This window comes from Clostridium sp. 'White wine YQ', from assembly GCF_028728205.1.
GTDB lineage: Bacteria > Bacillota > Clostridia > Clostridiales > Clostridiaceae > Clostridium_T.
The window spans coordinates 1-57,671 of sequence record NZ_JAQYUU010000001.1; the positions used below are offsets into that span (position 1 = coordinate 1).

Annotated in this window: 54 protein-coding genes, 1 tRNA gene and 1 rRNA gene (1 of these 56 running past the window's edge); 42 read left to right on the plus strand and 14 right to left on the minus strand. The window is 29.5% G+C overall.

Features of this window, described 5'->3' with window-relative positions:
* Positions 1 to 205 precede the first annotated feature (205 nt).
* The 6 genes from rrf (at position 206) to PTZ02_RS00030 (ending at position 5,239) form a co-directional block, all read left to right on the plus strand.
* Positions 206 to 322: ribosomal RNA gene (gene rrf / locus PTZ02_RS00005) — 5S ribosomal RNA — on the plus strand.
* 5 nt (positions 323 to 327) lie between these two features.
* A tRNA-Asn gene (locus PTZ02_RS00010) sits at positions 328 to 402 on the plus strand.
* A 220-nt stretch (positions 403 to 622) separates the two neighbouring features.
* Positions 623 to 1,549, plus strand: a complete 927-nt coding sequence (locus tag PTZ02_RS00015) for a polysaccharide deacetylase family protein (RefSeq protein ID WP_274225791.1) — start codon at positions 623 to 625, stop codon at positions 1,547 to 1,549.
* Between the two features lie 83 nt (positions 1,550 to 1,632).
* Positions 1,633 to 2,313, plus strand: coding sequence for a response regulator transcription factor (locus PTZ02_RS00020; protein ID WP_274225792.1), 681 nt, complete (start codon positions 1,633 to 1,635; stop codon positions 2,311 to 2,313).
* Positions 2,301 to 3,722, plus strand: coding sequence for a sensor histidine kinase (locus PTZ02_RS00025; RefSeq protein WP_443112607.1), 1,422 nt, complete (start codon positions 2,301 to 2,303; stop codon positions 3,720 to 3,722). The genes PTZ02_RS00020 and PTZ02_RS00025 overlap by 13 nt, the downstream gene beginning before the upstream one ends.
* A gap of 11 nt (positions 3,723 to 3,733) precedes the next feature.
* Positions 3,734 to 5,239: a hypothetical protein gene (locus PTZ02_RS00030; RefSeq protein ID WP_274225793.1), complete on the plus strand. Its 1,506-nt coding sequence runs from the start codon at positions 3,734 to 3,736 to the stop codon at positions 5,237 to 5,239.
* A 60-nt stretch (positions 5,240 to 5,299) separates the two neighbouring features.
* Here PTZ02_RS00030 and PTZ02_RS00035 read toward each other — a convergent pair whose 3' ends face one another.
* A complete protein-coding gene (locus tag PTZ02_RS00035) occupies positions 5,300 to 7,171 on the minus strand; it encodes an LTA synthase family protein (RefSeq protein ID WP_274225794.1) in 1,872 nt (623 codons plus the stop codon).
* 196 nt (positions 7,172 to 7,367) lie between these two features.
* Between PTZ02_RS00035 and PTZ02_RS00040 the strand changes: the two genes are divergently transcribed.
* From PTZ02_RS00040 to PTZ02_RS00050, 3 genes are read left to right on the plus strand one after another with little or no spacing between them, the layout of a single operon-like run.
* Positions 7,368 to 8,252 carry a diacylglycerol/lipid kinase family protein gene (locus PTZ02_RS00040; protein ID WP_274225795.1) on the plus strand — a complete coding sequence of 295 codons (885 nt, stop codon included), beginning with the start codon at positions 7,368 to 7,370 and terminating at the stop codon, positions 8,250 to 8,252.
* A gap of 49 nt (positions 8,253 to 8,301) precedes the next feature.
* A complete protein-coding gene (locus PTZ02_RS00045; protein WP_274225796.1) occupies positions 8,302 to 8,976 on the plus strand; it encodes a histidine kinase in 675 nt (224 codons plus the stop codon).
* A 4-nt stretch (positions 8,977 to 8,980) separates the two neighbouring features.
* A complete protein-coding gene (locus tag PTZ02_RS00050) occupies positions 8,981 to 9,703 on the plus strand; it encodes a LytR/AlgR family response regulator transcription factor (RefSeq protein WP_274225797.1) in 723 nt (240 codons plus the stop codon).
* Between the two features lie 121 nt (positions 9,704 to 9,824).
* Here PTZ02_RS00050 and PTZ02_RS00055 read toward each other — a convergent pair whose 3' ends face one another.
* Positions 9,825 to 9,935 (minus strand): CPC_1213 family protein, encoded by a 111-nt coding sequence (locus PTZ02_RS00055; RefSeq protein ID WP_274225798.1) that lies wholly within the window; start codon positions 9,933 to 9,935, stop codon positions 9,825 to 9,827.
* A gap of 277 nt (positions 9,936 to 10,212) precedes the next feature.
* Here PTZ02_RS00055 and PTZ02_RS00060 point away from each other — a divergent pair, with 277 nt between their 5' ends.
* Positions 10,213 to 11,181, plus strand: coding sequence for an NAD(P)/FAD-dependent oxidoreductase (locus PTZ02_RS00060; RefSeq protein WP_274225799.1), 969 nt, complete (start codon positions 10,213 to 10,215; stop codon positions 11,179 to 11,181).
* Between the two features lie 22 nt (positions 11,182 to 11,203).
* On the opposite strand, the gene PTZ02_RS00065 is transcribed toward PTZ02_RS00060, so the two are convergent.
* On the minus strand, positions 11,204 to 11,773 hold the full coding sequence (locus PTZ02_RS00065; RefSeq protein ID WP_274225800.1) for a GDSL-type esterase/lipase family protein: 570 nt from the start codon (positions 11,771 to 11,773) through the stop codon (positions 11,204 to 11,206).
* Positions 11,774 to 11,781: 8 nt separating this feature from the next.
* Positions 11,782 to 12,405 (minus strand): RusA family crossover junction endodeoxyribonuclease, encoded by a 624-nt coding sequence (locus PTZ02_RS00070; RefSeq protein ID WP_274225801.1) that lies wholly within the window; start codon positions 12,403 to 12,405, stop codon positions 11,782 to 11,784.
* A gap of 103 nt (positions 12,406 to 12,508) precedes the next feature.
* On the opposite strand from PTZ02_RS00070, the gene tsaD reads away from it, so the two are divergent.
* From tsaD to PTZ02_RS00120, 10 genes are all read left to right on the plus strand, one after another.
* Complete coding sequence (gene tsaD / locus PTZ02_RS00075) at positions 12,509 to 13,528, plus strand: tRNA (adenosine(37)-N6)-threonylcarbamoyltransferase complex transferase subunit TsaD (RefSeq protein ID WP_274225802.1); 1,020 nt, start codon at positions 12,509 to 12,511, stop codon at positions 13,526 to 13,528.
* A gap of 6 nt (positions 13,529 to 13,534) precedes the next feature.
* Positions 13,535 to 14,551, plus strand: coding sequence for an alpha/beta fold hydrolase (locus PTZ02_RS00080; protein WP_274225803.1), 1,017 nt, complete (start codon positions 13,535 to 13,537; stop codon positions 14,549 to 14,551).
* 231 nt (positions 14,552 to 14,782) lie between these two features.
* Entirely contained in the window at positions 14,783 to 16,216 is a 1,434-nt protein-coding gene (locus PTZ02_RS00085) for a S1C family serine protease (protein WP_274225804.1), read from the plus strand.
* Positions 16,217 to 16,450: 234 nt separating this feature from the next.
* Complete coding sequence (locus PTZ02_RS00090; protein WP_274225805.1) at positions 16,451 to 19,201, plus strand: sigma-54-dependent transcriptional regulator; 2,751 nt, start codon at positions 16,451 to 16,453, stop codon at positions 19,199 to 19,201.
* A gap of 197 nt (positions 19,202 to 19,398) precedes the next feature.
* A complete protein-coding gene (locus PTZ02_RS00095) occupies positions 19,399 to 19,704 on the plus strand; it encodes a PTS sugar transporter subunit IIB (protein ID WP_202768072.1) in 306 nt (101 codons plus the stop codon).
* Positions 19,705 to 19,787: 83 nt separating this feature from the next.
* Entirely contained in the window at positions 19,788 to 20,084 is a 297-nt protein-coding gene (locus PTZ02_RS00100) for a PTS lactose/cellobiose transporter subunit IIA (protein WP_274225806.1), read from the plus strand.
* Between the two features lie 91 nt (positions 20,085 to 20,175).
* Positions 20,176 to 21,066, plus strand: a complete 891-nt coding sequence (locus PTZ02_RS00105; RefSeq protein WP_274225807.1) for an N-acetylglucosamine kinase — start codon at positions 20,176 to 20,178, stop codon at positions 21,064 to 21,066.
* 21 nt (positions 21,067 to 21,087) lie between these two features.
* Positions 21,088 to 22,179 carry a DUF871 domain-containing protein gene (locus tag PTZ02_RS00110; RefSeq protein WP_274225808.1) on the plus strand — a complete coding sequence of 364 codons (1,092 nt, stop codon included), beginning with the start codon at positions 21,088 to 21,090 and terminating at the stop codon, positions 22,177 to 22,179.
* Between the two features lie 205 nt (positions 22,180 to 22,384).
* On the plus strand, positions 22,385 to 22,519 hold the full coding sequence (locus PTZ02_RS00115) for a hypothetical protein (protein WP_274225809.1): 135 nt from the start codon (positions 22,385 to 22,387) through the stop codon (positions 22,517 to 22,519).
* Between the two features lie 37 nt (positions 22,520 to 22,556).
* A complete protein-coding gene (locus tag PTZ02_RS00120) occupies positions 22,557 to 23,837 on the plus strand; it encodes a PTS sugar transporter subunit IIC (protein WP_274225810.1) in 1,281 nt (426 codons plus the stop codon).
* 58 nt (positions 23,838 to 23,895) lie between these two features.
* Here PTZ02_RS00120 and PTZ02_RS00125 read toward each other — a convergent pair whose 3' ends face one another.
* On the minus strand, positions 23,896 to 24,396 hold the full coding sequence (locus PTZ02_RS00125; RefSeq protein ID WP_274225811.1) for a hypothetical protein: 501 nt from the start codon (positions 24,394 to 24,396) through the stop codon (positions 23,896 to 23,898).
* A gap of 215 nt (positions 24,397 to 24,611) precedes the next feature.
* Between PTZ02_RS00125 and PTZ02_RS00130 the strand changes: the two genes are divergently transcribed.
* A complete protein-coding gene (locus PTZ02_RS00130; protein WP_274225812.1) occupies positions 24,612 to 25,493 on the plus strand; it encodes a CsxC family protein in 882 nt (293 codons plus the stop codon).
* A gap of 57 nt (positions 25,494 to 25,550) precedes the next feature.
* Here the strand turns inward: PTZ02_RS00130 and PTZ02_RS00135 are convergent, their stop codons facing one another.
* Entirely contained in the window at positions 25,551 to 26,000 is a 450-nt protein-coding gene (locus tag PTZ02_RS00135; RefSeq protein ID WP_274225813.1) for an FMN-binding protein, read from the minus strand.
* Positions 26,001 to 26,196: 196 nt separating this feature from the next.
* A complete protein-coding gene (locus PTZ02_RS00140) occupies positions 26,197 to 26,769 on the minus strand; it encodes a hypothetical protein (protein ID WP_274225814.1) in 573 nt (190 codons plus the stop codon).
* A gap of 371 nt (positions 26,770 to 27,140) precedes the next feature.
* Here PTZ02_RS00140 and PTZ02_RS00145 point away from each other — a divergent pair, with 371 nt between their 5' ends.
* From PTZ02_RS00145 to PTZ02_RS00160, 4 genes are all read left to right on the plus strand, one after another.
* A complete protein-coding gene (locus tag PTZ02_RS00145; RefSeq protein WP_274225815.1) occupies positions 27,141 to 29,021 on the plus strand; it encodes an NAD(P)/FAD-dependent oxidoreductase in 1,881 nt (626 codons plus the stop codon).
* Positions 29,022 to 29,258: 237 nt separating this feature from the next.
* Positions 29,259 to 29,642 carry a NusG domain II-containing protein gene (locus PTZ02_RS00150; protein ID WP_274225816.1) on the plus strand — a complete coding sequence of 128 codons (384 nt, stop codon included), beginning with the start codon at positions 29,259 to 29,261 and terminating at the stop codon, positions 29,640 to 29,642.
* A gap of 10 nt (positions 29,643 to 29,652) precedes the next feature.
* The gene (locus PTZ02_RS00155; protein WP_274225817.1) at positions 29,653 to 30,174 is read left to right on the plus strand and encodes a Gx transporter family protein; all 522 of its coding nucleotides are present in this window, start codon (positions 29,653 to 29,655) and stop codon (positions 30,172 to 30,174) included.
* Positions 30,175 to 30,191: 17 nt separating this feature from the next.
* The gene (locus tag PTZ02_RS00160) at positions 30,192 to 31,160 is read left to right on the plus strand and encodes a polyprenyl synthetase family protein (RefSeq protein WP_274225818.1); all 969 of its coding nucleotides are present in this window, start codon (positions 30,192 to 30,194) and stop codon (positions 31,158 to 31,160) included.
* Between the two features lie 6 nt (positions 31,161 to 31,166).
* On the opposite strand, the gene PTZ02_RS00165 is transcribed toward PTZ02_RS00160, so the two are convergent.
* Positions 31,167 to 32,057 carry a LysR family transcriptional regulator gene (locus tag PTZ02_RS00165; RefSeq protein ID WP_274225819.1) on the minus strand — a complete coding sequence of 297 codons (891 nt, stop codon included), beginning with the start codon at positions 32,055 to 32,057 and terminating at the stop codon, positions 31,167 to 31,169.
* Positions 32,058 to 32,237: 180 nt separating this feature from the next.
* On the opposite strand from PTZ02_RS00165, the gene PTZ02_RS00170 reads away from it, so the two are divergent.
* A complete protein-coding gene (locus PTZ02_RS00170) occupies positions 32,238 to 33,350 on the plus strand; it encodes an ABC transporter substrate-binding protein (RefSeq protein ID WP_274225820.1) in 1,113 nt (370 codons plus the stop codon).
* A 49-nt stretch (positions 33,351 to 33,399) separates the two neighbouring features.
* Here the strand turns inward: PTZ02_RS00170 and PTZ02_RS00175 are convergent, their stop codons facing one another.
* On the minus strand, positions 33,400 to 34,539 hold the full coding sequence (locus PTZ02_RS00175; RefSeq protein ID WP_274225821.1) for a glycosyltransferase family 4 protein: 1,140 nt from the start codon (positions 34,537 to 34,539) through the stop codon (positions 33,400 to 33,402).
* A 166-nt stretch (positions 34,540 to 34,705) separates the two neighbouring features.
* On the opposite strand from PTZ02_RS00175, the gene PTZ02_RS00180 reads away from it, so the two are divergent.
* The 3 genes from PTZ02_RS00180 to PTZ02_RS00190 all read left to right on the plus strand — a co-directional run bounded on the left by PTZ02_RS00180 (position 34,706) and on the right by PTZ02_RS00190 (position 37,603).
* Positions 34,706 to 35,716, plus strand: coding sequence for a CotS family spore coat protein (locus PTZ02_RS00180; RefSeq protein ID WP_274225822.1), 1,011 nt, complete (start codon positions 34,706 to 34,708; stop codon positions 35,714 to 35,716).
* Positions 35,717 to 35,827: 111 nt separating this feature from the next.
* Positions 35,828 to 36,553, plus strand: coding sequence for a hypothetical protein (locus tag PTZ02_RS00185; protein ID WP_274225823.1), 726 nt, complete (start codon positions 35,828 to 35,830; stop codon positions 36,551 to 36,553).
* A gap of 12 nt (positions 36,554 to 36,565) precedes the next feature.
* Complete coding sequence (locus tag PTZ02_RS00190; protein ID WP_274225824.1) at positions 36,566 to 37,603, plus strand: CotS family spore coat protein; 1,038 nt, start codon at positions 36,566 to 36,568, stop codon at positions 37,601 to 37,603.
* A 60-nt stretch (positions 37,604 to 37,663) separates the two neighbouring features.
* Here the strand turns inward: PTZ02_RS00190 and PTZ02_RS00195 are convergent, their stop codons facing one another.
* The 3 genes from PTZ02_RS00195 to PTZ02_RS00205 form a co-directional block, all read right to left on the minus strand.
* On the minus strand, positions 37,664 to 38,419 hold the full coding sequence (locus tag PTZ02_RS00195) for a TIGR03915 family putative DNA repair protein (RefSeq protein WP_274225825.1): 756 nt from the start codon (positions 38,417 to 38,419) through the stop codon (positions 37,664 to 37,666).
* 12 nt (positions 38,420 to 38,431) lie between these two features.
* Complete coding sequence (locus PTZ02_RS00200; RefSeq protein ID WP_274225826.1) at positions 38,432 to 39,742, minus strand: putative DNA modification/repair radical SAM protein; 1,311 nt, start codon at positions 39,740 to 39,742, stop codon at positions 38,432 to 38,434.
* Positions 39,743 to 39,883: 141 nt separating this feature from the next.
* Entirely contained in the window at positions 39,884 to 41,005 is a 1,122-nt protein-coding gene (locus tag PTZ02_RS00205; RefSeq protein WP_274225827.1) for a glycosyltransferase family 4 protein, read from the minus strand.
* 106 nt (positions 41,006 to 41,111) lie between these two features.
* Here PTZ02_RS00205 and PTZ02_RS00210 point away from each other — a divergent pair, with 106 nt between their 5' ends.
* From PTZ02_RS00210 to rho, 12 genes are all read left to right on the plus strand, one after another.
* The gene (locus PTZ02_RS00210; protein WP_274225828.1) at positions 41,112 to 42,110 is read left to right on the plus strand and encodes a CotS family spore coat protein; all 999 of its coding nucleotides are present in this window, start codon (positions 41,112 to 41,114) and stop codon (positions 42,108 to 42,110) included.
* 195 nt (positions 42,111 to 42,305) lie between these two features.
* A complete protein-coding gene (gene yabG / locus PTZ02_RS00215) occupies positions 42,306 to 43,169 on the plus strand; it encodes a sporulation peptidase YabG (RefSeq protein ID WP_274225829.1) in 864 nt (287 codons plus the stop codon).
* Between the two features lie 214 nt (positions 43,170 to 43,383).
* Positions 43,384 to 43,620, plus strand: coding sequence for a Veg family protein (locus PTZ02_RS00220; protein ID WP_202768048.1), 237 nt, complete (start codon positions 43,384 to 43,386; stop codon positions 43,618 to 43,620).
* Positions 43,621 to 43,952: 332 nt separating this feature from the next.
* Positions 43,953 to 45,518, plus strand: a complete 1,566-nt coding sequence (locus PTZ02_RS00225; protein WP_274225830.1) for a DUF3794 and LysM peptidoglycan-binding domain-containing protein — start codon at positions 43,953 to 43,955, stop codon at positions 45,516 to 45,518.
* Between the two features lie 289 nt (positions 45,519 to 45,807).
* The gene (locus tag PTZ02_RS00230; protein ID WP_274225831.1) at positions 45,808 to 46,638 is read left to right on the plus strand and encodes a cyanophycinase; all 831 of its coding nucleotides are present in this window, start codon (positions 45,808 to 45,810) and stop codon (positions 46,636 to 46,638) included.
* Positions 46,622 to 49,267 carry a cyanophycin synthetase gene (cphA, locus tag PTZ02_RS00235; protein WP_274225832.1) on the plus strand — a complete coding sequence of 882 codons (2,646 nt, stop codon included), beginning with the start codon at positions 46,622 to 46,624 and terminating at the stop codon, positions 49,265 to 49,267. The genes PTZ02_RS00230 and cphA overlap by 17 nt, the downstream gene beginning before the upstream one ends.
* A gap of 157 nt (positions 49,268 to 49,424) precedes the next feature.
* On the plus strand, positions 49,425 to 50,267 hold the full coding sequence (gene ispE, locus PTZ02_RS00240; protein WP_274225833.1) for a 4-(cytidine 5'-diphospho)-2-C-methyl-D-erythritol kinase: 843 nt from the start codon (positions 49,425 to 49,427) through the stop codon (positions 50,265 to 50,267).
* 58 nt (positions 50,268 to 50,325) lie between these two features.
* Positions 50,326 to 50,958, plus strand: a complete 633-nt coding sequence (spoIIR, locus tag PTZ02_RS00245; protein WP_274225834.1) for a stage II sporulation protein R — start codon at positions 50,326 to 50,328, stop codon at positions 50,956 to 50,958.
* A gap of 74 nt (positions 50,959 to 51,032) precedes the next feature.
* Positions 51,033 to 51,449: a DUF1934 domain-containing protein gene (locus PTZ02_RS00250; protein ID WP_274225835.1), complete on the plus strand. Its 417-nt coding sequence runs from the start codon at positions 51,033 to 51,035 to the stop codon at positions 51,447 to 51,449.
* Between the two features lie 115 nt (positions 51,450 to 51,564).
* Positions 51,565 to 51,852 (plus strand): hypothetical protein, encoded by a 288-nt coding sequence (locus tag PTZ02_RS00255; protein WP_274225836.1) that lies wholly within the window; start codon positions 51,565 to 51,567, stop codon positions 51,850 to 51,852.
* A gap of 160 nt (positions 51,853 to 52,012) precedes the next feature.
* Complete coding sequence (locus PTZ02_RS00260) at positions 52,013 to 53,611, plus strand: CTP synthase (RefSeq protein ID WP_274225837.1); 1,599 nt, start codon at positions 52,013 to 52,015, stop codon at positions 53,609 to 53,611.
* 367 nt (positions 53,612 to 53,978) lie between these two features.
* Complete coding sequence (rho, locus tag PTZ02_RS00265; protein ID WP_274225838.1) at positions 53,979 to 55,421, plus strand: transcription termination factor Rho; 1,443 nt, start codon at positions 53,979 to 53,981, stop codon at positions 55,419 to 55,421.
* Between the two features lie 54 nt (positions 55,422 to 55,475).
* Here rho and PTZ02_RS00270 read toward each other — a convergent pair whose 3' ends face one another.
* Both PTZ02_RS00270 and rpmE read right to left on the minus strand, forming a co-directional pair.
* Entirely contained in the window at positions 55,476 to 56,627 is a 1,152-nt protein-coding gene (locus PTZ02_RS00270) for an MGDG synthase family glycosyltransferase (RefSeq protein WP_274225839.1), read from the minus strand.
* Positions 56,628 to 56,864: 237 nt separating this feature from the next.
* Positions 56,865 to 57,071 (minus strand): 50S ribosomal protein L31, encoded by a 207-nt coding sequence (gene rpmE / locus PTZ02_RS00275; RefSeq protein WP_202768131.1) that lies wholly within the window; start codon positions 57,069 to 57,071, stop codon positions 56,865 to 56,867.
* 171 nt (positions 57,072 to 57,242) lie between these two features.
* Between rpmE and PTZ02_RS00280 the strand changes: the two genes are divergently transcribed.
* Positions 57,243 to 57,671: the 5' portion of a thymidine kinase gene (locus tag PTZ02_RS00280; protein ID WP_274225840.1), read on the plus strand. The gene runs 165 nt beyond the window's last position; 429 of the gene's 594 nt are visible here — the first part of the coding sequence; it begins with the start codon at positions 57,243 to 57,245; its stop codon lies beyond the right edge, outside the window.

Consider the following 57,671-nt stretch of genomic DNA (forward strand, 5'->3'; position numbering starts at 1 on the left):
ACTGGATACTGTGTGCAATTTTGAAAGAACATAAAGTTTTTTCAAAAAATAATTAACTAACAAAAGTTAATTCACATTAAATTTGATAGATTCGAGCAATGCAAGGAAACGAGGAACGAGAAGCGCAGCATACTTTAGCTATGTGAGCCTCGCAGTGACGAAGTTGACACAGCAGTGCGAAGAATATAGCAAATTTAGAGGTAAAATTGGTGATGATGATACAAAGGTAACACCCCTTCCCATTTCGAACAGGACGGTTAAGCTTTGAGATGCCGATGGTACTGCACGGGAGACTGTGTGGGAGAGTAGGGAATCGCCAATTCTTGTTCCGCGGTAGCTCAATGGTGGAGCACTCGGCTGTTAACCGATAGGTTGGAGGTTCGAGCCCTCTCCGCGGAGCCATAATTTAAATAAGTAGTAACTAAATTCAGCGAAAGCTGGATTTTTTTATTTTCAATAAATTATTATAAATAAGATTAAGCAATAGATAAGATAGACTTTTCACAAGTTTCTCCTATAAATATAAGATTTAATAATATATTAATTAATTTGTAATACAAATTCATATATTTGTTACACAGTGTTTGTACGATAATAATAATATATATATGGGGGGAGTATTATGAAAAAGAGAGGCTGGAGAGTAACTTCATTTTTTAAATTGTTAGTTAGTACAGTTATAGTAAGCAGTTTATCTGCAATTATGTTTTATAAAGTATTAAATAGTAGGAGTGAAACAATAAAAACATCAGCTATAGGTAATAAACAACAAAAGGTAATATCAGCAATTGATGCAGAAAAAGATAATCAAGTACCTAATATAACTGAAAAAAATGAACAACAAATAGAAGATATATCAAAAGAAAAAGAAGGAAGTAATGTAATAAGTGTACATAATATGTTAATAAATCATACAAATTTACATAAAGATAGAAAAGTAGCGTATCTTACATTTGATGACGGCCCTTCTACAACTGTTACACCTAAGATACTAGATATATTAAAGCAAAACAATATAAAAGCCACTTTTTTTGTATTAGGGGAACTTATTGATAAATCAGAAGCATCAAAGAATGTACTAAGGAGAATAGTAGAAGAAGGTAATTCTATAGGTAATCATACATATACACATAAATTTAATGTTTTATATCCGCATGGAGTAGTAGATACAAATGCGTTCATGCAGGAAATAGATAGGACAAATAACTCTATAAATTCGATTTTAGGGGAAAAATATACTCCAAAGGCAATAAGATATCCAGGGGGACATATGTCGTGGAAAGGAGAAGATGAAGTGGACAAGCAACTTCTTTCTAGAGGACTTTATTACATTGATTGGAACTGTATTATTGGTGATGCAGAAAGCAAGAAAAAGACAAAAGATGGACTTTTTAAGAAATTCAAAGATACTCAAAATTTAAATAAAAAAGATAATGATCTAGTTATATTAATGCATGACTCTTATGGAAAAGAGGAAACAGCTAACGTGCTGCCAGAAATAATAGATGATTTAAGAAGAGAAGGATACCAATTTGATATAATAAAATAAGATTAACTTTATGAAAACATGGTATAATTTATAGAGAAGTAGATACTTCTCTATTTTACTATTACTTTTTTTGAGGTGAAAAAATGTATAAGATACTGATTGTTGAAGACGAAGATAGCATAAGAGGTTTTTTAAATATAAACTTTAAAAGAAATGATTTTGAAGTTATAGAAGCCGCAAATGGAGAAGAAGGAATACAAAAGGCTTTACTCGAAAAACCTGATGTAACACTTCTAGATTTGATGCTTCCAGGCATAGATGGATATAAAGTATGTGAAGTGCTAAGAAAAGAACATCCTAAAATGGGAATAATAATGCTTACAGCCAAGGGACAGGACATAGATAAGATTATGGGACTAGAATATGGGGCAGATGATTATGTTGTGAAGCCATTTAATCCAATTGAATTAACATTGAGGGTAAAATCTCTATTAAGAAGATTGGATATTGAAGACAAAGAAACAGATAGGATTGAAAGTGGTGAATTCCTGATAGATGTCTATTCACAAAAAGTATATAAAAGTAATGTGGAAATTGACTTAACTCCAAAGGAGTATATGATGCTTAAGATATTCATGGAGAATCCAGGGAAAGCATTTACAAGAGATGAATTATTGAATTTAGTATGGGATTACAATTTTTTTGGTGATTCGAAAATAGTTGATGTTAACATAAGAAGACTTAGATCAAAGATTGAAGACAATCCTTCAGTTCCAGATCATATAGAGACAGTCTGGGGAACGGGGTATAGATGGAAGGAATAAAAATGTACATGAATAAAAGTGTTAGAACCAAGATGGTTAAATACTTCATATTGGTTATATTTTTTATAGTTTTGATTTTGAATATTCTAATGATAAATTATATAAAAAGATACTATTATGATAGCACTGAACAAGTACTAAAGAGTGAAATAAAAACATCAGCCGATTTTTATAATAAATATTTCTCGTATACATCACTTGAAGAAAATATTTATAACAATATTGATGTTTTTTGGAGTGAAAGTAATGCTGAAGTACAAATATTAGATACGAATGGTAAACTTCTTATGGATTCTATGGGAGTAAAGGATAAGAATGTAATAGATACTTCAGATGTTAAAAAGGCTGCTAAAGGTGATTATGAAAGATGGATAGGAAAAGTAAGTTATTATGATGATGAAGTAATGGCTATATCTTATCCACTTAAATCTTCAGGAGAGATTAAAGGTGTGCTTAGATACGTTATTTCTCTTAAGGAAGTAAATAGTTCAATAAAAGGAATTGCAATATTTTTTATCACAATTTCATTAATCGTACTAGCTATTGGAGCAATTATTAGTTTAATTTTAGCAAAAGGAATAATTAATCCAATTAAAGAGTTAACTACTGTTGCTGAAACTATGGCATCAGGAGATTTAAACATAAGGAGTCTTAATAATTCTAAAGATGAGATAGGAAAACTATCAGCAACACTTAATTATATGGCTGAAGAATTATCAAAAAGAGAAAAACTAAAGAATGATTTTATATCTTCAGTGTCACACGAGCTTAGAACTCCTTTGACAGCTATAAAAGGATGGGTGATTACTATAAATGGTGATTATTCTGATGAAGAAGTTTTAAAAATGGGATTGGGAATTATTGAAAAAGAAACAGAACGTCTATCTAATATGGTAGAAGAGTTATTAGATTTCTCAAGGCTTATTTCCGGGAAAATAGCTCTAAAAAAAGAAATGATATCAATAAAAGATATAGTAGATTATATTGGAATATACATGACACCTAGGGCAAATAGAGATAACATAGAGTTTCTAGTTAATATAGAAGAAAACCTTCCTGAAATATGGGCAGATGGAGATAGGATGAAGCAAGTTTTTATTAATATAATAGATAATGCTTTTAATTTTACTGAGCCTGGCGGAAGAGTAGAATTATCAATAAGCAAGGAAAAGAATAGTAGTCAAATTCTAATCAAGCTTAAAGATAATGGATGCGGAATTGAAGAAGATATATTACCTAAGATTAAAGAAAAATTCGTTAAAGGAAAGAATTCCAGATCTCAGAATGGAATTGGATTGTCTATTTGTGATGAAATTGTTTCACAACATGGAGGAAGCTTAGAGATATATAGCAAGTTATCAGTTGGAACAGAGGTAGTTATAAAACTTCCTACTGCCTTTAGAGATTAAAAGGAGGAAGAATGAAAAAAGAAATTAAATTAATGATAGTGCTTTTAAGTATTCTTGCATTTGTATTGATATTTTCAAAGTTCAAGGTATCAGGAAATGATTTTAAAAGACTTATACCTCCTACATCTCAAAGCATTCACTTAGATGGTAAGTGGCAGAAAATATCTGCTTATAACATGAAAGACAATACAAATAAAGGTGTATCAAAAGAGTATTATTATTTTGAAGCTGAAAAAGCTTTCATAGAAAATAGTTCTTATGAGGGAATAGAATATAAGCTTAGAGTCGTAAATTTGAAACAATATTTAACTTTTGAATATAAAATAGATAAAGAAATAATAGCTGACGAAGATAGAGATGTTGATGTAATAAGTATACTGAAAAATAATGTGCTAATCTCTGAAGTAATTAAAGTAGATGACGATACTATTCTAGCAATAAATGAAGATTGTATATATAAGTTAAAGAATGTATCTCAAAGTATAGATGATTATCCAGTAAAGAACAATGATTTAAATACAACTAATAGCGTTAGTCTGAAAGATAGTAATAATAAACCAATAGGTCTTTATTTAGGGCTGAAAAAGGCAAGGGGAGTAAATGAAGATGGAAGTGTAGGAGCAGAAAAATATAGAACACTTTGGATATCCTATGCGACTGGACAGGTTTTGCCGATATATCAAAGAGAAAATATCTTATATCCTAGACTTAAAGGTTTTTGGGAATTAGTACCTGATAGTTATGTTAAAAATGGAATTAGGTATGAATTCTTTGATACTTACCCAATAAATAGTAAGAATGATGCGAAAATAAAATCCTCAGAATCATTACTTGATAAAGAATCATTAGGGGGAGAAGCATCAAGATATGGTATTGAACAAGGTAGTAAACTTGTAAATTTACTCTTTATAGGAAACAACTATATATCAACTGAAGAATTTAATGATAGATATTCAGAGGAAAGTGGTAGATTTAAAATAATTCCAGTAGATAATATATATGCAGATAGAGGAGTATCAATAGAGTTATTAAATGGTATTGATGGGTATGAAGCATTTAAAAATGCAGCAGATGTAGCATTAAATCGTAATGAAGAGGAAGCACAAGTTAAGTTAGATACCACAGAGATATCACTGGTGAGAAAAAGTGGTAGATGGATCCTAGAAGGAAGAGTTTTAAGAAAAGGTGATAAACCTATTGATTTTGATATAAGAACTGTAAATACAAAGAAACTTGTAAATTTTGATGACCTATCAGTAAAGTGGAGTATAATAAAAGCAGAAAATCCATTAGTTAAAGATATTTATACATCACCAAATGGAAAGCTAGCTCTATTAGTTCTAGATGATAAAATATTAGTGTATGAAGTGGAAGATGGGAGCCTAAAAGGACAACCAATCAAGATAATAAATAAAGATAAGGATGAGTCAGTGATAATGGCTGAATGGGCTGATGGTGATTTTGTGAAGGCATGGAAAAATGTATTTATTAAAAATGCATCACTAATTGATAATTAAGTTGTTCTAAAAATAAAGACCAGATAAAATCTCAATTATGAGTTTTACCTGGTCTCTTTTTTATTTATCTGTGTAATTCTTAAAATAATCACTCTTAATCATTTTATCAGAGATATCAAAAACTTGCTTATATAAATCTTGATCTTCTTTGCTTAATGTTCCTCTTAGTGTTCCATTAGTCAAATAAGCAAAGGATTTATTTGTTTTTAATAAGTTTCTTCCTAAAGCACTATTGATATACTTACTTTCATCAACACCCATCAAATATGATATAGTTGGCATCATATCAACTTGTCCACCATAAGTATCAATCTTTACAGGATTATTGTAATTCTTTTGATAAACTATATATGGAACTGATGAAATATTATTATCTAACCACCAATTTTCTGGGTTTTTCATTTCATTAACTTTATCATTATAATATTTGTGGACTCCAGTGTGGTCACCTTCAATTACAACAACAGTATTATCAAGCAATCCATTTTTATCTAACTCATTTAAGAACATTCCTATTTGTTTATCTGTATAATGCACTGTTTGGAAGGAATTACCTAATAAAGAATCTTTTAATTCACCAGTTAAATTTAATTCTTTATATTTATCAGGTAGTTCAAAAGGACCATGGTTTGTTAATGTTACTGTAAAAGTATAAAAAGGTTGTTTCATTTTCTTAATCATAGGTACTACTTGCTTAAAATAAGTTTCATCGCTTAATCCAAGTCCTATAACTTCATCAGGATTAAAGGAATAGTAGTCTATAAAGTTATTGAACCCAATTCCCTTTAGTCCATCAGCATAGTTCCAGAAGCTTCCCTTATCAGGATGTATAGCAGTTGATTCATAACCCTTATCCCCTAATAGTTTAGGAAGTGATATATAATCCCTATTTGGATATCTAAAGAATGTACTTCCTTTCTTCAGTGGAAGCATGCCAGTATTAACCATTAAGTCTGAATCAGAACTTGTACCTTCATTAACTTGTTCAAAAACATGAGGGAAGTATATTGAGTTATTTAAAATTTTGTTTAAGTTTGGAGTTATTTCTTGGCCATCAGCTTTTTGTCCAATTACAAAGTTCTCTAAGGATTCCACTTGAATTATTAAAAGATTTTTACCATTAAATAATCCTTTATAGTTGTTGTCAGGTAAATTTTCATTCTTTTTAGCATAGAAGTCTTTAACTTCTTTTTGTTCATCTGCGGTTAACTTATATGGCTTTAAATCTTTATATGTATTATAAACATCAAATAAGTGATAGCCGATAGAAGAAAAGTACTTAGCTGTATTCGTTGCATCATAGTTAGAAAATAAATAGGAGTTCCTAACATCTTTATTTCCTAAAACATTTATATTAAAAGGAACATAACCAATGTATATAATAGAAATTAGAAAAGCAGCTGCAAAGCCTTTAAAATTACTTTTTACCTTTTTAAAGCTCTTTCTAAAAATAATTATATAAGGAATTAATACTAAAAAATCTATAACAAATATAAAATCAAGTTTTGTAGTAAGTGATAAAATTGATCCAGACATATTATCTAAGTTAGCAGTTTGTGTTGCAACAATTACAGAAGGAACTGTCTGGAAACCACGAAAATACCACAGATCTAATACAAATAGAAATGTTAGTAGAGCATTTATTATTAATGGGAATATCCATTTTCCTTTTCCTTTAAATAGAAGTGTAAAACTTAAGAATACTACTGCAAATGCAATATAGTAATTCATAAATGGAGAAACAGAACTATAGCCTGTCCCAAAACTAAAATTATAAGGTGTTTTACTTCCTACAAATCCTTGAAAATAAATCCCCTTAAGTGTTATTGAAATTACTAGTAGTAAATAGAAAACGACTCTAAGAATTGTATTCTTTGTTAATTGTGCTTTGAAATTTTCTATTATAGAAACTTTTAAATTCGTTAAATTCATTTTTCTCCTCCTGAATGTAGCGTTTACCTAAAAATTATATCCTAACTGTATATATAAATCAAATAACAAAATAATAACTAAATGTAAATTGTTAGCTATGTAAGAAGGTAGAGAAGAATAGAATTGTTGTAGAGATGATAATAAATATGTACAATGATGTTATATAAGAAATTAATTATGTTATCTTGGAGGTAAAATGAAACATTTATTTATAATTAACCCTGAAGCTGGTAAAGGAAGAGCATTAGAATATAAAGATAAAATAGAAAAGATATTTACTAAAATCAATGAAGAATATGAAATCATTATAACAGAAAGAGTTGGACATGCTACTGAGGTAGTAAGAGAGCTTACATCTAGAGACAGATATAGGGTTTATGCAATAGGAGGAGATGGAACATTAAATGAGGTGGTTAACGGGTTAGTAGGAACAGACAGTATACTTGGAGTAATACCAGCAGGTTCAGGAAATGATTTTATAAGAAGTATATGGGATGAACAGGATGACGAGTTATTAATAAAGACTATAAGAGGTGATTTTAAGAAAATTGATTTAGCAAAAGTAAATAATAAATATTTCATAAATATATCATCAATAGGGTTTGATGCAGAAGTAGTATATAATGCGAGAAAATATAAAAAGTATAAGTTTATAAGTGGACCATTTGCTTATTTTATAAGTATTTTTATAACTGCATTGAGATTTAAAGGCGTTGAAATCGAGTTTGAACTAGATGGACAGCCTATAAATGATAAGATATTTTTAATGGCAGTAGCTAATGGTAAATATTATGGGGGAGGAATAAAAATTGCTCCTTTTGCCAATATAACAGATGGGGCATTAGAATTATATTTAATTAAAGCAATATCAATATTTAAGTTAATTAGAGAAATTCCTAAAGTTTTAAAAGGAGTACATAGTTATGGAATTAAGGAAGTAAAGTATTCAAAAATTCAGAACATAAAGGCGAAGTCTAAAAATGAATTTACCATAAATATTGATGGGGAGATAGTAAGAGGGAAAGAGGTTGAGTTTCTAATACTTCCTTCAAAATTGGATATGATAATTCCTAACAATTAATATTTTATTATGTGTAAAGTTAATGTAATATAATTACGATAAAAAAACTATGAATAAAAAAAGAATTTTGTTTACAATTATTATAGTTACACAAGGTTTATTGATTAAATTTCTTCCTAATTATTGGTTAATAATTATTTTATTAAGCTGCATAATTTTCACTATATTAACTAGTAGTAAGTTTCAAGTTGGAGGTAGAGAAATAACATTAGATACTCATTTTTTATTTAACGCTATTAATACTATCATCTATTATTGTAGGGCAGACGCAAATATTGCACGACGATTACTGCTAGATCTAAGTGGATACCTTAGATACTTTCTTGAAAATAAAAATATCACCGTAAAGTTAAAAGAGGAGTTAGATGTATTAGATGCATATCTTTCAATACAGAAGGCTAGATTTCAAGAAAAATTTGATTATTCTATTGCGGAAAGTAATAGTGTATTTATTATATTCAAGAATTCTATAATAGATTTATGTTACTTTTTGCTAAGGGAAGGAATAATAAAAAGTAAGGGGTCAGGAAGAATTGACATAATCGATATCATAGAAAAAGACCATTTACTATTAGAAATCAATTACTTAGGAAATTTTCCTCAAAATATCGATGAATTCAGTATGAATTTCCATAGAAAATATGGATATGAAATTAAAACAACCAGAAATGATAATGGTGTAATATTAAGAATAGTAATGGCGAAAAATAACCTTAAGGAGTAGGAGAATGTTAAAAATAGCTTTGGTTGATGATGAGAATATTGCATTGGAAGAATTGGAGTATTTACTTTTAAAAGAAAACGACGTAAAAATCATTGGTAAATATACAGACCCTCATCAGGCGATTAAAGAAATCAAGGAATTAGAACCAGATGTGGTTTTTTTAGATGTTTCCATGCCAGAAATAAATGGATTCATGGTTGCTGAAGAGATTAAGAAATTACGCCGAAATATTGAGATAGTTTTTATTACTGCTCATGGGGATTATGCGATTAAAGCATTTGAGATTGATGCAAGGGACTATGTGTTAAAACCATTTCATCCAAGAAGAATAGAAAATACTATGAATAGGCTTAGGGCTAAAATTTATGATAACTATTCTGTAGTAAAGCCTAAGTTAGTTAAAAAAATACCTATTAAATATAATGATAAGTTAAGTTTATTAGATGTTGAAAGTATAATTTATTGTTCAGCAAGTGAAGGTAATGTTGAAGTAATAACTTCAAATGGTTCTTTTATATCAGAAGAACCTTTAAATTCAATGGAATCAAGATTAGTTGATTTTAATTTTATTAAATGCCATAGAAAGTATTTAGTAAATTTAGATTTAATAGAAAATATTATTCCCTGGGCGAGTGGAACGTACATATTAAAATTGAAAGGGACAGAGGAAAAGGTTCCTGTAAGTAGAAATTATCAAAAAACTATTAAGGAAATTTTTAAGATATAGGGAATTTAATTTATTCTTACATAAATAAGTTATTAGTTAATATTATAATTCTACATAACATAGTATTATATATGTAAATAAAACTTGGTATATCCAAGTTTTATTTATATTATAAAATAATTTAATTACATTTATGTTTTTCACTTGAAAAAGTTGCTTTAGCGCTTTCTGTACGAGGATCATGGTCAATATGCTTTTTATTATTTGATTTAGTATTATCTTTTTTTGCCATCACTGCACCTCCTTATTACATAAAAATATTCCTACTTAGTTTATACAGTTTTAAAGAAACTATTAGGATTTATAGGGTTTTTTATAGGAAACTTAATTTACTCTTGTTTGAAAATGTAATTTCCTGGACATTTTCAAACAAGAATAAATTTTTTAGTTGAACTTAAAACCAGTTAATAGAAACAAATTTATTTTAAAAAATAAATCCCCTATGATAAAATATATATGTAATTAGGTATTTAATAAAACTATTCTCACCTGGAAAGGAATTGAGTCTTATGATGACAGTTTATGATTTAGTAATTATCGGTGGAGGACCTGCTGGAATGTCTTCAGCTTTAAAAGCGAAGGAGAATGGAATAGATAATATTCTTATTATAGAAAGAGAAGAATATTTAGGTGGAGCACTTATGCCTTGCATTCATTATGGATTTGGTGAGAAGATTTTAAATAAAAAAGTAACAGGTACGGAATTAATGCAGCATCTTGTTGATAAGATTGAGGAAAGCAGAATAGAGTGTAAGTTATCTTCCTTAGTTTTAGATGTTACAAAAGATAAAATAATAACATATGTAAATTCTAATGATGGAATAGTATCAATTAAAGGTAAAAGTATCATTTTCGCAACTGGAGCAAGAGAAAAATATACTGGAAATATAGAAATAGCTACAAAAAGCTATTCAGGTATTTATACATTAGGAACAGCACATAAGTTTGTAAATTTACAGGGATATTTGCCAGGAAAGTCGATAATAATTTTTGGTACTAATGATAGAGCACTTATTATTGCTAGAAGACTTATTACAGAAGGTGCAAGTGTTAAAGCTTTAATTGAAAGTAGTAATGAAATTAGGGCAAGGATTACGGAGAATAGGGAGATTATAGATTTATATAATATTCCAATTTACTTTAATTCAAAAATAAAAGATGTTTTTGGGAAAGAGAGAATAACAGGGCTTGTAATTGAAAATGTAATCTCTAAAGAACGAAAAGAGTTGTTGTGTGATAGCTTACTGCTTACAGTAGCATGGAAATCTGAAATAGATCTCTTAAAGAAAGCAAAAGTAGAGTTAGTTGATAATAATGAAGCAGCTTATGTAAATGATAAATTTATGACATCTCAAAAAGGTGTATTTGCTGTAGGATCAGTATTAAATCCAAGGTATTGGGCTGATGATGCTATTATTCAAGGAGAAAAAGCAGGGGAAGAGGTTGCTAAGCTTATTCGTTCAACCAGTAAGGCTTAGTTATAATAATTGAAGCAGAAATCTATGATTTCTGCTTCAATTTATTTACTATATACTCTGATATTAGAATATGTCCCTTTTTATTTAAATGAATACCATCAATATAGATATCTTCACCATTAAAGTAAGCTTCTTCAGTAACAGAGTATAAATCAATTATTTTTTCCTTATCAAATATATTTACTAACTCGTTCTTTAGATTAATTATTGATTTGTTTATTTGATTATAATCAGGATAGGAACTCCAAAGGTTTATTGATTTATTCTTATCTATGAAAGGTGGAATCAAGATGGTGGTTTTAATGTTGTTATCTTCGCATTCCTTATGCAATAAAACAATATTTTCTAATATAGTTTTATAAGGCCTTTCCATTAAAAAATCATTTGTACCAGCAAGAATGAAGCAAAATTTTGGTGCAATATTAATTACATCGCGCCAAACTCTTGAAAGCATTCCTACAGTTGTATCCCCATTTACACCTTTATTTAAATAAGAAAAATTACAATTTGCACATATTCTGTTTACCCAGGAGTCCTCCTTATGTACACCATATCCAAAAGTAAGACTATCACCTAAAAAAACTATATCCATTTTTCACCTCAAAACAACTTGTTAAAACAGTTTTTACAAACTAAGGTTTTGCCTTTATTTGCTTTTATATAATCATTTGACTTAATAGGTTTATTACAAAACTCACAAATTAATAAGTTATTATTTTCTGAAGTTTTAGAAGTGGTATTCTTAATAAGCTTTTTCCCATTAGAGGCTGGAGAGTAGATTAACTTTTCACTTTTAATTTCTTTAGGTTTTATAGTGTATTCTATTTCATATTCACTTTCACCAAATAACTCTAACTCAAAACGAGGATTTTCTTTGTCATAAAATTCTTCTATATAAATTGTTTTTATTTGAGCATCATTAACAATAAGGCCACTTTTTTCAACTCCATCAAAAATACTTTTTGTTATATTGTTAGTATCAGGATGTCGTTTAGAACTCTTATAATAAACTTTAAGTATTGCTATCAAACCCTCTTCTAGAACAATATTTGGATTCTGTACTCTCGCTTCATAAGAAATTTCTTCTTCGTAAAGTGCATATCTATCATGATATTTGCCAGAGTTATAGGGGAGTATTGCCCTTCCATTTGTATTAAATAATTTAAAATTAGATTTAGATATTGGAGACCCCTTCACAATAACCTTAGCATAAGATTTATTCATATATATTCTCCTTGTTATAAAATTGTAAGACTCTTTAAATTGATAATATATTCTCTATAAAGTATAATACAATATGAATGAATTTGATATATGAGGTAGTATTATGGAGAAAAAAATTATTTTATCCATTGAGAGCTCTTGTGATGAAACATCAGCTGCCATTGTAATAAATGGAAGAGAAGTTTTATCAAATATTATAGCATCTCAAATAGATATACATGAAAAATTTGGTGGAGTCGTTCCAGAAGTAGCTTCTAGAAAACATATTGAAGCAGTAAACTGGGTTGTTGAAGAAGCATTAAAGGAAGCAAATGTAACATTAGAAGATATAGATGCAGTTGCTGTGACATATGGGCCGGGACTAGTGGGAGCACTTTTAGTAGGCTTGCAATATGCTAAGGGATTAGCATATTCTTTAAAGTTACCACTAATAGGAGTTAATCATATTGAAGGACATATTTGTGCAAATTTTATAGATCATAAAGACTTAGTTCCTCCATTTGTATCATTAGTTGTTTCAGGTGGAAATACATTCATAGTTCATGTTAAGGATTATGGAGAATATGAGATATTAGGTGAAACTAGAGATGATGCAGCTGGTGAAGCTTTTGATAAGGTAGCTAGGGCAATAGGATTAGGTTATCCAGGTGGTCCGAAGATCGATAAAATATCAAAAGAAGGTAATGCGGATGCAATTAAATTTCCAAAAGCTAAATTCCATGAAGATACTTTAGATTTTTCTTTTTCAGGGTTAAAATCTGCAGTATTAAATTATATTAATAAGAAAAATATGCAAGGTGAAGAAATAAATAGAGCAGATGTAGCAGCATCATTCCAAAAATCAGTAGTGGAAGTGCTTACAGAAAATGTTCTAGCAACCTGCGAAAAAAGAAAAATCAATAAAATTGCTATAGCTGGAGGGGTTGCATCTAACAGCTATTTGAGAAATAATTTAATTAAAGAAGGAAATAAAATAGGGGTTGAGATTCTATTCCCTTCTCTAGTGTTATGCACTGATAATGCAGCCATGATTGGAAGTGCAGCTTATTTTCAATTGATTAAAGGGGATTCAAGTGGGTTGGATTTAAATGCAAAGCCAAATTTAAAACTGGGGGAGAAGTAAAGAGAAATGAATATGCTTCATCATTCTAATGGTATAAATAGACTCAAGTATAAGAAAAACAAAAATATTCCAAAGGTCATTAAAACTACAGTTTATGTAATTATTTTTATATTATTATCTTTAGCTGTATTTCAACTTGTTTTAGGAAAAGTATACAATGAGAAGTATAAGTCGAGGTTTAAATATACAAGAATAGATGAAAAAAAAGTATTTTATAATGATTCGGGATCAGGTGAACTTACAATAGTATTTGACTCAGATTTGGGATTAGATTTAAATGAATGGAATTCCATAGAAAAAAGTTTTAAAGAAAAATATAATATTAAAACTTTTCAGTATAATAGATTAGGTTATGGAAATAATGATGGAGGAAGTAGAGTCGATTTAAAAAAGCAGGCAGATGATTTGCGATTGACACTAAAGAAGGCAAATATAACAGGTCCATATATATTGGTAGGTTCAGGATACGGTTCATTAGTTATGACTAACTTTGCTAATACATATCCGGAGATAGTAAAAGGGGTTGTGCTTATCAATCCCATAAATGAAGAATATATAAAGGACAAGGAGTATATCAAAAATTTTTCAGATAGTAAATTTAAATATAAAGTAGAGTATATAAGTGCATATTTTGGAATATCATACTTTAGAGAAAAATTAGGGTTATTAAAAGTACCAGAAGGTGTGGTTACATCAGGTGATGAAGAATTAGCAAGTGAATATATGTCTAACAGAATAAGAAGTAAGTATTCCCAAGCTATCTATAATGAAATAATAAATTTAGAGAATGGAGATAGCTCTTCTCAAATAGAAGGAATGTTGGGGGATAACCCTCTTGCAATAGTATCTAGAGAAGAAAATATGGATAAAGATAAGAAGTTATTAGCTTTGTCAAAATCAAGATATATTACTCAGATATCAACAAACAGTAAAGGACAATATATACCAGTATCTGACAAAGAAAAAACTTTAGAAGCAATAAACTATGTGTTAGAAAAAGCAAAGGTGAACGCCAAGAAATAAATTGTAATTACTATATTAGTAACATATAGTATTAATTATTTTATAGTATTAGTAGTAAAAATTAAAAGTATTCATCACTACAAAAGAAAACAGGGATCACACTCTGTTTTTCTTTGATTTTAGAAAATAGAGAAAAAAAGTTAGTTTTGTCATTTACATGACACATTGATATTTTATATTAGGACTATGGATATAATAAAAATGAATTTTTCTTTGGGAGGTTTGATTTTAATGAGCGATTTTAGAGATGATAATATTAATGAAAATAATTCATATGAAGTAAATACAGAAAATAATTCTGAAATAGTAATAAATAATGAAGAAAATAAAAATGAAGAAAATATAGAAAGTGATGTAAGTTCTGTTTCAAACTCAGAAGTTAATAATGAAGTAGAGACTATTGATAACTTAGGGGCAGGGAACAATGCGGAGGAAGAAATATACACTCCAGACTTTGTTATGGTTTCTAACGGTAAAGAAAAGAAGATGAAAAGAAAGAAACCGAAAAGTAAAAATTTTAATTCGTTAGGAAAGTATATTTTGGTAGGAGGAATATCTGTTGCAGTAGCGCTTGGTGTTTCAATACCATCAACATATTTTTTAGTTAAAAATCAAATAGAAAGTGGTAACTTAAAAACATCATCTAGCGATCCATATAATTTTTATACACCACCTTCATTTACTAGTAATTCAGATACGTTATCTGTAACAGATGCTGTAAAAAAGGTAGCTCCAGCAGTTGTTAGTGTATCAACAAAGAGTATTGTAAATAACGGATTTTTCAGCCAACAACAAGAAGGCGTAGGTTCAGGATTTATAATTAATAAAGATGGGGATATATTAACTAATTTCCATGTAGTTCAGGGAGCGACTGAAGTAAAAGTAACCTTCAACAATGGTAAAGAATATAAAGCTAAAGTCGTAAATTATGATGAAAGCAGAGATTTAGCATTAATAAGATTACAAGATAAAGTTGATATGCCTGGAGTAGCAACACTTGGAGATTCAAGTAAACTTCAAGCTGGGGAAGATGTAATTGCTATAGGAAATCCATTAGGAAAAGAATTTGTAGGAACTGTAACTAAGGGAATTGTAAGTGCTACAAATAGAACTCTTCAAAATCAAGATGGAAGTACATCTGTATATATTCAAACTGATGCAGCTATAAATCCAGGAAATAGTGGTGGTCCCTTAATAAACTCAAGGGGAGAGGTAGTTGGTATTAATTCCGCAAAAATTAGTGAAAATGGAATAGAAGGAATAGGATTCTCAATACCAATTAATGATGCAAAAGATAAACTTGGTGCATTAAGTACTCCATCAAATAAGAATAATTCAAACAATAGTAATAATGGAACTGTTGCATCTTCAGGTTTAATGTTGGGAGTAATAATTCAGGATCTAGATAAGAATACAGCACAGCAACAAGGATTACCAGAAGGTATTTTAGTTAAAGCAATACAAAATGGATCACCAGCAGAAACTGCTGGGATAGAGATTGGTGATGTAATTACAGGCTTTAATGGAAAAACAGTTAAAACTAGTGCACAACTTAATGCTGAGAAAGCAAAGTTAAAAGAGGGAGATAAGGCTAATATAGTAGTGGTGAGAAGTGGAAAAGAGTTGACTCTTCAAGTTGTAATGAAAGCCCAAAGCAATGAATAATTTAATAGTTGAGATAATCTAAAACAGGGGATAGCTGATTTTTGAAAAATGGCTATCCTCTAATTTTTTTACAGATTATTTTATTATACTAATAAGTATAGTATAATAACTTTATGTTATCATTTACTTATAGAATTTTAGTAGAACAATAATTTATGTTACTAGTTGAAAATAGTATCTAGTTTATATAAATTCTCATGCTATATTAAAATTCTTAAACTGAGGAGGGAAAAAATGAGCAAACTAGATGATGTATATCATGCAATTGTTGAATTGCAAAAAAGTTTTGCTGAAGGAGTTACTGCCAATGATGTAAGTAATTTTTTGGAGTTGGACAGGGCTAATGTAAGTAGATATTTGAATCAGCTTTATAAAGAAAAAAAGGTAAAGAAGATAGATGGAAGGCCAGTTGTTTATTCCGCAGTTGAAGAAAATAGCGAGAGGCAAACAAAAGATGATTCAGTAAAAAGTAATGATACATTAAAAATAGTAAATAATAGCTTGGACTCAATGGTTGGTGCAGATTTAAGCTTGCAAGTTCCAATACAGCAGGCTAAAGCAGCTATTTTATACCCACCAAGAGGACTTCATACTCTTATTTTGGGAGAAACAGGAGTAGGAAAGTCAATGTTTGCAGAATTGATGTATACATTTGCAAAGGAATCAGGAGCATTAGATAGCAATGCACCATTTGTAAGATTCAATTGTGCTGATTATGCAGATAATCCACAACTAGTTATTGCACAAATATTTGGTGTTAAGAAAGGTGCTTATACAGGAGCAGAATCAGATAGAGAAGGACTTCTTAAGAAGGCTGATGGCGGAATGATTTTCTTAGATGAAATTCATAGACTATCTCCTCAAGCACAAGAAATGCTGTTTACTTATATAGATAAAGGATACTTTAGACCACTAGGGGATACAGAAAATTTAATACATGTAGACGCACAAATAATTGCAGCTACAACAGAAGATCCAGCATCATACTTATTAAAGACATTTACCAGAAGAATTCCTATGACAATAACCTTACCTTCATTAAAGGAAAGAAGTCTGAAAGAGAGATATTATTTACTTCAGGATTTTATAAAAGGTGAATCAAATAGATTAGGAAAAAGTATTTATTTTAATAAAAATGCTTTAATCTCGTTTTTCTTATACGATTGTCCTAATAATATTGGTCAATTAAGAAGTGACATTCAGTTGTCTTGTGCAAAAGCATTTCTTAATTACAAAGCAAATGGAAGAAATTACATAATTGTAGAACAAAATGATATACCACAAAGAGTTCAAAGAGGGTTAATGAAATTACAAGAGCATCGTGATGAAATTGACGACATCCTTTTAAACGTTGGGGACGTATTAAGATTTTCTTTTAAGGATCAAGATGATAATTTTCCTGTTATTGAACTCCATGATTCGGACATTCCTAAAAGAGAATTTTTTTATGATATCATTGAGAATAAATTAGAAATCTTAAGGCAAAAAGGTATAGAGGAAAAACAAATAAATGAGATATTAAATATCGATATAGAAAGATATTTTAATAAATATATAATGGATTTGCCAGAAAAGTTTAGAAAAGATGAAATAAGCAAAATAGTTGATATAAAGATTGTAGACTTAGTAGAAAAGATAATTAATTTAGCATCAGCAAGACTCGCTAGAGATTTTGATGAGAAGGTATATTTCGGGTTAGCATTGCATCTTCAAGGTAGTATTGAGAGAGTTAAGCAAGGTAAAAAAATATATCATCCAAAATTAAATCTTATAAGAGCGCAATATGGTGATGAATTTTTAGTTGCTATGGAAGTGGCAAAATTTATAGACGATGCATTCGATATTCAAATTCCTTTAGATGAAATTGGATATTTAACAATGTTCTTAGCAGCAAAGCCATATGAGGTGGATATAAAAAAAGAAGGCAAAGTAGGGGTTTTAGTAATTATGCATGGACATTCTACCGCCTCTTCAATGGTTGAAGTTGCTAATACATTAATTGGTGAGGAGTACGTTGAAGCTTTAGATATGCCATTAAGCATGAAAGCAGAAGATATGCTTAAACTTGCTAAAAGTAAGATAAAAAACATGAATAAGGGAAAAGGAATTCTTCTCTTAGTAGACATGGGGTCATTAACTAACTTTGGCGAAATAATAAAAGTAGAAACTGGGATTAGCATAAAGACTATTGACATGGTAACAACTTTACTTGTAATTGAGGCAGGAAGAAAAGCATTAAATGGAAGGGATTTAGATTCCGTTTATGATTCATGCATAGAAGCAAGTAGATTCGGAGTTAAGGGAGCTATAGAAAATTCTCCTAAGAGAAAAATGCCGTTAATAATAACTACATGCTTTACTGGAGAAGGGTCTGCTGAAAGGATTAAAGAAATCTTAAAGAAGAAATTGAAATATGGATCAAGCTTAAAAATAATACCTTTAAATATTTTAGATAAAAAAGAATTTTATGATAATGTTGCAGAGTTAAAAGAGAAATATGAGCCATTAGCAATAGTAGGAACTGTAAACCTGACATTAGATAATATTCCATTCATTTCAGCACCAGATATTTTAACTAGTGAAGGAATTCAAAAACTAGATGAATTAATTCAAGCAGAAGAGGATTTTATTAAGGTTTCAGATTCAATTGATGAACAGATTCCTGAAATAGAAGGGAAAAAGTTAGTTAAAGATATCAGATTTTCACTTAGCGAGATGGAGGAATTACTTAATAAAGAAATACCACATAACGTAAAGATAGGTATGATAATGCACATATGTTTCCTTATAGATACAATAAAAAATGGTGGGAAAGACAGAGAATTCCCTAATTTAAATAAGTACAGAAGTTCATTTAGTAAAGAATTTATATTAGTTAAACAAGCATTAAAGAATATTGAGAGAGAATATGACTTAAATATTGTTGACTCAGAAATTGCTTTTATAGTTAGAATGATTGTAGAAAATACTAAGACTGTGTATTAGAATATGTCTGTGTATTTAATGTCTTTTTCAGTGTGTAAACCATCTTACACACTGAAAAAATTTCTAAACTAGCAGAATATCTACATTCTTTATGAAATTGAATGAAAATATATTTGGCATGGAACTTGCTTTATAATTTGTGTAATGGTAATTAATTTATAGAATCTTAGATCACAGTTTATAAGGAGGAGTAAGACATGAAAAGAATTTTGTTAATATGTTCAGCAGGTATGTCAACAAGTCTACTAGTTTCAAAAATGCAAGCTGCTGCAAAAGAGCAAGGTATTGAAGTATGGATAAATGCAGTAGCAGAATCAGAACTTAGAAATTATGAAGACCAAATAGATATATTATTATTAGGGCCTCAAGTTAGATTTTTATTAAATAAACTTAAGGCTAAGATGGAGCCAAAGGGAGTTCCAGTAGATGTTATAAATACAATCGATTATGGAACTATGAATGGTGCTAAAGTTCTTAAATTTGCATTGGATAAGCTAAGTTAAATAAATTTAATAAAGGCGTCTTTCAGACGTCTTTATCTCGTTAGAAATATTAACGGTAGACATTAGGGAAGGATGGAAGTAAAATGGAAGAAATAATATTAAATTTAATAATGCATAGTGGAGAAGCAAGAAGTTACTCAATGGAAGCTATTCAAGCAGCTAAAGAAGGAAATTTTGAAGAAGCAAGTCAATTGATAGTAAAAGCAAACGAAGAGTTGGGACATGCGCATAATGCTCAAACAAGCTTAATTCAAGGAGAAGCAGCAGGGCAAAAAGCTGAATTTTCGCTACTTCTAATTCATGCTCAAGATCATCTAATGACAACAATGACATTAAAAGATTTAGCTAATGAGATAATAGAAGTTTACACTAGACTATAAAAGTTAGAAAACTTATAGTGTTTTTATATGAGAGTAATACTTTTATAATCTAGGGTTAATGATTTATATTTAGAAGAAAAGAGGTATTACTATGGAATATGTAATTGGGATTGATGGCGGAGGAACTAAAACAGAAGCAGTTGCCTATAATCTTAATGGTGAAGCTATTACAAGTGCAGTAACTGGCTTCGGTAACTTACTTAATGGGGAAGAAGAGGCATTAAATAATATAATTAATGCAATAAAACAAGTAGTTGAGACTTATGGCAAAGAAGGGTTAAAAGGATTATACTTAGGCTTAGCTGGAGCAGAGGTGGATGATAACGCCAAAATCGTACAAGAGAGAATAAAAAAAGAATTGTGCATTGAATCAACTGTAATGAATGATGGCGAGTTAGCACTTAAGGCTTTACTTAAAGGTGAAGATGGAGTGCTTACCATTGCCGGTACTGGTTCAGTAGCGTTTGGAATTAAGAACGGAAAAGAAGCTAGATGTGGAGGCTGGGGTAACCTTCTAGGAGACGAAGGCAGCGCTTACAAAATAGCTATAGAAGCATTTAAAAATATGATTTACGAAAACGATTTTGGAATAGAGATGAGTGAACTTTCAAAAGAAATATTAGAAAGCTTAAAAATGAAAAAGGTTGATGAAATAATTGGTTTCGTATATTCAAACACCAAGGATGAAGTAGCTTCAATTACTCCTATAGTTTCTAAAAGAGCTGATTTAGGAGATAAGATTGCAATTGATATCTTAAAATCAGAAGGATTAGCAATAGCTAAAACCACTGAGAGGGTATATAAAAAATTAGGATTTCAAAGTGCAAGTGTAGGAATAGTTGGAGGTGTGCTAAAAAAATCAAAAATACTTAGAGAAACATTCGAAGAGTATCTAAATGAGAATGCAAATATTATAGCCTTTGTAGATGAAGAGGTATCACCTGCAAAAGGCGCATATTATTTATATATTAAAGAAAAGTAATTTTGAAAGAAGGGTAAAATAATGAGACGATTAGGAATTTCAGTATATCCCAATCATGTTCCAATGGAAAAAATAATTGAGTATATCGAGTTGGCTGCAAAGTATGGGTTTAGCAGAATATTTACGTGCTTAATTTCTGCAAGTGATAAATCCACTGAAGAAGTAGTAGATGAATTTAAAAAGATGCTAAAGGTTGCCAATAAACATGGAATGGAAGTTATTGCAGATTTAGATCCAACTGTATTTAAGAACTTAAATGCAAGTATTCAAGATTTAAAAGTATTTAAGGAAATGGGCTTAAGTGGAATAAGACTTGATATGGGTTTTTCAGGTTTTGAAGAAACAGTTATGACATTCAATGAATACGGATTAAAAGTTGAACTTAATATGAGTAATGGAACTAAGTATGTTGATAATATTTTAAGTAATAAACCTAACATGAATAATCTTTATGGTTGCCATAACTTTTATCCACATGTATATACTGGATTAAGTTATAAGCACTTTATTGCTTGTTCAAAACAATTTAAAGAATTAGGAATTAAAACAGCTGCATTTGTAAATTCACATAATGCTGACCATGGTCCTTGGCCAGTAAATGAAGGCATATGTACACTAGAAGAACATAGAAATTTACCAATAGAAGTTCAAGCAAAACATCTATGGGCTACAGGATTAATTGATGATGTTATTATAGCTAATGCGTTTGCATCAGAAGAGGAATTAAGAGCTCTTAGCAAACTTAATAAGGATAAATTAGAATTTAGAGTAGAACTAACTAAAGGAATATCTGAAATAGAGAAAAAGATAATTTTAGAAGAATTCCATTTCAGTAGAGGTGACGTATCAGATTATGTGGTTAGAAGTACTCAAAGTAGAGTTAAGTACAAGGGTACACCATTTCCACCATATAATACTCCAGATATAGAACGAGGAGATATCTTGATAGAATCAGATTTATATACAAGATATGCAGGGGAACTACAAGTTGCTATTAAGGAAATGAAGAATAGTGGGAAAACTAATGTTGTTGCGAAAATAATACCTGAAGAGAGGTTTCTTTTAGATTATATTGAACCTTGGGGTAAGTTTGGATTTAAAGAAAAAGAATAGTATACTTATATGAACTCATGTACTAAATGTATATTGAGTTCATTTTTGTTTAGACTACTTTAATACATAAGAGTTACATAACTACATGACTTACACAAAAGAACACTCTGTTACACACTGTGTATATATAACTGTGTAAAAGTTATCATTAAGTGAGTGAAGAAATAAGCCATTCTTCAATGAAAGATTAGGATTTAACTTTGGCATGATTATTGCTATATATAATAGTGTAAAGTTGTTAGATAGAAAACAAAATCTAGCAGATTACAGATTAAAGAAATGTACTAGCTGTCTTAAGGAAATAAGAAATTATCAAATATATAATAATACCTTTGGATAGCTGGGAAAAACAATATATTTAAAGGGAGGAATAATATATGAAAAAATTTATGGCCTGGATGGAAGAACACTTTATTCCAATAGCAGGTAAGATCGGTGCACAAAGACATCTAGTTGCAATACGTGATGGATTCGTTGCAATTATGCCACTTATTATGGCAGGAGCTTTCGCAGTACTAATAAACAATTTACCACTTCAATTCTTTCAAGATTTTATGCTTAATACTTTTGGTGAGACTTGGAAGACATTTGGTGGTGACATCTGGAATGGTACGTTTGCAATCATGTCATTATTGTTAGTATTCACAACATCCTATAGTTTAGCTAAATCCTATGAGTCTGATGGATTAGCTGCTGGAGTTGTATCTTTTGCATCATTATTAATCATTTATAAGGGTTCTACTTTAGATTGGGCAATACCATATGCATACTTAGGAACTCAAGGATTATTCGTTTCATTAATATTAGCACTTATTGTTACATCAATATTTGTAAAACTTTTAGGAAATCCAAAATTGGTTATAAAAATGCCTGATGGAGTTCCACCAGCTGTAGCTAAATCTTTCGCAGCATTACTACCATCAATCATTATACTTATACTTGTAACTGCATTTAAACACATTGTAGGAATTTGGAATATATCAGATATACATGCATCAGTATTCTGGACTATTCAAAAACCATTATCAGGTATAGCAGGATCCCTACCAGGAGTACTAGTAATAATATTCTTACAACAATTATTATGGTTCTTTGGATTACATGGATCAAATATACTTGCTCCAGTTATAAATACATTATTATTACCACTAACAAATGCTAATATAGATGCATTTAATGCAGGTAAAGAGATACCAAATATTTTAAACTCACAATTCCTAGATTCTTATGTAAACATGGGAGGATCAGGTACAACAATAAGTTTAATCATAGCTATATATATTGTATCTAAAAATAAAGCTCAAAAAACAATTGCTAATTTAGGAGTTGCACCAGGATTATTCAATATAAATGAACCAGTTATTTTCGGTATGCCAATAGTTTTAAATCCAGTATACTTTATACCATTTATCTTAGTTCCAATGATTTCTGCAATAATAGCTTATACATTAACAGCATTACACATAGCACCAAAGATAGTAGTACTTGCTCCTTGGACAATGCCTCCAGTATTAGGAGCGATAATGTCTACAGCTTCAATTAGAGGTGGATTAGTTGCATTAATTATAATAGCAGTAGGAACATTTATATACCTACCATTTGTAGTTGCTGCAGATAAAGAACTAGCAAGAGAAGCAGAAGAGAGTTTAGCAGATTAAAAATATTAACAAAAAGGGATATCTATTTTAATATAGATATCCCTTTTTATATTTAATCTTATCTAAAAATATCTGTTGAACTATTTTTTTTGTTTGATGAATATATTGAAGATTTATTTAAAGATTCATTTCTTGATGTAGAATATCCTACGAAAAAGCAAATGTAATAATTAATTGTAAAGCTATCAGCTATATAAAAATATCCTTTTACTAGTCTGGAGTATAAATTATGAACAGAAAAATTAAGAGGAACTTTTACACATCCATTTACTGAGGAACTTTTAGTTAAATCTACTGTTTCATCATGAATATCGTCATATTCAATTTTAAACTTTTTTACTCCTTCAAAGAAAATAAGTTTTTCCTTTGCACATTCTATGGTTTCAAATGACAATAGCTTCATTGACACATTAACTTGGTTTAGAGTTTTTAACGGATTGGATTTTTGAGATAGAAATAAGTTATCCTTATCTTGAAATAATGATCCTTGGGATAATGAAAGGTTATTTAATTCTGTAGGGGTTAAAAAGCCAGAAATTTTTATCTTATTTTCCTCCATAGTGCACTCCTGTAATTACTTTAAATATATTATATGTATGAAGGTCCAAATCGGTTAGCTACATATAATATTTTCAATGCATTTACAATAGGATTAATAAGTAAAGCTTGCAAGGATTTATAAAAGAAGTCGAAAAATGTAACAATGATTGTCTGTAAGAATATAATGTTATTAAGTGATATATAATATTATATTTAACGCAGGAGGAAAGATTAATGAACAAAATATTTTCTGAAGATATTCATGTGTGTACAAGTAATAATGGTAGTGTAAAGGCTTCATGTGATATTGCTTTTGTTAAAGTACCAGTATTATTAGCTGTAAGGGAAGTACAAGTTGATTTAGAAGCTTGTATTGAGCTTGTTGATGATGTATTAGAAATAAAAAGAGTTAAAAAGAATGTGTTTTTAACAGAATGCAAGTTAATGGTAAACTGCGGCAAAAAAGATCCATGCAATAAAGAAAAATCATTTGGAAAATTATTCATAAACGGGTTCATAGAAAAGAATATAGAATATGCAGTAGCTTCTCATCTAGAAGATTGTGGTAAGATAATGGTTGGGGCAATCAAACATGCAACAGTTAAGGTTCCATTTAGATGCGCAACAGAAATAGAATTTCTTCAAAAACCAGTAGTTGAATTTAGAGAACCAGGTAGAGAAATTGACTTCTTTGGAAATAATAGATGTAATAACATGACTAATAAAGTAATTGAATGTGGTTGTGGACATGAGGAACTTGGAAAATTAAGATGCGAAGTAGAATTTGAAGATAGAGTAGCATTTATAGAAAGACCTTTCTGTAGATTGGTTGAAGCAAGAATATTTGATAATGACCAAGCTATAGATGGAAGACTTATGGAATCAAAACAACACCATGAATGGGATTATGAAGAAGAAGAAGAAAGACAAGTAATAGAAGATTTAGATTTAGTTCCAGAAAGAAAATCTCATAAACCATGTCATGAAAAACCATGCAAGAATGGTTGCTTAGATGAAGAATTCAAATCTATTAAATTCAGAAAGATAAGGGAAAATATAGTTGCTTTCTTGAAGATAGAAGTTTATCAAGAACAATTAATTAGAATTGAAAAATAAAAAATAGAGATGGCTTAAGAGCCATCTCTTTAGTTATACTTAAATAATTATAACAAATTATTTAATTTCTACAGTTGCAGTATCAGTTTTACCGTTTGTAGCATTATCTACAGCAGCTTTAACTAATGCTTTGAAGTTATCAGATGAGTGAGTAGCACCTGTAACAGAGTCAACTTTAGCTATATCTTGCTTATCTACTAAAGCACTAGCTAATTCTTTAGTATATTTATCTGGTGAAGTTGGAGATTTTGCAGACATAGCAGTAATATATGCTTTGTCTCCACTCTTTAAATGTCCATCAGCTTTATTTGAGTAATCAAACTTAGCATCAGATATTTTTCCATCCTTGTAAGTAACTTCAACAAAAGGCTTCCATCCTTTATCATCAAAGTCCTTAGCTTCTGCCTTGTAAGTTCCATCTTTAGGTCCTTTTTTTCCGCATCCAGCTAGTAAAGTAACAGCTACCATACCAGCAGCTACGATGCTTAGTAAAGTTTTCTTTTTCATTGAGAATTTCCCCCTTAATAATAAAAATTATTTTAGTTATTTATTGATAAATAAGTACATAATTAAATGATGCACTTATTACTCACAATTTTATAAAACCCTTTAGATTATATACGTTTATGAAGCTTGAGATCTATGTTTACCCAAATATAGAGGGTACTTAATTAGCGCCCTCTATATTATGTGAAATATTAAATTATTTCTTTACTTCTTGTTTTCCAGTTACGCTACTAGTTCCATCCATTTTGAAAGTAGATTTAGCTGAATCAGTTGTGAAGTATATGTTTCCATCAACCTTAGCATCAACTAATTGGAAGTTATCAACACTTACATACACATCACCTTTAAATGTTCCGTGTTGAATACTAGCCATTGGGCTCTTTATAGTTAATTTAGGAGCTGTTAATGTAAATCTAGCAGTTACCTTACGATTTTCATCTTGAGTGTAAAGTGCTATTTTACGTTGGATAGCATCATTACCTTTATCGTCTTTTTTACCGTTCTTGAATTCACCGTCAAGTACTAATTCCTTGTCAGTTGTAACGTCCTTTGTGATTGCAATGATCCATTTACCATTTGTACCGATAGCTTGTTCAAATGCAGCAGCATCTGATACAACTGAAGCTGATGTAGTAGCATCTGCTTTTGCAGTTTCAGTTTTAGTAGTGCTTTCAGCTGGTTTAGTATCTTCCTTCTTACCACAGCCAGCTAGTAAAGTAACAGCTACCATACCAGCAGCAATTATGCTTAATAAAGATTTCTTTTTCATAGAGAAAATCCCCCTTTATCTATGTTTAGTTAAATTCTTGTCAAATAAATACATGCTTTGACAACATCTTTATTATACACTCTTTTGTTATACGTATACAATAGTTTTTACTTATGCTATATTAGTATTACTTATATCAATTAAAAGCACTTGTAAATGTTTAACCTAGCTTTCCTAGGGCGTTGTTAAAATTAAAACATGACTGTTAAGTAATTCACCAGAATGTTAAATTGGAGATTAGTACATATAGACACATAAGTTAAAAAGGGATAGAATAAATATGGATTTATATTTGTAAGTTGAAATATTAATGTATTAAATTATGTACATTATAAAAAACTAACGTAAGAATATTCATAAGAGGTGGTAAAATGTCAAATAAAACAAAGATCCTTGTTCTAGGAGCAGGATACGGTGGAGTACATGCCGCTAAGAAATTAGCGAAAAAGTACAAGAAGAATGATAATGTGGAAATTACATTAATTGATAAAAATACTTTCCACACATTAATGACTGAATTACACGAAGTAGCTGGTGGGAGAGTTCATCCAGAGTCTGTGCAAATAGAATTAAGCAAGATATTTGCAAGAACAAAAGTTAATTTAGTTACAGATTATATAGAAGATGTAAATACAGAAAAGAAAGTTGTTAAGACAACCCATGGAACCTATGAATATGACTATTTAATAGTTGGTACTGGTTCTGAACCTGCATTCTTCGGAGTTCCAGGAGTAAAAGAAAATGGATTTACATTATGGTCTTTTGAAGATGCATTAGAAATCAGAGCACATATTAAAAATATGTTTGAAAAAGCATCAAAAGAAAGAAATGAAAAAGCTAGAAAAAGACTTTTAACTTTCGCTGTTGCTGGATCTGGATTTACAGGAATAGAAATGGCTGGAGAGCTATTAGAATGGAAAACAAGATTAGCTAAAGAATATAATGTTGATGAAAAAGAAATTAGATTATTAGTTGTAGAAGCTATGGGGACTATACTTAATATGCTAGATAGATCTCAAGCTGATAAAGCAGAAGCTTACATGAAGAAAAAAGGTGTTGAAGTATTAAAGAATTCACCTATCGTTGAGGTAACTGAAGATAAGGTAACTTTAAAGGATGGAAGTGAAATTGAAACTAATACTTTAATATGGACTTGTGGAATTCAAGCAAATCATGAGACTAAAGAATATGGTCTTGAGACTGCAAGAGCTGGAAGACTACAAACTAATGAATTTATGCAAGCAACTGGCAAAAAAGATGTATATGTAGTTGGTGACTTAACATACTTTGAAGAAGAACCAGGAAAAGGAACTCCTCAAATTGTTGAAGCAGCAGAACAAACTGCAGATACAGCTGTTAAAAATATAGTTGCAGCAATAGAAAATGGTCAAATGACTAAATTTAAATCTAACTATCATGGATTTATGGTTTCTATTGGCGGAAAGTATTGCGTAGCAAACTTAGCAGGAATAAAACTTTCAGGTTTCTTTGCAATGATGATGAAGCATATTGTTAACCTATATTATTTATTTGGTGTTAATGGAATAAATGCTTGTTATCATTATTTAGATCATGAGTTCTTCGGAATTGAAGATAAGAGAAATATGTTTAGAGGTTTATTAGCTTCTAAGGGAAATAGATTATGGACTGTACCACTAAGATTATATGTTGGTGTTTTATGGACACTTGAAGCATTAAAGAAAATGATAGGTGAGGATACTTGGGCTAAAAATGGTATCTCATCAATATTTAATGGATTAGGACCTGATTCTTGGTTTAAAGATGGAAATGTAAAAATGGCGTTTGATTGGTTACATACATCAGCAACATCAGGTGCATCAGAAACTACTTCAAATGCAGCTAATACTGCAGCTGCAACTGTAACTCCAATATTAAGCCATGTACCATCATTCTATGCAGCAATAATGAAGATATTTATACCAACTCCTGAAGTTGCTGTATGGTTCCAAAGAATTGTTGTTGTAACTGAGTTAGGTATTGGATTATGCTTAATCGCTGGATTATTCACATTCTTAGCATCAGGTGCATCAATATTCCTAGTATGTAATTTCGTTCTTTCAGCAATGACTGGTTGGGATACATTATGGTATGTATTTGCTGGAATCGCATTAATGCAAGGAGCTGGTAGAACATTTGGTTTAGACTACTTCGTGATGCCATGGATAAGTGAAAAGGTCGGAAATTTCTGGCTTGGAAAAAGAGTTCCTGTTTACAAACAAGGAAATAAATAGAACTCAAATATAATGTATTAATAGTTCATTCTCTAAAATTTAATTAGAGAATGAACTTATATATGTGGTAACATTTTAAAAGAAGGTAAAAGGCTAGGCAATGATCTTCAAATATTGCATTAACAAAGCTTTTTACCATCTTTTTTTATCACTTTATGTAATAGTTTTATGATATAATGAATTAAAATGTTGTTATATAACATTATAGAATTATATATAAGATTGGAGAATATTATTATGATTAAGAAGTGGGATATTATAATTATTATTCTGCTTGTAACATTATCCTTTCTTCCTGAGTTAATATTAGGAGTAGCATTAAAAAAAGATTATAAGGAAACATATGCTCAAATTACAATTGAAGGTAAGGTATATAAAAATATACCCCTTTCAACACATAAAGGGCAGGACACCATAGAGATAAAGACAAAGTATGGATTAAATATAGTAGAAGTCAAAGATAATAAGATTGCTATTATTGATGCCGATTGCCCAGATAAAATATGTATGAAGCCAGGCTTCATAGAGAGTGTTGGAGAAAACCTAGTATGTTTACCGCATAAATTAATGGTGGAAGTAAAAGGCGAAACTTCAGAAGATGGAGTAATTCTGTCATATTAGAGGTGAAAACATGAGAAAGACCGCCAAATTAGTATATATATCTTTATTAGTTGCTCAAGCATTAGTTTTACATATATTTGAGAGTATGATTCCAATGCCTTTGCCTACACCGGGGGCTAAGCTTGGATTAGCAAATCTTATTTCTGTTATAGGTTTATATACTTTAGATAAGAAAAGAGATGTACTAATAATTATATTGCTAAGACTTACATTAGCAACAATGTTTGGAGGAAATTTATCTTCCTTTATGTATTCCTTTGCTGGAGCTATATTGAGCTATGTGATGATGATTGTAGTTAAAGGAATTGGTAAGGATAAAGTTAGTATTATAGGAGTAAGTTGCAGCGGTGGAGTATTTCATAACTTAGGCCAATTACTAATTGCATCAATGATTGTTAGAAATATAGGAGTTATGCTATATCTTCCGGTATTATCATTGGTTGGGATTGGAACAGGAGTATTTATTGGAATTACTGCAAATTATGCTATTAAACATATGTCAAAACTTCCTTACTTTAATAAAATTTCTTAAAAAGTTGAGGAGATCTTATGGATAAAATGTGGAATCAGTACCCAGATATAAAAAAGCAATTAAATCAGGTACTTAAAATAATAGAAGATAATTCAAGATGTAAAGATAAAGTCATAGAAAATTCCATTTTAGAATTAGTTAATTCAGGTGGGAAGATGCTTAGACCTGCATTCGTGATTATTGCATCAAAATGGGGAAAGAATGATGACATAGGAAAAACTAATTCGTTAGCATCTGTAGTTGAGATGATGCATATGGCGACTTTAGTTCATGATGATATAATTGATGATTCAAAAATGAGAAGGGGTCAGGAGACTATCCAATCAAAGTATGGAAAAGACTATGCAGTATATATAGGGGACTATCTATTTTGTGCATGCTTTAAAGTACTAGCGGCAGAGGGGTCTCTTCAAAGTATTAAGGTTGATTCAAAATCTATGTCAAGAATATGTCTTGGTGAAATTAATCAAATGAATTCAAAGTTTAGTAATAAAATATCTATTAAAGAATATCTATCAAGAATATCAGGAAAAACAGCAGAGCTATTTTCGCTATCATTCTATATAGGAGCTGCAGAAAGTGGTTGTTCTGAGAAACTTTCCAGAGAGTTTTGGAATATAGGACATGATGTAGGAATGGCATTTCAAATAATAGATGATATTTTAGATTATGTTGGAACAGATGAAAGCATTAAGAAATCTGCTGGAAATGATATAAAACAAGGAATATTTACACTTCCTTTTCTTTATGCAGTGAAAGAAAATAAAAAGGCATTTGAAGAGTATTTTAATAAAAGTCACTATGAAGAAGAAGACATTAAATCAATTATTGATTTAGTTAGAAAAAATGATGGTGTAGAGAAGTCAAAAGAATTAGCACTAAAATATTCACAAAAAGCGTTTAAAAGAATTGAAAGACTGCCAGATAATACATTCAAGGATATTCTTAGAGAAGTTATTGAAAAGTTGTTATATAGAAATTATTAAAGGATTCTATTTTAAGAATCCTTTAATTTTTTTCTTTAAGGTATCAATAAGCTTTTTTTCATGTGAATAGAAAGCTTTATTAACCAATATATATAGAGAATAATTAAATTTAAAGTCTATAATGTTTACTTGTTTAAATTGAGAGTTACTAAGATATTTATTTGCTACAAGTTTTGGAATAAAGCATATAGCATTTGTACTAGCTAAGGTATTTAAAGCTACTACAGGAGAATCTGTGGAAAGTACTATGTTTAATTTATCTTTCTGCATATTCATTTCAATAATTTTATCTTCAAAACTTTTGCATATAGTACAAAAATTATTAACAATTATTAATGGTAAAGAAGATAATTCATCGAAGGTGTATTCATCTTTTATATTAAAATCGGTAGGACATACAGCGATTATTTCATCTTCTAATAATTCTTGACAGATTAATGCATCATTAGCAATCTGTTCACAGTAAATAAAAATATCAAAGGTACTTGTATTTAAAAAATTTATGTTGGATGATGCATGAACAGAATTTATGCTTATCTTTAAATCCGAAAATGAGTTTTTAATATCCATAATAATATTAGGTAGAATAAAACTTTGAATATATGAGCATGAATGTATATTTAAACATCTTTTATTGTATTTTTTTGATGATAATTCCTCAAGCATATTATCGTAATTTGATAAAATAGCTCTACAATATTTTAGAACGATTTCACCTTCTGGAGTTAATTCAACGCCTTTATTACTTCTTTCTAACAATTTCATATCTAGCTTGTCCTCTAATTTTATAAGCTGTTGAGAAAGAGCAGATTGAGAAATATGTGATTTTTTTGCAACATCAGATATGTTCTTGGTTGTAGCGATATCATAAAAATATCGTAAGTTATCTAAATGCATTTTATCCTCCAAGTTAATAATAAATTCATAATAAATTAATAAATTAATTATAGACAATATTAATTAATATTGCAAACAATAATTTTTATCAATTGAAAACATTACATAATGTGGAATTGACATTGAAAACTTGATTTATTTATGATATTTTTATAATAACTTACTGTAAGGAGAACAAATATGAAAAATAAAATTAAATACAGCATATTATTTTTATGTATTTTTATTGTAGTAGGTCTTTTTTATGCTAATAACAAAGTAATAAATTTAAAACCACTTAAAGGAAGTTTTGTAATTTGGGCATCAAAAGAAAACTATAAATATTTAGAAGAATCCTCAAAAGAGTTTATGGAGACTAATAAGAAGGTTAGTATAACTGTTAAGGAAAAATCCAAAGATGAAATTATTAATTATATAGAAAAAGGTTCTGGTAGTGACGATGCTCCATCTGTAGTTTCAATTAATTCTAAGGATTTAAGAAATCTATCTGATAAAGGAAAACAAGGAATTGCCTCTGCACATAATGTAATAGATTCATATGGAAAAACTTTTAATAGTTGGAGACTAAATGAGATTAGTGTACAAGATGATCTTTTAGCAATACCTATTGAAAATAACCCTGTTTTTATGTTTCTAAGAAAAGACATATTAGATCAATATGGGTATAAAGCTGAGGATATAAGAACATGGAAAGAATTATTGGATGTTTCTAAAGATATAAAAAACAAATCTAATGGCAAGATTAGCTTACTTAATTATAGTGATATAACATTAGATTCTCTAAGAAATATTATGTTATATCAAGCAGGGACAGAAAAAAATATTAAAGAAACATTAGATTTTATTAAGAATAATGACCTTATGGGTAAAGGAACTACAATAGCATATATAGCAACTAAAGATAATTATAATAACATAATTGATGCTTCAAATGAAGATGCTTTAACTGCAATTATGTTACCTGCACTTGAAATAGGGGGTAATAGAGCAGCTTCTCTTGATGGTGAAAATTTAGCCATAGTTAAAGGTACTAATGAGAAACAAGAATTGGCAACTAGATTTATAACTTATTCAATTAATAATCAAAGTTTAATGGAAAAATATTTAAAGGAGAATACTTTTTTCCCTAGCTCCGTGGTATTTTATAAGAATTCAATTATGGATACTGAATTTTCAAAGGTTAATAATGATAAAGTATGGAGCTTAATGGCTAATATATGTAATAGAAATTATACTATAGATGATTATAAAAAATTAGACGAGCAAGTTAAAAATGAATCAGTGGATAAATAAGAAAAACCTCAGAATAATAATATATTCTGGGGTTTTTTCATGAATTGACTTATGTGTTATATAAAAGGTATTTTTCATTTATCTTGCTATAAGCTTTTAATGTAATCTCAGCAGTTTTTTCCCAAGAAAAATCTTTGCTTCTTTCATAAGCTTTTTCACTTAATGCAATTCTTAAAGCATCATTTTGAGATAGATTAACAAGAGAATTTGAAATATCCAATATATCATATGGATTTATTAATATCCCTGCATCTTGAACAACTTCAGGAATTGAAGTTATATTTGATGCTATAACTGGAGCCTTACAGCACATAGCCTCAAGAGGTGGTAAGCCAAAGCCTTCATAGGTTGAAGGATATACAAAGGCTTCACATGCATTGTAGAGTATAGGTAGAACCTCTTCAGAACAAAAACCTATAAATTTTATATACTGGTTCAAATGTTTACTTTCTACTAAGCTTTTTAATGCTTCACCTTCTTCTCTTAAGGAACCAACTATAACTAGAGAGGTTGGCTTATTAAAGCTAAGTAAAGCCTTTTCAAAGGCAAGTATTAAGCCTTTTACGTTTTTTCTAGAACTAAAACCACCCAAGTATAGGAAATAGGGGGTGGAAATGTTATAGGTTTCACTTAAATAGTTTTTGCATTTATCCTTATCAAGAGGTCTAAATTCTTCGTTTGCAGCTAATGGGGTTACGAAGATATCATCATCAGAAAAGTGTGGAAAAAACCTTAAAATATCTTTTTTAGAATACTCAGAAACAGTTATTATTCCTTGAGAGTTCTCAATTATTTTTGGCATTTCCATTAGGAATCTTTTTAAATAGCCTGCCCCGACTGTTTCGGGTAGAATATATGGAATTAAATCATGTATTGTAACTATTTTATTACAAGGAATATCTTGAGCTAAGCCCATACCATTTTGAGGAACGTGATAAATGTCTAAATGCTTCTTTTCTATATATGATGGGATGTAGTAATTCTCAAAGAATCTCTGGTGCTTTTTAGAAGCCATTAGCACACTGATTTTTTCATTAATAAATGATTCGTATCCATCTCCAGACCAAATTAAATGATATTTGTTATCTGATTCTATTCCAAGGATATTCTTCAGTAAATTATAGGTATAAGTTCCAATTCCAGTACCTCTATACCAATTTAATCCCCTAACATCTATACATACATCCATAAAATACTCCCTAGAACATTACTAAATACAAGCTAGACATCTTAAAATATAAATGTCTGTTATATATAATATATAAATATGACTGATGGTCTTAAACGTGATTAAATTCACCAATATCTATTTTGATACATATAATAACTTAGAATTACTATGGGAGGAAAGACGATTGAGGTTAGAGACTTTAAAAGATTTATTGATTGAGAGTTATGGAATAGATGTAGATGAAATTGAAAATAAAAAGAATATTTATTTAATTAAATCTGGGGATAAGGAGTATAGTTTAAAAACAATAAAATATGATTATCCTCATTTTTATTTTATTCTATCAGCAATTCTTCATCTGAAAAATAGAGGATTTGAAAATATACCAGATATTATAGATACACTTAAAGGTAAAAAATATATAGCCTTTGATAATAAGTTTTGTTATCTTTCTCCTTGGATAACTTCTAGGGAAAGTAATTATGACAATGTAATTGAATTGATGCAAGTAACTAAAAAATTAGCTGAACTTCACTTATCAAGTCAAGGGTTTAGTTTAAACAGAAGAATGAGACCGAGAATATATTGGTTTAGATGGATAGATAATTTTCAAACTAGAGAAAATGAGATACTTGATTTCAAGAAGAGAATAAGTCAAAAAGTGTATAAGAGTGAATTTGACAAGCTTTATCTAAGTATAATGGAAGATGAATTAAAACAAATAGAAGAAACAATTATAGATTTAAAAAAATATAATTATTTTGACAGAATGAATAAAGAAGTCTTTAAGAGAGGATTCTGTCATCATGATTATGCACATCACAATGTACTAGTAACGGGGAGTAGAGAACTGTATGTAATAGACTTTGATTATTGTATTCTTGATAGTTCATTACATGATCTATCATCCCTTATTATTAGATCTATGAAAAATGGAAAATGGGATAATAAAAAAGCAATAGAAATATTAGAGAACTATAATTCCATAAATAGATTATTTAAGGATGATAATAAAATAATAGGAACATTTATTAAATTTCCGCAACAATTCTGGCAATTAGGAATACAGTATTATTGGGAACAACAACCTTGGGGAGAAGAATTTTTTGTTGATAAATTAAAAAAGTATATTGAAGATAGAGAGGAAAAAGAGGAGTTTATTAAAGAATTTACAAATTCAAGAGTTAGACTTTAGAGTGTAAAAGTTAGGGAATAGGATAGATTTATGAAATCATGTATAAGGTTTAAAAGGTCTATAATCTATTTCCTACTGGATTTGTTTTAACATTTATAAAAGGGGGTAGCGATGAGATTCCTTACATTAGAACAATATTTAAATAATAGAGATGTATTGATTAATAAAGAGGAATTTGATAGTACTAGCACCAAACTAAAAAAAGAAGATGTATATAGCCAGCTAGATATTATAAATGAAATTCATAGAATCTTGAGTGAGTATCCTTATGATATTATTCCGACAGTTCCTAGCAGAATTGGTGAAGATTTTGAAGAGTTTAAAGTATTATATAGAAAAGTAAGCAGGGCAGCATTAAAAGGTTATTATCCAGAACATATAAAAGATGAAGTTTATAAGATATTATTAAATGCAGAAAAAGCTATAAATCATATTGATAATTCAAGTTATTTGTCAATTCTTAGAAGGGCAATGGATAATGGAGAGATAATTTTAGGAAATTGTGATTTTAGACATTTAAAGTATAATGATAAAATCATCATAAATTCTGTGAAAGGGGTATGCTATAACATTATTGAAAGTGATTATGGAAAATTTCTTATGAAGCTTAGAAAGTATAATGTTGTAACTTCTTATGGAGATTTTATAGACCATATAGTTAAAAATGAAAAACTCCAAGATAACTCCAAGATTTTTCTTATGGGATACATTTTATATCCTCAAGAAAGTATGAAATTACTTCAAAAATATAAAGAAGGAAAAAAACAGTGGAATGAAGAGACCTTCTATTATAAATTTATGAAGGCGTATGAATTTGATAATAGTATTACGATATAGAAGGGTGATTATATGAACAAACTTAGATATGCTGATGAAAAATATCTCTGTGAATATGATTTAGATGTTGAACTGTTTAAAAAATTTGATTTAAGGGTTGAAGATTTAGTACCTTTGAGAAGTGTATATTTACTAATTACAGATAAAGGCAAAAGAATATTGAAGAAAATAGAAAATACAGAAGATATAAAATTTATTACAACTTCACTAGATTATATTAGAGAAGGGTTTTCAGATATACTTAACTTTGTAAAAGCTGGGGATGGAAATTACTATGTGAAATGGAATGATGGTATATACTGTGTTATGGAATTGATTGAAGGCAGGGAATGTTGCTGTGCTAATCCACTAGATGTAAATATGGCGGCTACAGCTTTAGCTAAATATCATAATGCATCCTTGGGATTGTTAAATCATTTAAGGAATATAGATACTTTAGATGTAAAAAATAATTTATTCAAGATGCCTGATTATTTTAGGAAAGCTAGAGAAGAACTAAAAAATATAGAAGATATGGTTATTACCTTTAAAAACAAGAATGAATTTGATGAATTATTTCTATCCACAATTAATGAGCAAATAGCCAATATTGATAAAGCTATAGTGGGAATTAGTGGTCCAGAATATTTGAAATCATGTAATGACGAAAGTAAGATAGTCTTATGTCATAATGATTTGGCGTATCACAATATAATCTTAGCTAAAGAAAAAGCTTATTTTATTGATTTTGAATATTCACTTATTGATATTAGAGTTCATGACTTATGTAATTTTATAATTAAATCTATTAAAAATTTTGGATATGATTTAGATAAATGTAATGAGATAATTAGAAGTTATGAATCTATTAATAAGTTAGATAAGGAAGAACTTAATGTGCTTTATTCAATGATGATATTTCCAAATGATTATTATAATTTAGTTTCAAATTATTATTACAAAAAAAAGAAATGGAGTTATGAAGCTTTCCTCTCAAAGTTTAAAGGAAAAGCAGTTGAAGAAGCAGATAAAAAAGAGTTCTTAGATTTATTTAAAAGCAAATATTTATAAGTTAGTATTGCATAGGTCGTAATAAGTGTAGATAAAATTATCTACACCTTACATAGAAATTTAATTTATGTTATTTTTTACTTCGGTAATATACTTCCAATATCTTTTAGGCATTTTGGCCTTTTGAATAGAAGTATTTTGCCTTTCTAGTATAGTTGTATATTTAAAATATGTTTTCCATAAATCCTCAAACTCGTCTTTATAATCTTTTAAAAATTTGTACTCATCTGGATTCATCTCAATGAAGTCAATCTCATTTTTATCAGAGATATATCTTAATGCAATACCTCTTTTAATATCATGAATAATAAAATTCTCGGTAGAAAATCTATCTTTAAAATGTGATGACAAAAGCTCTAATATATTGTTATCAGGCTCAATGGGAGAATATAAAAATTTATTATCTATTAACGTAAATCGAATAAAACCTATAAAACTATGTGCTTCTCCTGTAATCTTATTTTTTATATCAATAATATTTTTGACTCTCTTATCATATAAATGTTCATTTACTTTGAAGCCAATTGAAAAGGCAAACTTTATATATATAAATATCTTAGTATATACATCAGGGTTATCAGACAAAAATGCTAGATAAATATTTTCAAGTGTTAAAATCCCAGTTTTTTTTACTATTGCTGTTTGCACCTTTTCAGCTTTCTCTAGATCTGTTTTTATAAAATTCTTCACATAGAGAAAATTATCGCAATAATTAGTTTCAGATAAAATAAGCCCAGCATTAGGAAATGAGTAATAAGCTTCATAAATAGAAGTTAATAAACCAGTAAAAGTACCGTCAAATATCAATACATCCATGTTTATCACCTCCTAAAGTTCACCAGTTAAGGAGGTGATTCTATCTGCTATAGAGGGAAGAGCTAACTTATCAAAGAAACTAATTTGATGAATATTGGAATTAAGGCCTTTATTAATAATATTATTATCAGATAGTCTCTCCTCGATAAGAGAAGAAGCAAATGGAATATCTCCAAAGTATTTTCCATTACATAATATAAAATATTGAGCTCTCTTTAAAACTATTCCTAAGGTTTTCAAGTCATTATAACTTAAGATATGAACTTTACGAGTTTTTATGATTTTCTGAGCTGATTTAACTCCAACTCCAGGGATGCGCAATAACATTTCATATGGAGCTCTATTTATTTCAACTGGGAAAAGGTGCATATTGTTTACTGCCCAACAGGTTTTAGGATCCAGTTTTAAATTAAAGTTTGGCTTAGAGGTATCTAAGAGTTCCTTTGCCTTAAACCCATAATAACGTAGTAGCCAATCTGCCTGGTATAATCTATGCTCTCTTGTTAATGGTGGAGCAACTATGTTTGAAAGATGCTTGCTACTAGACGCTATAGGGACATATGCAGAGTAATAAACTCTTTTTAAATCATACTTATTATATAACCCTTCGCTTAAGTTTAAAATCTGTAAGTCTGTTTCACCAGTTGCTCCAACAATAAGTTGGGTACTTTGACCTCCTGGAACAAAAATGGGAGTACTTCTAATTACTTTTTTATTTTCTGAATAACTTTGAATTCCAGTTTTTATTACTTTCATTGGTTCTAGAATATTATCTTTTGATTTTTCAGGTGCTAAGAGTTTTAATGAATTTGCCGAAGGCAATTCTATATTTACACTCATTCTATCTGCATATAGACCAAGCTTTTCAATAAGTGCTTTATCGGCACCAGGAATAGCCTTTACGTGAATATAACCATTAAACCTATGCACCTCACGTAATAGCTTCAACGTCTTTAATAATAGTTCCATTGTGTAATTTGGATTTCTAAAAACTGCTGAACTTAAAAAAAGTCCTTCTATATAGTTCCTTCGATAAAAGTTTATTGTTATTTCACAAACTTCTTCAGGAGTAAATGCTGCTCTTAATGAGTCATTTGAACGCCTATTAATACAATAGGCACAATCATAAATGCAGTAATTAGTTAAAAGTATCTTAAGAAGAGAAATGCATCTTCCGTCGGGAGTAAAGCTATGACATATACCACTTTCAATAGCATTACCAAGAAAACCTTTTTTCCCTTTTCTATTAGACCCTGAAGAGGAGCAGGAAACATCATATTTAGCAGCATCTGAAAGTATTTTTAATTTTTCTCTTAAATCCATAATAAACTCACCTTCCATTCATTATATTTAGATTATACACGAACAAATGTTCTTATGCAATAAACATAAAACAATCTATTGGAAAAATATGGTTAGTGGTATATAATTAAAGAACAGGTATTCCTGTTCTTTAATTCTTAATTATGAATTATATATTTCGGTATAAGCTTTTAGAGTTTGAATGGCAGTGTTTTTCCAATTATATTCTTTGCTTTTAGAGAATCCTTTAACTATATACTGATTTTTAAGATCTTCGTTTATTAAAAAGTTATACATTGCATCAATGATTTCATTTATATTTTGCGGATTAATTAGTATAGCAGAGTCTTGTAGTATTTCAGGTATAGAGGTGCTATTAGAAGCTATAACTGGTGTTCCGCATGCCATAGATTCTAATGGAGGTAATCCAAAGCCTTCATAGAAAGATGGGTACACTAACATCTCAGCAGAATTATAAAATATTGGCATATGTTCCATTGGAATAAATCCTGGGAATAATACATCTTTATCAATATTTAGAGATATGGCCTTATTTTTATATATTTCATAGGAGATTCCATGCTTGCCTGTTATCACAAGACTTAGGGGATGCTTATATTTTTCTTTTAATTTAGAAAAAGACTCCAGTAGTCCAACAATATTTTTTCTAGGACTAAATCCGCCCACATAAAGAATAAAACTTTTATTTATAGAATAATATTTATTTAAGAGGCTTTTACATAGGTTTTTATCTAAAGGTTTATATATATTTTCTGCAGCTAAAGGGGTAACATATATTCTATCTTTGGGATAATTAAATTCTTTAGCTATATCTTCTTTTGAAAATTCTGATACAGTTATAATTCCACTAACGTTATCTATGATTTTGGGAATATGGTTATAGAAAATGTATTTATATCGTTCACTTACTGTTTCAGGCATTCTGAGAGGGATTATATCATGAAGAGTTATAACTGATTTACAAAATAGTTCAGTAGGTAATCCGACTCCATTTTGTGGTATGTGATATAAGTCTAAATCATTATCTTTAATTATATTAGGCAAAGAAACATTTTCCCAAAAGTTTTCATTAGGATTCTCATCAACTTTTTTATTGGTAAAATTTTTGTTTAATGATGTAAAACTTGAATTCTCAGGTAGAAATAGAAAATAGTCATTTATTGTATCAATTAAGTTAAGGTTGTATATAAGTTCATAGGTATAGGTTCCAATACCAGTACCTCTGTACCATTTTGATGCTCTGCCGTCAATTCCTATACGCATGATAAATCCTTTCAAATATAGTTATAGTTTATTATATTAAGTTATTTTGTGATTTGTTAATAATTGTTACTTGAACAACATATAAATATTTAGGGGGTGCATAACGATGATGAGGGAATCAGAGATTGAAAGACAATTTGATATTATTATTGAAAACATAAAGCCAAATAAAGGTGTATATCATCTTAAAACAAACAAGGGAGAAAAATGTTTGAAGAAGATAAGTTATGGAATTCAAAAACTATTATTTGTATATGGTGCAAAAGAATTCTTAATTGAAAAGGGATATTCAAAAGTTGATAAGTATTCGTTAAATATTGAAGGAGAACCTTATGCATTAGTTAATGAAGATATATATACACTTTCAGAATGGATACCTGGAAGAGAGTGTGACTTCCATAAAGCTGAAGAGGTTAGAATAGCAGCAAAAGAATTAGCTGTACTTCATGAAATGAGTAAAGGGTATGATCCACCAGAAAACAGTAAGCTTAAAAGCGATTTAGGAAGATGGCCAAGCTTGATGGATAAAAGAATAAAGTCTCTAGACAAAATGAGAGATATGTCAAGAAAAAAGTCAAATAAAGGAACTTTTGATTTAAACTATATTAAGACAGTTGAATTTTATAAGGACCTTGGTAGACGTGCATTAGATATTCTCAAGAACTCAAGTTACTATGAGTTATGTGAACGTACAGAAGTGGAGAAGAGTTTTTGTCATCATGACTATACTTATCATAATATTATTTTAGATGAAAATAATAACGTTAATATTATAGATTTCGATTATTGTAAGAGAGAAGTAAGAGCTTATGATATAGCTAACTTCATGACTAAAGTATTAAAAAGAGTAGACTGGGATATGAACTCAGCAGTTGATATACTAGATGCATATAATTCAGTATCTCCATTACAAAAAGGGGAATATAATGTGATTTTTGCATATTTATTATTTCCTCAAAGATACTGGAGGCTGGCTAATAGATATTACTACAACGAAGTTAATTGGGGACAGGGGACTTTTGCAAATAAGTTAGATGGATTAGTTCAAGAACAAGAAGCATTTTTAAAATTTATCGAAGAATTTAGAAAAGAATATGGAGTTTAGAGTAATATCATCAGAGTTAAAATTGATTAAATATTTTAGTATCCATAGTGAGCTATTACAAAGTAAAATTTGCATTTTATTTTGTATAACTCACTTTTTATTTAGTAGTGATAATTATTATTTGAAAAAAAAGATTTGCACAAAGTTCTTGTAAATTGCATATCATGAAATAGATAATTTTTTAGGAGAGAAAGTATGGGAATAGGTGACGTGGTTGTAAGAAAATCATATGGGAAAGACATTACTTTCAAGATTATTGATATTAAAGAGGACAATGGCGAGGTAATATATATTTTAAAAGGAATAAGCATACGTATAATTGCTGATTCCAGCAGAGATGATTTGGAACTTGTAAACAAAGAGTTTATAGCAGAAAAAGATAAAATCTTAAATGCAAGGGTTAGTCAAGCTATAAAAAAAGCAATTAGTTCAAGAGGGGGAACCTATACTAGAATTACAAAATCGCCTAAAATAATTCCTGAAAAAGAGCTTATGTTTGGAAGACCAGGGAAGGTTCTTCATATTGATGGTGATGAAGTATACATGGAAAACTGCTTAAAGGTATATAAACAATTAAATATAGAGGCCGTAGGAAGGGCAGTAATTGAAAGAGAACAACCTCTTAAGGTTGTAGATATGGTTAAAGAAATAAAGCCGGATATAGTCGTTTTGACAGGTCATGATGGCGTTCATAAAAATGCAAAGGACTTTTTGAATTTAGATAGCTATAGGAATTCTAGGTACTATATTGAGGCAGTAAAGGCATTGAGAGATTACAATTCGAGTTATGATGAACTAGTTATTTTTGCAGGAGCTTGTCAGTCATGCTATGAAGGGATTTTGGATGCAGGAGCTAACTTTGCATCATCTCCCAATAGGGTATTAATTCATTGCTTAGATCCGGTATTTGTATGTGAGAAAATAGCCTACACAAGAATAGATACAGTTGTTTCTATTACAGATGTAATAGAAAATACAATAACTGGAATAAAAGGAATTGGGGGATTACAAACAAGAGGAAAGTATAGAGAGGGATATCCAAAGTCAGTATATCTTTAATAAAAGAAGTATTTTCTTAATATTTGAGAAAAATTAAACAAAACCTCAGAAAATAGGAATAAAAAAGTTTTTTTTAAGGAAAATAAGTATATGAAAGTTATGTTATTAAAAATTTACATTGACAAGTTAAAACAAATAGTGATAAAATTAAATTTTTAATTTGACATATGTAAGTATTTAGGGTAAAATATATAATGGAAAGAGGGTGTTTAATATGGAAAAAAATAGAACATTAGCTTCCATAAAAAGAGACCTTGAAGGCCATGTTGGTGAAAAAGTAACATTAAAGGCCAACGGAGGCAGGAAGAAAATTCTCGTTAATAATGGAATACTTGAAAGTTTATATCCAAGTATATTTGTTATTAGGTTAGAGAGTGACACCCAAAGGACAGTGACATATAGTTATTCAGATGTTTTGACAAAGACAGTGCAATTACATTTTGCTGGATAAAACTTCGATTATGCATCGAAGTTTTTTTTAATTCCATTTAAAACGTTTACTTAGACGACAAAAAAGAAAGATGGTGGGTATCCATCTTTCAACTATGGTATAAAAGGGTATTGAGAATTTATGAGAGGTTATATGGTCAATAACCAATATTATAATATAATATTTTTGAAACTATGTCAACAATAAAATCAAAAAAAATTATCTTTTTCGACAAAAAAATCATTATAATGTAGAAAAATGCGTTAATTTACTCCTGCAAAACTTAGATTTTAGTTCATATTCCATAAAAAATTGAGTATAAATAGTAATAAGAATTTTGTAGGAGGGATATAATGCCAGAAATAGATACTATAAAAGAGTCTGTAGATTATCAACAACTTGTGAGAGAAGATTCTATAGATCAAATGCTTAAAGGTGAATTTTTGATACCTGATACTCATCCAGATGTACAGGAGATTATTTCAGTTAGTGGTAGAACCAATCTTACCAGAAAAGAAAGTCTTGGTGACAGAATACTGCTTGAAGGAAACATAGAATACGTTGTTTTATATCTAGCAAGAGAAGAAGAAGGTCTTGTACTTAATAGTGTTTCTTATAATGATAAGTTCTCAAACTATATTGAGGGGTTAGAAGCAGAACATAGGATCTCTTGCGAGGCTTTAGCAAAAATTGAACATATTGAAGGAAGAATAATTAATGAAAGAAAGATATCAATTGAAGGTGTATTAAATATAAGCGCAGAGTGCTATAAAAATTCTCAAATTGATTTTTTGAAAGATATAGTTGGAGTAAAAGATATACAAGTATTAAGAAAGCCTGAAGTGATAGATAAGTTAGTAGCTAAAAAGGAAATTGATTTCAGTGGAACGGGCACAATTATTATTGGTATGGATAAGCCTCAAGTCGGAAAGATAATAAAGACATCTTTAAATATTCATAAAGAGGATATTAAGTTAAATGAGGATAGAGTTACAGTTTCATGTTTTTGCAAGGTAGAATTGCTATATAGAGCTTCAGAAACTAGGGAAGTTATACTTGCTGAAGAGGATATATTTATTAGTAAGGATGAGGAAGTTATAGGCGTATCATCAAATATGACCTCACTAGGAAACTTTAGCCTTACAAATTATGACTTGAAGGTTAGAGAGGATGACTTAGGAGAAGCTAGAAAGATAGAAATAGATGTTCAAGCTAGAGCAGATTTTAAGATTATGGATAAAAGCCATATGGATTTCATAGATGATGTGTATTCGCCATCTATGAATATTGATGTTAAACAACAAGATACAAATGTTGGTATTGTTAATGATAAAGGTAATGCAGAAGCAGTTATTAAAGAAAATTTACAGGTTACTGATTCTTCAGCAATGCCAAGTAAAATACTATCAACTACAGGTAATGCAACCATAACCGAGAAAAAAATAATGTATGGGAAAGCTTTGATTGATGGATTGTTAAATGTTGAAGTAATTTATATGGCTGAAGGCGGAGAGAAAGAAGTCGGTAAAATGAATTCTGAAATTCCATTTAATGTAACAGTGGATTTGCCTAATTCTATAGAAGATGCGAAATGTATTGCAAAGAGTGTTATAGAAAGTATTCAAGGAGTAATCGAAGGATCTACAATAGCTATAAAAGCTATAGTTTCAGTTGAGGTTAAATCAATATCAAATGCGCTCAAGAAATGGGTATCATCTTTAGAAACAAAAGAAGGTGAAACACAAGGCAAAAAAGCTAGTATTATAATATACGTAGTTCAATTAGGTGATACAATATGGTCTTTAGCTAAGAAATATGCAACAACAATGGATGCACTTGTAAAGTTAAACAATCTTGAAGCAGATGAAAATTTAAAGGTTGGGACAAAATTACTAATACCAGGAAGAGCTGTTATATAAATCTTCATCATTTGAGTTAAAAAAATCATCAAATAACAAGATATACCAAGTGTTGCAAAAGTTAATAAATTTAGATAAGAATATTTTTTTAAAAGCTGTCTCACAATATAATGAGACAGCTTTTGTATTTTATAGAATGCTTTAAGCTATTTGAAGGGAGGAGAATTATACATATTACATTGGAATCGTATGTATTTACTAGCATTTATTCGGTATCAATTGTGACAAATTCGTGAATAATTATGTAAAATCATGGTTACAATAAAAATGCATGATTTGAGGTGATATTTTGGAGAACTGTTGCAAAGGGAAACTTATTATTATTGGAGGAGCAGAAGATAAAGAAGGAGAAAAAGAAATACTTAAATATGTTGCAGAAGAATCATTGAAGAATAATGGAGAATTAACAATTGCAACAATTGCAACTGAATATCCTAGTTCGGCTTGGGATAAGTATAAGAAGGTGTTTTCAGGGCTAGGTATTAAAAAAATGAATGTATTAGACGTAAGTGAAAGAAAAGATTCTTATAATCCTGTGAGTATAGAAACTATTAAAAAGTCATCAGTAATTTTTTTTACAGGTGGAGATCAACTTCGTATTACAAGTTTAGTTGGAGGCACCCCTATTTTTCAAGAACTCAGAAATGTATTTATGAATGGATGCATATTAGTAGGAACATCTGCTGGAGCATCTGTGATGAGTAGTACAATGATAGTAAAGGGAGATGATGAAGAATCTCCAAGAAAATGTACTTTGAAGATGGCACCTGGATTTGGGTTTATTAAAAATGTAATCATTGATCAGCATTTTGCACAACGAGGTAGAATAGGAAGGCTTTTAGCCGGAATTGCACAAAATCCAGAGATGTTAGGGGTAGGAATTGATGAAGACACAGCAATAGTTGTGGAAAATAATGTGATAAGAGTAATTGGAAATGGTGCGGTATATTTTTTAGACGGAGAACAAATAACTTTTTCGAATGTATCAGAAAAACATCAAGAGGAAATATTGAGTATGTACAATGTTAAAATGCATGTATTAACAAATGGTAACTTGTTTCATTTGCAGAAGAGAACACCTTTTGAGGAGGAAAATACCAAAAATGAAAATAATAAGTAAACGAGTCTTTGAAGGTAAGAATATCTATTCCCATAAAAAATGCTTAAGGGTAGATTTAGATTTAGAAGGATACTGTGAGACTCCAAGTAAAGATATACCAAACTTTAATTTTAATTTGACTAGGATATTACCAGAGTTATATAAACATAGATGTGGAATCGATGAAGAACATGGTTTTGTAAAGCGTTTAAAAGAAGGGACGTATCTCGCACATATTTGTGAGCACTGTATAATTGCGATTCAAAATATGTTAGATATTGAAGTTTCATATGGAAAGGCCAGAGAAGTTGAAGGTGACCACTATTATATAATAGTTCAATATGAGTATGAGCAAACTGCGTTAAGAATAGTTGATTTAGTAGTAGATTTAATAAATTCATTGATAAGCCAAAAGAGCATAAACTTTGATGAGAGGATTCTAATAATTAAAGATATGTTGAAATATGAAAGTGATGGTCCTAGTACTAGAGCCATTATTGATGCTGCAAAAGAAATGGGCTTACCTGTAATTAAATATAGTAACAGTGGTATTTATCAGATTGGATATGGAAGGGCTGCAAGAGTTATTGAAGCTACCATAGGGAGCAATACATCTTGTGTAGCAGCAGATATATCCTGCGATAAGTTATTAACAAAGAAGCTATTGAAATATCAATGCATCCCTGTTGCTGAAGGTTATAAAGTTAATAACATCATTGAGCTTATAAAGTATAGTAAGGAATTAGGTTACCCGCTGGTTTTAAAGCCTCAATATGGTAATAAAGGAAAAGGTGTAATTTTAAATATCAAAAGTGAAAAACATCTGATAGAAGCATTTAATAAAATAAAGAAAAACTATAAAGATGTTATCTTAGAAGAATTTATAAAAGGAAAAGACTATAGAGTTTTAGTTGTCAGGGATAAGGTAATTGCAGTTGCGCTAAGGATACCACCATATATTACTGGAAACGGTGAAGATACAATATTGAATTTGATTAAAAAGCTTAATGCAGATAATAATAGAGGTGATGATCACGAAAAACCTTTAACTAAAGTTAAGATTGATGAAGAAGTAATGGGATGCATTTCAAAGGAAGGTTTAAGCTTGGAATCTGTCCTTGAAAAGGATAGAAAGATATATTTAAGAGAAAATGCTAATATTTCTACTGGTGGAGTTGCTATAGATTGTACTGACATCATATCTCAAGAAAATAAGGAACTATGCGTTAGGGTAGCTAAAACCATAGGATTAGATATATGTGGAATTGATTTATGTACTAGTGATATTATGGAACCGATTGAGTCCCAAGGTGTTGTTATGGAGGTTAATACTGCACCAGGAATAAGAATGCATTGCTATCCATATGAAGGTAATGCAAGGAATGTTGGAAAAGAAATAATTAATATGCTATATAATGATAATCCTAGAAATATACCGCTGATTTCGGTTACTGGAACAAATGGAAAGACTACAACTACTAGAATAATTTCTTATATATATTCATTAATAGGATATAATGTGGGAATGACATCAACTGATGGAATATTTTTAGGTGAAAAGTGTTTGCATTCTGGTGATGATACTGGAGTTCAAAGTGCGAAAACAATCTTAATGAATAAGGATGTTGATATTGCAGTTCTAGAAACAGCTAGAGGTGGTATTGTAAAAAAAGGATTAGCTTATGATTTAGCAGATGTGGGCGTAATTACTAATATAACAGAAGATCATTTGGGCTTAGATGGAATAAATACTTTAGAGGAATTGGCATTTGTTAAATCTGTTGTTGCCGAAGAAGTAAAAGAGAATGGGTATGCGGTTATTAATGCTGATGATTCATGGTCTTTAAAAGTATTACCAAGAATTAAGTCTAAAATTGTATTCTTTTCACATGATAAAGAAAATCCATATATTAAAAATGCTTTTCTTAAAGATAATATAGCTGTTTATATTGATGAAGATAGATTGATGGCATTTAATAATGGAAGACATTACAACATTTGTAGTGTAAGTGATATAGGAATTTCTATGAATGGAAGATTAAAGTATAATATTTCTAATGCAATGGCAGCGACAGCTGCATTAATATCTCAGGGTGTAGATTATTGTATTATTGCTAAGGGATTAAAAGAATTTAAGAATAATGAAAAACTAAATAAGGGAAGATTTAATGAGTATGATATAAATGGAGTTAAAGTAATATTAGATTATGGTCATAATCTTGATGGGTATAGAGTTGTTTTGGAATCCCTAAAAACAATGGAGCATAATAAACTAATTGGAGTTATAGGAATTCCAGGAGATAGAAGTGATGATGTTGCTGAGAGAATAGGTGAGATTGCAGGAGAGAATTTAGATTATATATTCATAAAAGAAGACAAAGACAGAAGAGGAAGAGAAAAAGGAGATATCTGTAATAGCATAAGCAAAGGCATAGAGAAAAAAGTAAAAGATAATAAAAAGAGTAAAATTGTTTTGGATGAAGTTGAGGCGTTGAAAGAAGCGCTGGATATAGCTCTTTCTGGAGATGTTGTAATTGTATTTTATGAAAAATTCAAACCACTAGTGGATTATATAAATAACCTTAAAGAAAGAGAGTTAAGGGTAGGAGAATTAAATAGTTTAGAGGAAGGGTTAATTAATTTAACTTAATTTAATTAATCATATAAGTCGGGTGAAGAATTAAAATGAAGTTTATTTAAAACTTATGATTTTATCCCGGCTTAAATTTTACATAAATTAATTCTTGCATAAATACCTTTAAATAAATGATAATATAATAGTATTATTTATTTGAGAGGAAGATTATATGAAGATTAAAGCTTATGGCAAGATTAATATTGCTTTAGAGGTAGTAGGAAAAAGAGATGATGGATATCATCTGCTAAGAATGATAATGCAGAGAATAGATCTTTATGATTTGATTGAAATACAGGAAAGAACAAACGGAATAGAAATTACTTGTAATAAGCCATATGTTCCAAGGGATGAAAGAAATTTAGCATATAAAGCAGCAAGGCTCTTTTTGGATACTTATAACATAAATAAGGGAGTACATATAGATATTAGAAAGAATATTCCAGTGGCAGCAGGATTAGCAGGCGGAAGTACTGATGGGGCTGCAGTGCTTATGGGGTTGAACTCAATATTTAATATAGGTGCTTCAGATGAAGAACTTATGGAGTTGGGATTAAAACTTGGTGCAGATGTACCTTATTGCATTAAAGGAAAGACTGCTCTATGTGAAGGTATTGGTGAAAAAATAACGCAGCTTAAGGATTTTAAAGATAAAATATTAGTTCTAGTAAAACCATCTTTTGGAGTTTCTACTAAAGAGGTTTATAGTGGTTTAGATATAAGTAAAATCTATAAAAAAGTTAAAATTGAAGAAATAATTGATGCTATGGAAAATGATAATTTAGATTTTGTAGCAAAAAATATGAAAAATCATTTGGAAAATGTAACATTAAGAAAACATAGAAAAATTATTGAAATTAAAGAGGAAATGATTAAGATGGATGCGTTAGGGGCTATGATGAGCGGTAGTGGTCCTACTGTTTTTGGGTTCTTTGATGATATGCTTAAAGCACAAAGTTGTTATGATAGAATGAAAAAACAATATAATGATGTGTTTATTACAAGAACAATTTAAAAGAAGTGTATAAGATTATTTTATTTTGTCAACAATACTCCTATAGGGGGTTGATAAAATGAAAAAAGTAATTTCACTATTAGTAATTATCTTGCTTGTCATAAATACATTTGTATATTTTAATAGTAAAGGTGCGTCTGGCAAATCTAGGGACAACCTGGTGCAGGAGATAAGTGCTAAGTTAATTAGATTTCATGTTATTGCAAACAGTGATTCTGATAATGATCAGCAATTAAAAATAAAAGTGAAGGATGCAATAATAAGTTATATTTTTCCAAAGCTTAAGGATTCTCCGAGTATTGATGAATCAAGAAAGATACTTAAATCTTATAATGAGGATATATTAAAACTAGCATCAAATATCATTAAAAGTAATGGTTATAATTATAGTGTTAAGTCAACAATGGGAAAAGAAAATTTTCCTGATAAAAGCTATGGTAATATAACATTGCCTCAAGGTGAATATGAAGCATATAGAGTTATAATAGGATCTGGAGAAGGGAAAAACTGGTGGTGTGTAATGTTTCCACCATTGTGTTTTGTAGACGAAACAAGGGGACAAGTATCCGAGGAAGAAACTGCAAAGCAAATGAAGAGAGTTTTAAGTGATGATGAATATGATCAAGTTAATAATGATGTAAAAATTAAATTCAAAATATTTGAGTTGATTCAAAAATGGATTAAAAAATAAAATCTTGATTAAATTATTTAAAACCTATAAACTATACAGTGAATTTAAATTTTAAGATAAAGAGGTTAATAGTTATGAAGAAAAAGGCTGTAATTTCTGTTATATCAAACCAAAATTACGAAGATGATGATGTTATTGAAGTAGTAACACCTGGAGAATTTCATATAAAAGATTCAAGTAGTTATGAAGCTATATATGAAGAAACTGAAATATCAGGTATGGAAGGAACTACTACAAAATTAGAAATATATAAAGATGAAATTACCTTATATAGAGAAGGAACAACTTCGACAAAAATGGATTTTAAAAAGGATAATAATTCAGTTACACTATACAACACTCCATACGGTATGCTGGAACTGAAAATTGATACTAAAGATTTAAAAATTGAGATGGATGAGAATGGCGGAGAAGTTCAGATAGACTACAATATAAGTATTGCTGGACAACCACCTCAAGGAACACAATTAAAGATAAAAATAAAAGCATAAATATAAATAATTAAATGGTGAAGAAAATTATTATTAATTTACTTCACCATTTTTGATTAAAAATAACTTCAAGCGTTAATACTTAAATATGAAAATTTTTGAGGAGAGTAGATTAATGAAACAGGATGCTTTAGATGATTTATTAGAATTTGTTTTAGGTATTAATGGGATGAGCTTAGAAGATATGGTTGATTTTTTAAGAAAGAAAGAAAATCTTTATATGCTTATATTGGTAATGAAAGACCATCATTTTCTACATGATAAGCGAGTTAAAGAGATTTTAGGAGAACATAATAAGAATATAAATTCAACATTGAGAAAAGCTGAAGAAAAGATATTAATAAATAGTAGTTTTAGGGAAAAGTACTTTAGAATAGACGAAAAGATAAAAAAAATTATTTAAAACATATAAAAAAGACTGGATTAGAAACTCAGTTTATGATAATATATAATCTATGTTATTAAATAGTTATCCCATCATAATATTGAAGGGTAATTTCTATTTTATCATCGAGTTAATTACATGTCAATATATTTTTTAAATATTTTTAGGAGGATTTTTTATGGCTACTAAGTATGTATTTGTAACCGGTGGAGTAGTTTCTTCTTTAGGAAAAGGAATAACAGCAGCTTCATTAGGTAGATTATTGAAGAATAGAGGATTAAATGTAGTAATTCAAAAGTTTGACCCATATTTAAATGTAGATCCAGGCACTATGAGCCCATATCAACATGGAGAGGTTTTTGTAACTGATGATGGAGCAGAAACAGATTTAGATTTAGGGCACTATGAAAGATTCATAGATGAGAATCTTACTAAAAATTCAAATGTAACTACAGGTAAGGTATACTGGTCGGTTATATCAAAAGAGAGAAAAGGGGAATATCTTGGCGGAACAGTACAAGTAATACCTCATATTACAAACGAAATAAAGAATAGAGTTTATAGGGTTGCAAAGGAAAGAGAAGTTGATGTAGTTATTACTGAAATTGGTGGAACAATAGGTGATATAGAATCTCTTCCATTTTTAGAGTCTATTAGACAAATTAAATATGAAGCAGGATTTGAAAATGTATGCTTTATACATGTAACACTTGTTCCGTATTTAGGAAAAGCTGGAGAACTTAAAACAAAACCTACTCAACATTCTGTTAAGGATTTAAGAAGTATAGGAATTCAACCTGATGTTATAGTATGTAGATCAGAAAAAGAGCTTTCAACTGAAATTAAAAATAAAATAGGTTTATTCTGTAATGTTGAGGGAAAAAGCGTAATTCAAAATTTAGATGCAGAGAACTTATATGAAGTTCCGCTTTTATTACATAAAGAAGGTTTGGATACAGTAGTATGTGAGAAACTACACTTACCAACTGGAGAAATTAACAACAATGAATGGGTTTCAATGGTTGATAAAATTAAGAATTTATCAAAGACTGTTAAAATCGGATTAGTAGGAAAATATGTTGAATTACATGATGCATATATTTCTGTTGTTGAAGCACTTAATCATGGCGGATATTTTAATGATGCCAATATTGAAATAGAGTGGATAAATGCTGTTGATATTAATAAAGAAAATGTTGATAAAGCTTTAGCTGGTGTAGATGGAGTTTTAGTTCCAGGTGGATTTGGTGATAGAGGAATCGAAGGAAAAATTGAAGCAATTAGATGGGCTAGAGAAAATAAAAAACCATTCTTAGGAATTTGTTTAGGAATGCAATGCGCAGTAATAGAATTTGCAAGAAATGTGTTAGGATATACTGATGCAAATTCATCAGAAATTAACCCTGAAACTGAATATCCAGTAATTGATTTAATGCCAGAACAAAAGGATGTAGAAGACATGGGTGGAACAATGAGATTAGGATTATATCCATGTAAAGTTGAAGATGGTACATTTACAAAAGCTGCCTATGAATCTTCATTAATTTATGAAAGACATAGACATAGATATGAATTTAATAATGAATATAGAAAAGCAATAATAGATGCGGGAATGAATATAACAGGCACAAGCCCAGATGGTAGACTTGTAGAAGTAGTTGAAGTTAAAGATCACCCATGGTTTGTAGCAGTTCAATTCCATCCAGAATTAAAATCAAGACCAAATAGACCACATCCACTATTTAGAGATTTTATAAAAGCATCACTTAATAAATAGGAAACTAGGAACCTAGAATAGCATTTTTATTCTAGGTTCTTTTTAATTTATAATAGCGTAAAGTTTCTTGAAACTTTTGTAATGGCTAAATAAGATATAGTACCATAATTAGTTAAAATCTTGTTTACTTTTTTAAAAAAGTGTTATAATAATAGAATGAGAAGGAATTATAACATATCCTATTTTCATTTTATAATATTTCGTTTAATCTTACCTTTAAACTTCCCAAATTGAAATGTATTAAAAACTTATATAAATATTAAAGCGTATAATTAAGGTATTCCATTATATATTAATTTTAAATTTATAGAATGAATTAAGGTTGCTAAGTTATATTGCAGTTTAAAATATTCGGAGGTGCCCGATTTTGTCAAAAGAAAAATATCTACAAATGACTTTGAGTGAGTTGAAAGAAGTAGCAAAAGATTTAGGAATAAAGAACTTATCAAAGAAAAAGAAGGGGGAAATTATTGAAGAAATTATTGCAAGTTCCCCAATTTCAATTGAAAAAGATGGAGTTTTTTTAAGAGAAAAAATAACTCCTAAGGTGAATTCATCAGAAAAAATAGTTGAACAAGATAAAAGTAACTATGTATCTAGAGAAACTACTGAAAATTCATCATTAAATAAAGAATCATATGTATCAGAAAGAAGAAATGTAAGAACGAAGGATAATATAAATGAAGCAACATCTTCAAGAGGAGTCCTTGAAATATTAGAGAATAATAACTTCGGATTTTTGAGATGCAAAAACTATCTTACAGGTGAAGATGATGTATATGTATCACCATCACAAATAAGAAGATTTAATTTGAGAACTGGTGATGAAGTTGAAGGGAAAGTTAGAGAAGCTAAAGAAGGTGAAAAGTTTAAAGCATTAATATATGTTGAAAAAGTTAATGGTGATCATCCAGAGAAAGCAGTTGGGAGAAAGTCCTTTGAGACACTTACTCCTATATATCCACAAGAGAGATTAAGACTAGAAACAAATAATTCTAGAGATTTAAGTTCTAGACTAATGGATTTAATTTCACCTATTGGAAAAGGACAAAGAGGTATAATTGTTGCCCCTCCAAAAGCAGGAAAAACAACATTATTAAAGAAGGTTGCTCAGAATATATCATCAAATTATCCTGAAGTTACTCTTATTGTACTTTTAATTGATGAAAGACCTGAAGAAGTTACAGATATGCAAAGAAGTATCAATGGAGAAGTTATATATTCTACCTTTGATGAAGAACCACAAAATCATGCTAAGGTATCACAAATGGTACTTGAAAGAGCTAAGAGAATGGTTGAGCAAGGAAAAGATGTAGTTATTCTTCTTGATAGTATAACTAGATTAGCTAGAGCGTACAATTTAACTATTACCCCTACTGGAAGAACACTTTCAGGTGGATTGGATCCAGGTGCTTTAATAATGCCTAAGAAATTCTTTGGAGCAGCAAGAAAGATTGAAGAGGGTGGAAGTCTTACCATTTTAGCTACTGCATTAATAGAAACAGGAAGTAGAATGGATGATATGATATTTGAAGAGTTTAAGGGAACAGGAAATATGGAAGTTCATTTAGATAGAAGACTTCAGGAAAGAAGAATTTTCCCTGCAATTGATATATATAAATCAGGAACTAGAAAAGAAGATTTACTTTTAAGTAATGAAGAAAAAGAAGTTGCTTTTGCAATAAGAAGGGTAATGTATAGAGATGGTAATATCGAAAACATAGCAGAAAAACTAATAAATCTACTATCTAAAACAAAAAATAATAAAGAGTTTATTGATGCATTCCCAAAAGCAGAAATCGATAAATAGAAACTAAAAATAAAAAAAAAGATATACCAGATTCAATTTTCTGGTATATCTTTTTTATATATGTTCATTATTATTTTCCATTGAGAAATCAGATATAATTGCACTTTCGGTGGAAAGTTTTTCTGATAAATCATAAATTTTATTAATTGAATAATTAGTCCTTAGTTTATCTAAATTATCCTTCATAATATCAATTTCAGAAGGATTTGAGATTAGAGAATCTACAATATAGTTTATATCATCTATATGATCAACATACTTAGCACAACCTACCTGTGTAAGAAATTCTACATTTTCATATTCTTGGCCAGGAATGGCAAATGGAATTATTATCGGAAGTTTTTTAGCTATTGATTCACTTACAGTTAGCCCACCTGGTTTTGAGATTATTATATCTGAATAATCCATTATTGCAGAAATATCCTTAGTAAAACCTAAAATATGAAGTTTTTTATTTGGAATTGGAGCTGAATATTCAGAGAGTAACCTCATTTTTAAATTTTCGTTGTTTCCACATACAACAGTTATGCGTAACAAGTGTTTATTTTTAATTAATTTTTTTAGAACATCAGAAATATTTTCAAGTCCCATACTTCCACCCATGAGAAGTATATTGAAGTAATCATCATCTTTAGTTGCGCTGACTTCTTTATCATTTTCAAAAAAAATTGGGTTTATCGGTATTCCATATGGGAAAATAATTTCTCCAGGAATTCCTCTTGTAATTAAGTAATCCTTTGTATAATCGCTTGCGGTTATATATGCATCTGTATATTTATTAATATATGCATAATGAACCTTGAAATCAGTGACAATTGATATGAAAGGAATATTTATCTTATTTTGGCTTTTAAGTGTTGTCACCAAGTTAACAGACATAGGGTGTGTACCTATTATTATATCAGGATTTTCATTTTCGATATAACGTAAAAACTTTCTTTGAGTATTAAAGAAAACTATGTTTAAAAGTTTATTTGTTATTTTCTTATCTGTCAGGTGATAAAACCAGCCGTATATCCAAGGGATTTTAGAAGCTGCAAATTCATAACCACCAACTATTGCTGCGTTTAGGAAATTAGAGTTTTTCTTCAAAAAGTCATATTTATCAACTTTCCAGCCTTTCTTTTCAAACACTGTTTTAAGAGAATTAGCTGCCTGGTTATGACCTTGCCCTGTGGATGCTGTTAAAATTAAAACCTTTTTCATTTAATTCACTCGCTTTGCCTTTTTAGTAAGATTTCTATATTATAGTTTAACATTTTTTCATATATTGTAAATAAATATCTAAATTAATTAATAGAAAATTAAGTATATAGATATAATACATCAATGATATGTAATATGATTTTGCATTATACAGAGATTTAATATTTATTAAAATAGATATTTACTAATATTTTAAAAGAAAAATGGGAAAGACCAATGTCTTTCCCATAATATAAATTACTTGTTAATATTGAATCTCTTATTGAATTTATCAACTCTTCCACCAACGTCAACAATCTTTTGTTTTCCAGTGAAGAATGGGTGGCATTTTGAACATATTTCTACTTTTAATTCTGATTTAACAGAACCTGTTGTAAAAGTATTTCCACATGCACACTTAACAACTGCTTCATGGCTGTATTCTGGATGTATGCCTTCTCTCATCGAATTCACCTCTTTCATATATATACAATTTTACTAATTGTAACACGTAACCAAATGTAACTATTAGAATATATCACTTTGAGGTATTTTTGTCAATAAAATTATATTTTTATAATGACATAAGGTGTGTTATAATCGAATTGAACAGAAGAAATGAGGGGAAGAGTAACAATGAGTAAGCTTTATTTTAGATATGGTGCAATGAATTCAGGAAAATCAACAAATCTTATGCAGGTTGCGTTTAATTATGAGGAAAGAGGAATGGAAGTACTTATAGTTAAGCCTTCAAAAGATAAGAAGGCAGGAGAAAAATTGATTTCACGATTAGGAGTAGAAAGAAAAGTAGATTTACTTATTAGTGATGAAGATAATATTTTAGAATTGATCTCAGAACTTAGAGAGGACAATAATAAAATAGATTGTATATTAGTAGATGAAGTACAGTTTTTAAATAAAAAGCATATTGATGAACTATTTGAAGTAGCTGTAGGAATGAATATTCCAGTTATATGTTATGGCTTAAGGACAGACTTTTTAATGAATGGTTTTGAAGGCAGTGAAAGACTTCTACTTATAGCTCATTCAATTGAAGAAATGAAA

Coding starts and splice junctions, on each gene's coding strand:
- PTZ02_RS00160 (WP_274225818.1), top strand. CDS start 30,192: ATGGATAAAATGTGGAATCAGTACCCAGATATAAAAAAGCAATTAAAT.
- cphA (WP_274225832.1), top strand. CDS start 46,622: ATGAAAATAATAAGTAAACGAGTCTTTGAAGGTAAGAATATCTATTCC.
- PTZ02_RS00130 (WP_274225812.1), top strand. CDS start 24,612: ATGAACAAAATATTTTCTGAAGATATTCATGTGTGTACAAGTAATAAT.
- yabG (WP_274225829.1), top strand. CDS start 42,306: ATGGGAATAGGTGACGTGGTTGTAAGAAAATCATATGGGAAAGACATT.
- PTZ02_RS00210 (WP_274225828.1), top strand. CDS start 41,112: ATGATGAGGGAATCAGAGATTGAAAGACAATTTGATATTATTATTGAA.
- PTZ02_RS00185 (WP_274225823.1), top strand. CDS start 35,828: ATGAGATTCCTTACATTAGAACAATATTTAAATAATAGAGATGTATTG.
- PTZ02_RS00055 (WP_274225798.1), bottom strand. CDS start 9,935: ATGGCAAAAAAAGATAATACTAAATCAAATAATAAAAAGCATATTGAC.
- PTZ02_RS00165 (WP_274225819.1), bottom strand. CDS start 32,057: ATGCATTTAGATAACTTACGATATTTTTATGATATCGCTACAACCAAG.
- PTZ02_RS00070 (WP_274225801.1), bottom strand. CDS start 12,405: ATGAATAAATCTTATGCTAAGGTTATTGTGAAGGGGTCTCCAATATCT.
- spoIIR (WP_274225834.1), top strand. CDS start 50,326: ATGAAAAAAGTAATTTCACTATTAGTAATTATCTTGCTTGTCATAAAT.
- PTZ02_RS00015 (WP_274225791.1), top strand. CDS start 623: ATGAAAAAGAGAGGCTGGAGAGTAACTTCATTTTTTAAATTGTTAGTT.
- PTZ02_RS00270 (WP_274225839.1), bottom strand. CDS start 56,627: ATGAAAAAGGTTTTAATTTTAACAGCATCCACAGGGCAAGGTCATAAC.
- PTZ02_RS00205 (WP_274225827.1), bottom strand. CDS start 41,005: ATGCGTATAGGAATTGACGGCAGAGCATCAAAATGGTACAGAGGTACT.
- PTZ02_RS00145 (WP_274225815.1), top strand. CDS start 27,141: ATGTCAAATAAAACAAAGATCCTTGTTCTAGGAGCAGGATACGGTGGA.
- PTZ02_RS00105 (WP_274225807.1), top strand. CDS start 20,176: ATGGAATATGTAATTGGGATTGATGGCGGAGGAACTAAAACAGAAGCA.
- tsaD (WP_274225802.1), top strand. CDS start 12,509: ATGGAGAAAAAAATTATTTTATCCATTGAGAGCTCTTGTGATGAAACA.
- PTZ02_RS00255 (WP_274225836.1), top strand. CDS start 51,565: ATGAAACAGGATGCTTTAGATGATTTATTAGAATTTGTTTTAGGTATT.
- PTZ02_RS00155 (WP_274225817.1), top strand. CDS start 29,653: ATGAGAAAGACCGCCAAATTAGTATATATATCTTTATTAGTTGCTCAA.
- PTZ02_RS00030 (WP_274225793.1), top strand. CDS start 3,734: ATGAAAAAAGAAATTAAATTAATGATAGTGCTTTTAAGTATTCTTGCA.
- PTZ02_RS00025 (WP_443112607.1), top strand. CDS start 2,301: ATGGAAGGAATAAAAATGTACATGAATAAAAGTGTTAGAACCAAGATG.
- PTZ02_RS00020 (WP_274225792.1), top strand. CDS start 1,633: ATGTATAAGATACTGATTGTTGAAGACGAAGATAGCATAAGAGGTTTT.
- PTZ02_RS00035 (WP_274225794.1), bottom strand. CDS start 7,171: ATGAATTTAACGAATTTAAAAGTTTCTATAATAGAAAATTTCAAAGCA.
- PTZ02_RS00110 (WP_274225808.1), top strand. CDS start 21,088: ATGAGACGATTAGGAATTTCAGTATATCCCAATCATGTTCCAATGGAA.
- PTZ02_RS00150 (WP_274225816.1), top strand. CDS start 29,259: ATGATTAAGAAGTGGGATATTATAATTATTATTCTGCTTGTAACATTA.
- PTZ02_RS00045 (WP_274225796.1), top strand. CDS start 8,302: ATGAATAAAAAAAGAATTTTGTTTACAATTATTATAGTTACACAAGGT.
- ispE (WP_274225833.1), top strand. CDS start 49,425: ATGAAGATTAAAGCTTATGGCAAGATTAATATTGCTTTAGAGGTAGTA.
- PTZ02_RS00220 (WP_202768048.1), top strand. CDS start 43,384: ATGGAAAAAAATAGAACATTAGCTTCCATAAAAAGAGACCTTGAAGGC.
- PTZ02_RS00195 (WP_274225825.1), bottom strand. CDS start 38,419: ATGGATGTATTGATATTTGACGGTACTTTTACTGGTTTATTAACTTCT.
- PTZ02_RS00190 (WP_274225824.1), top strand. CDS start 36,566: ATGAACAAACTTAGATATGCTGATGAAAAATATCTCTGTGAATATGAT.
- PTZ02_RS00120 (WP_274225810.1), top strand. CDS start 22,557: ATGAAAAAATTTATGGCCTGGATGGAAGAACACTTTATTCCAATAGCA.
- PTZ02_RS00065 (WP_274225800.1), bottom strand. CDS start 11,773: ATGGATATAGTTTTTTTAGGTGATAGTCTTACTTTTGGATATGGTGTA.
- PTZ02_RS00125 (WP_274225811.1), bottom strand. CDS start 24,396: ATGGAGGAAAATAAGATAAAAATTTCTGGCTTTTTAACCCCTACAGAA.
- PTZ02_RS00260 (WP_274225837.1), top strand. CDS start 52,013: ATGGCTACTAAGTATGTATTTGTAACCGGTGGAGTAGTTTCTTCTTTA.
- PTZ02_RS00060 (WP_274225799.1), top strand. CDS start 10,213: ATGATGACAGTTTATGATTTAGTAATTATCGGTGGAGGACCTGCTGGA.
- PTZ02_RS00115 (WP_274225809.1), top strand. CDS start 22,385: ATGATTATTGCTATATATAATAGTGTAAAGTTGTTAGATAGAAAACAA.
- rpmE (WP_202768131.1), bottom strand. CDS start 57,071: ATGAGAGAAGGCATACATCCAGAATACAGCCATGAAGCAGTTGTTAAG.
- PTZ02_RS00170 (WP_274225820.1), top strand. CDS start 32,238: ATGAAAAATAAAATTAAATACAGCATATTATTTTTATGTATTTTTATT.
- PTZ02_RS00225 (WP_274225830.1), top strand. CDS start 43,953: ATGCCAGAAATAGATACTATAAAAGAGTCTGTAGATTATCAACAACTT.
- PTZ02_RS00040 (WP_274225795.1), top strand. CDS start 7,368: ATGAAACATTTATTTATAATTAACCCTGAAGCTGGTAAAGGAAGAGCA.
- PTZ02_RS00140 (WP_274225814.1), bottom strand. CDS start 26,769: ATGAAAAAGAAATCTTTATTAAGCATAATTGCTGCTGGTATGGTAGCT.
- PTZ02_RS00250 (WP_274225835.1), top strand. CDS start 51,033: ATGAAGAAAAAGGCTGTAATTTCTGTTATATCAAACCAAAATTACGAA.
- PTZ02_RS00135 (WP_274225813.1), bottom strand. CDS start 26,000: ATGAAAAAGAAAACTTTACTAAGCATCGTAGCTGCTGGTATGGTAGCT.
- PTZ02_RS00050 (WP_274225797.1), top strand. CDS start 8,981: ATGTTAAAAATAGCTTTGGTTGATGATGAGAATATTGCATTGGAAGAA.
- PTZ02_RS00090 (WP_274225805.1), top strand. CDS start 16,451: ATGAGCAAACTAGATGATGTATATCATGCAATTGTTGAATTGCAAAAA.
- PTZ02_RS00085 (WP_274225804.1), top strand. CDS start 14,783: ATGAGCGATTTTAGAGATGATAATATTAATGAAAATAATTCATATGAA.
- PTZ02_RS00080 (WP_274225803.1), top strand. CDS start 13,535: ATGAATATGCTTCATCATTCTAATGGTATAAATAGACTCAAGTATAAG.
- PTZ02_RS00175 (WP_274225821.1), bottom strand. CDS start 34,539: ATGGATGTATGTATAGATGTTAGGGGATTAAATTGGTATAGAGGTACT.
- PTZ02_RS00095 (WP_202768072.1), top strand. CDS start 19,399: ATGAAAAGAATTTTGTTAATATGTTCAGCAGGTATGTCAACAAGTCTA.
- PTZ02_RS00100 (WP_274225806.1), top strand. CDS start 19,788: ATGGAAGAAATAATATTAAATTTAATAATGCATAGTGGAGAAGCAAGA.
- PTZ02_RS00200 (WP_274225826.1), bottom strand. CDS start 39,742: ATGGATTTAAGAGAAAAATTAAAAATACTTTCAGATGCTGCTAAATAT.